Origin of the sequence: Geodermatophilus sp. FMUSA9-8 (genome assembly GCF_037034165.1) — a bacterium.
Taxonomy (GTDB): domain Bacteria; phylum Actinomycetota; class Actinomycetes; order Mycobacteriales; family Geodermatophilaceae; genus Geodermatophilus; species Geodermatophilus nigrescens.
On sequence record NZ_JBAGKE010000012.1, the window covers coordinates 112,714 to 169,405 of the forward strand.

49 protein-coding genes and 1 riboswitch (2 of these 50 running past the window's edge) are annotated in these 56,692 nt (G+C 75.7%); of the genes, 25 read left to right on the forward strand and 24 right to left on the reverse strand.

Annotated features, from left to right (window positions below; translation table 11 throughout):
* Together dxs and WA616_RS21955 are read left to right on the forward strand one after the other, a co-directional pair.
* Positions 1-410: the final stretch of a 1-deoxy-D-xylulose-5-phosphate synthase gene (dxs, locus tag WA616_RS21950; RefSeq protein WP_336033184.1), read on the forward strand. 1,513 nt of this gene lie to the left of the window's left edge; only the last 410 of its 1,923 coding nucleotides appear in the window; its start codon lies beyond the left edge, outside the window; the stop codon is at positions 408-410.
* Positions 407-697 (forward strand): thiamine-binding protein, encoded by a 291-nt coding sequence (locus tag WA616_RS21955; RefSeq protein ID WP_336033185.1) that lies wholly within the window; start codon positions 407-409, stop codon positions 695-697. Before dxs ends, WA616_RS21955 begins: the two co-directional genes overlap by 4 nt.
* Positions 698-834: 137 nt before the next feature.
* Here WA616_RS21955 and WA616_RS21960 read toward each other — a convergent pair whose 3' ends face one another.
* Positions 835-2,919, reverse strand: a complete 2,085-nt coding sequence (locus WA616_RS21960) for a 3-hydroxyacyl-CoA dehydrogenase NAD-binding domain-containing protein (RefSeq protein WP_336033186.1) — start codon at positions 2,917-2,919, stop codon at positions 835-837.
* A complete protein-coding gene (locus WA616_RS21965) occupies positions 2,916-4,121 on the reverse strand; it encodes a thiolase family protein (RefSeq protein WP_336033188.1) in 1,206 nt (401 codons plus the stop codon). The genes WA616_RS21960 and WA616_RS21965 overlap by 4 nt, the downstream gene beginning before the upstream one ends.
* A gap of 242 nt (positions 4,122-4,363) precedes the next feature.
* Between WA616_RS21965 and WA616_RS21970 the strand changes: the two genes are divergently transcribed.
* The 3 genes from WA616_RS21970 (at position 4,364) to WA616_RS21980 (ending at position 7,619) form a co-directional block, all read left to right on the forward strand.
* Positions 4,364-5,464 (forward strand): sugar ABC transporter substrate-binding protein, encoded by a 1,101-nt coding sequence (locus WA616_RS21970; protein ID WP_336033190.1) that lies wholly within the window; start codon positions 4,364-4,366, stop codon positions 5,462-5,464.
* A gap of 74 nt (positions 5,465-5,538) precedes the next feature.
* Positions 5,539-6,336: an ATP-binding cassette domain-containing protein gene (locus tag WA616_RS21975; RefSeq protein ID WP_073420342.1), complete on the forward strand. Its 798-nt coding sequence runs from the start codon at positions 5,539-5,541 to the stop codon at positions 6,334-6,336.
* On the forward strand, positions 6,336-7,619 hold the full coding sequence (locus WA616_RS21980; RefSeq protein ID WP_336033192.1) for a sugar ABC transporter permease: 1,284 nt from the start codon (positions 6,336-6,338) through the stop codon (positions 7,617-7,619). Before WA616_RS21975 ends, WA616_RS21980 begins: the two co-directional genes overlap by 1 nt.
* Positions 7,620-7,683: 64 nt before the next feature.
* Here WA616_RS21980 and WA616_RS21985 read toward each other — a convergent pair whose 3' ends face one another.
* Entirely contained in the window at positions 7,684-8,946 is a 1,263-nt protein-coding gene (locus WA616_RS21985; RefSeq protein WP_442902018.1) for an HRDC domain-containing protein, read from the reverse strand.
* A gap of 104 nt (positions 8,947-9,050) precedes the next feature.
* Positions 9,051-9,683, reverse strand: coding sequence for a DUF3000 domain-containing protein (locus WA616_RS21990; RefSeq protein WP_073420340.1), 633 nt, complete (start codon positions 9,681-9,683; stop codon positions 9,051-9,053).
* A gap of 84 nt (positions 9,684-9,767) precedes the next feature.
* Here WA616_RS21990 and hemE point away from each other — a divergent pair, with 84 nt between their 5' ends.
* From hemE to hemQ, 4 genes are read left to right on the forward strand one after another with little or no spacing between them, the layout of a single operon-like run.
* On the forward strand, positions 9,768-10,823 hold the full coding sequence (hemE, locus tag WA616_RS21995; protein ID WP_336033197.1) for a uroporphyrinogen decarboxylase: 1,056 nt from the start codon (positions 9,768-9,770) through the stop codon (positions 10,821-10,823).
* Complete coding sequence (hemG, locus tag WA616_RS22000) at positions 10,820-12,202, forward strand: protoporphyrinogen oxidase (protein ID WP_336033199.1); 1,383 nt, start codon at positions 10,820-10,822, stop codon at positions 12,200-12,202. The genes hemE and hemG overlap by 4 nt, the downstream gene beginning before the upstream one ends.
* A 57-nt stretch (positions 12,203-12,259) precedes the next feature.
* Entirely contained in the window at positions 12,260-13,213 is a 954-nt protein-coding gene (locus tag WA616_RS22005; RefSeq protein ID WP_336033201.1) for a hypothetical protein, read from the forward strand.
* Between the two features lie 49 nt (positions 13,214-13,262).
* A complete protein-coding gene (gene hemQ / locus WA616_RS22010; RefSeq protein ID WP_336033203.1) occupies positions 13,263-13,979 on the forward strand; it encodes a hydrogen peroxide-dependent heme synthase in 717 nt (238 codons plus the stop codon).
* A 108-nt stretch (positions 13,980-14,087) separates the two neighbouring features.
* Here the strand turns inward: hemQ and msrB are convergent, their stop codons facing one another.
* From msrB to WA616_RS22025, 3 genes are read right to left on the reverse strand one after another with little or no spacing between them, the layout of a single operon-like run.
* Positions 14,088-14,507 (reverse strand): peptide-methionine (R)-S-oxide reductase MsrB, encoded by a 420-nt coding sequence (gene msrB, locus WA616_RS22015; protein WP_336033205.1) that lies wholly within the window; start codon positions 14,505-14,507, stop codon positions 14,088-14,090.
* A 41-nt stretch (positions 14,508-14,548) separates the two neighbouring features.
* A complete protein-coding gene (locus WA616_RS22020; RefSeq protein WP_336033207.1) occupies positions 14,549-15,205 on the reverse strand; it encodes a response regulator transcription factor in 657 nt (218 codons plus the stop codon).
* Positions 15,202-17,310 (reverse strand): sensor histidine kinase, encoded by a 2,109-nt coding sequence (locus WA616_RS22025; RefSeq protein WP_336033209.1) that lies wholly within the window; start codon positions 17,308-17,310, stop codon positions 15,202-15,204. Before WA616_RS22025 ends, WA616_RS22020 begins: the two co-directional genes overlap by 4 nt.
* 174 nt (positions 17,311-17,484) lie before the next feature.
* Here WA616_RS22025 and WA616_RS22030 point away from each other — a divergent pair, with 174 nt between their 5' ends.
* Together WA616_RS22030 and WA616_RS22035 are read left to right on the forward strand one after the other, a co-directional pair.
* On the forward strand, positions 17,485-18,150 hold the full coding sequence (locus tag WA616_RS22030; RefSeq protein WP_336033211.1) for a hypothetical protein: 666 nt from the start codon (positions 17,485-17,487) through the stop codon (positions 18,148-18,150).
* Between the two features lie 89 nt (positions 18,151-18,239).
* Positions 18,240-18,704: a hypothetical protein gene (locus WA616_RS22035; protein ID WP_336033213.1), complete on the forward strand. Its 465-nt coding sequence runs from the start codon at positions 18,240-18,242 to the stop codon at positions 18,702-18,704.
* 66 nt (positions 18,705-18,770) lie between these two features.
* Here the strand turns inward: WA616_RS22035 and WA616_RS22040 are convergent, their stop codons facing one another.
* Positions 18,771-18,974: a cold-shock protein gene (locus tag WA616_RS22040; protein ID WP_073420333.1), complete on the reverse strand. Its 204-nt coding sequence runs from the start codon at positions 18,972-18,974 to the stop codon at positions 18,771-18,773.
* 262 nt (positions 18,975-19,236) lie between these two features.
* Here WA616_RS22040 and WA616_RS22045 point away from each other — a divergent pair, with 262 nt between their 5' ends.
* The gene (locus WA616_RS22045) at positions 19,237-19,458 is read left to right on the forward strand and encodes a hypothetical protein (protein WP_336033215.1); all 222 of its coding nucleotides are present in this window, start codon (positions 19,237-19,239) and stop codon (positions 19,456-19,458) included.
* Positions 19,459-19,516: 58 nt separating this feature from the next.
* Here WA616_RS22045 and WA616_RS22050 read toward each other — a convergent pair whose 3' ends face one another.
* The 4 genes from WA616_RS22050 to pdxS all read right to left on the reverse strand — a co-directional run bounded on the left by WA616_RS22050 (position 19,517) and on the right by pdxS (position 23,991).
* Positions 19,517-21,409 carry a GmrSD restriction endonuclease domain-containing protein gene (locus tag WA616_RS22050; RefSeq protein WP_336033217.1) on the reverse strand — a complete coding sequence of 631 codons (1,893 nt, stop codon included), beginning with the start codon at positions 21,407-21,409 and terminating at the stop codon, positions 19,517-19,519.
* Between the two features lie 117 nt (positions 21,410-21,526).
* The gene (locus tag WA616_RS22055; RefSeq protein WP_336033218.1) at positions 21,527-22,345 is read right to left on the reverse strand and encodes a hypothetical protein; all 819 of its coding nucleotides are present in this window, start codon (positions 22,343-22,345) and stop codon (positions 21,527-21,529) included.
* 81 nt (positions 22,346-22,426) lie between these two features.
* Entirely contained in the window at positions 22,427-23,095 is a 669-nt protein-coding gene (pdxT, locus tag WA616_RS22060; RefSeq protein ID WP_336033220.1) for a pyridoxal 5'-phosphate synthase glutaminase subunit PdxT, read from the reverse strand.
* Positions 23,092-23,991: a pyridoxal 5'-phosphate synthase lyase subunit PdxS gene (pdxS, locus tag WA616_RS22065; protein WP_336033222.1), complete on the reverse strand. Its 900-nt coding sequence runs from the start codon at positions 23,989-23,991 to the stop codon at positions 23,092-23,094. Before pdxS ends, pdxT begins: the two co-directional genes overlap by 4 nt.
* Positions 23,992-24,058: 67 nt before the next feature.
* Between pdxS and pdxR the strand changes: the two genes are divergently transcribed.
* The gene (pdxR, locus tag WA616_RS22070; protein ID WP_336033224.1) at positions 24,059-25,465 is read left to right on the forward strand and encodes a MocR-like pyridoxine biosynthesis transcription factor PdxR; all 1,407 of its coding nucleotides are present in this window, start codon (positions 24,059-24,061) and stop codon (positions 25,463-25,465) included.
* Between the two features lie 52 nt (positions 25,466-25,517).
* On the opposite strand, the gene WA616_RS22075 is transcribed toward pdxR, so the two are convergent.
* Positions 25,518-26,135 carry a TetR/AcrR family transcriptional regulator gene (locus tag WA616_RS22075; RefSeq protein ID WP_336033225.1) on the reverse strand — a complete coding sequence of 206 codons (618 nt, stop codon included), beginning with the start codon at positions 26,133-26,135 and terminating at the stop codon, positions 25,518-25,520.
* Positions 26,136-26,275: 140 nt separating this feature from the next.
* Here WA616_RS22075 and WA616_RS22080 point away from each other — a divergent pair, with 140 nt between their 5' ends.
* Genes WA616_RS22080 through WA616_RS22090 form a run of 3 tightly spaced genes read left to right on the forward strand, consistent with a single transcriptional unit; the run spans position 26,276 to position 29,755 of the window.
* Positions 26,276-27,079: an SDR family NAD(P)-dependent oxidoreductase gene (locus WA616_RS22080; protein ID WP_336033226.1), complete on the forward strand. Its 804-nt coding sequence runs from the start codon at positions 26,276-26,278 to the stop codon at positions 27,077-27,079.
* 22 nt (positions 27,080-27,101) lie between these two features.
* The gene (locus WA616_RS22085; RefSeq protein WP_336033227.1) at positions 27,102-28,220 is read left to right on the forward strand and encodes a DUF5938 domain-containing protein; all 1,119 of its coding nucleotides are present in this window, start codon (positions 27,102-27,104) and stop codon (positions 28,218-28,220) included.
* Positions 28,217-29,755: an acyl-CoA synthetase gene (locus WA616_RS22090; RefSeq protein ID WP_336033228.1), complete on the forward strand. Its 1,539-nt coding sequence runs from the start codon at positions 28,217-28,219 to the stop codon at positions 29,753-29,755. Before WA616_RS22085 ends, WA616_RS22090 begins: the two co-directional genes overlap by 4 nt.
* A gap of 15 nt (positions 29,756-29,770) precedes the next feature.
* Here WA616_RS22090 and WA616_RS22095 read toward each other — a convergent pair whose 3' ends face one another.
* On the reverse strand, positions 29,771-31,087 hold the full coding sequence (locus WA616_RS22095) for a HupE/UreJ family protein (RefSeq protein WP_336033229.1): 1,317 nt from the start codon (positions 31,085-31,087) through the stop codon (positions 29,771-29,773).
* A gap of 176 nt (positions 31,088-31,263) precedes the next feature.
* Between WA616_RS22095 and WA616_RS22100 the strand changes: the two genes are divergently transcribed.
* Positions 31,264-31,881 (forward strand): hypothetical protein, encoded by a 618-nt coding sequence (locus WA616_RS22100; protein ID WP_336033230.1) that lies wholly within the window; start codon positions 31,264-31,266, stop codon positions 31,879-31,881.
* A 106-nt stretch (positions 31,882-31,987) separates the two neighbouring features.
* Here the strand turns inward: WA616_RS22100 and WA616_RS22105 are convergent, their stop codons facing one another.
* Positions 31,988-32,566: a TetR/AcrR family transcriptional regulator gene (locus WA616_RS22105; protein WP_336033231.1), complete on the reverse strand. Its 579-nt coding sequence runs from the start codon at positions 32,564-32,566 to the stop codon at positions 31,988-31,990.
* Between the two features lie 82 nt (positions 32,567-32,648).
* On the opposite strand from WA616_RS22105, the gene WA616_RS22110 reads away from it, so the two are divergent.
* The gene (locus WA616_RS22110; protein WP_336033232.1) at positions 32,649-33,371 is read left to right on the forward strand and encodes an SDR family oxidoreductase; all 723 of its coding nucleotides are present in this window, start codon (positions 32,649-32,651) and stop codon (positions 33,369-33,371) included.
* A gap of 9 nt (positions 33,372-33,380) precedes the next feature.
* On the opposite strand, the gene WA616_RS22115 is transcribed toward WA616_RS22110, so the two are convergent.
* Genes WA616_RS22115 through WA616_RS22125 form a run of 3 tightly spaced genes read right to left on the reverse strand, consistent with a single transcriptional unit; the run spans position 33,381 to position 37,143 of the window.
* Positions 33,381-34,448 (reverse strand): DNA polymerase domain-containing protein, encoded by a 1,068-nt coding sequence (locus WA616_RS22115; RefSeq protein WP_336033233.1) that lies wholly within the window; start codon positions 34,446-34,448, stop codon positions 33,381-33,383.
* 26 nt (positions 34,449-34,474) lie between these two features.
* On the reverse strand, positions 34,475-36,040 hold the full coding sequence (locus WA616_RS22120) for an alpha/beta hydrolase (protein WP_336033234.1): 1,566 nt from the start codon (positions 36,038-36,040) through the stop codon (positions 34,475-34,477).
* A gap of 35 nt (positions 36,041-36,075) precedes the next feature.
* On the reverse strand, positions 36,076-37,143 hold the full coding sequence (locus WA616_RS22125) for an ATP-dependent DNA ligase (protein ID WP_336033235.1): 1,068 nt from the start codon (positions 37,141-37,143) through the stop codon (positions 36,076-36,078).
* Between the two features lie 89 nt (positions 37,144-37,232).
* Here WA616_RS22125 and WA616_RS22130 point away from each other — a divergent pair, with 89 nt between their 5' ends.
* Both WA616_RS22130 and WA616_RS22135 read left to right on the forward strand, forming a co-directional pair.
* Positions 37,233-38,762, forward strand: coding sequence for a serine/threonine protein kinase (locus WA616_RS22130; RefSeq protein ID WP_336033236.1), 1,530 nt, complete (start codon positions 37,233-37,235; stop codon positions 38,760-38,762).
* 34 nt (positions 38,763-38,796) lie between these two features.
* Complete coding sequence (locus WA616_RS22135) at positions 38,797-41,355, forward strand: ATP-binding protein (protein WP_336033237.1); 2,559 nt, start codon at positions 38,797-38,799, stop codon at positions 41,353-41,355.
* On the opposite strand, the gene WA616_RS22140 is transcribed toward WA616_RS22135, so the two are convergent.
* From WA616_RS22140 to glgX, 6 genes are all read right to left on the reverse strand, one after another.
* Positions 41,345-41,707 (reverse strand): peroxiredoxin, encoded by a 363-nt coding sequence (locus WA616_RS22140; RefSeq protein WP_336033238.1) that lies wholly within the window; start codon positions 41,705-41,707, stop codon positions 41,345-41,347. The two genes, WA616_RS22135 and WA616_RS22140, sit on opposite strands and share 11 nt — an antisense overlap.
* 134 nt (positions 41,708-41,841) lie before the next feature.
* On the reverse strand, positions 41,842-42,576 hold the full coding sequence (locus WA616_RS22145) for a dihydrofolate reductase family protein (RefSeq protein ID WP_336033239.1): 735 nt from the start codon (positions 42,574-42,576) through the stop codon (positions 41,842-41,844).
* Complete coding sequence (gene treZ / locus WA616_RS22150; protein ID WP_336033240.1) at positions 42,576-44,327, reverse strand: malto-oligosyltrehalose trehalohydrolase; 1,752 nt, start codon at positions 44,325-44,327, stop codon at positions 42,576-42,578. Before treZ ends, WA616_RS22145 begins: the two co-directional genes overlap by 1 nt.
* A gap of 108 nt (positions 44,328-44,435) precedes the next feature.
* The gene (locus WA616_RS22155; protein ID WP_336033241.1) at positions 44,436-45,005 is read right to left on the reverse strand and encodes a transglycosylase family protein; all 570 of its coding nucleotides are present in this window, start codon (positions 45,003-45,005) and stop codon (positions 44,436-44,438) included.
* Positions 45,006-45,010: 5 nt separating this feature from the next.
* Positions 45,011-45,137, reverse strand: a riboswitch (cyclic di-AMP (ydaO/yuaA leader).
* A gap of 159 nt (positions 45,138-45,296) precedes the next feature.
* Complete coding sequence (gene treY / locus WA616_RS22160) at positions 45,297-47,642, reverse strand: malto-oligosyltrehalose synthase (protein ID WP_336033243.1); 2,346 nt, start codon at positions 47,640-47,642, stop codon at positions 45,297-45,299.
* The gene (gene glgX, locus WA616_RS22165; protein ID WP_336033244.1) at positions 47,639-49,756 is read right to left on the reverse strand and encodes a glycogen debranching protein GlgX; all 2,118 of its coding nucleotides are present in this window, start codon (positions 49,754-49,756) and stop codon (positions 47,639-47,641) included. Before glgX ends, treY begins: the two co-directional genes overlap by 4 nt.
* 474 nt (positions 49,757-50,230) lie before the next feature.
* On the opposite strand from glgX, the gene uvrB reads away from it, so the two are divergent.
* The 5 genes from uvrB to WA616_RS22190 form a co-directional block, all read left to right on the forward strand.
* Positions 50,231-52,348 carry an excinuclease ABC subunit UvrB gene (gene uvrB / locus WA616_RS22170; protein ID WP_073420313.1) on the forward strand — a complete coding sequence of 706 codons (2,118 nt, stop codon included), beginning with the start codon at positions 50,231-50,233 and terminating at the stop codon, positions 52,346-52,348.
* 304 nt (positions 52,349-52,652) lie between these two features.
* Complete coding sequence (locus tag WA616_RS22175) at positions 52,653-53,774, forward strand: TerC family protein (protein WP_336033247.1); 1,122 nt, start codon at positions 52,653-52,655, stop codon at positions 53,772-53,774.
* Positions 53,775-54,038: 264 nt separating this feature from the next.
* A complete protein-coding gene (locus WA616_RS22180) occupies positions 54,039-54,620 on the forward strand; it encodes a TerD family protein (RefSeq protein WP_336033248.1) in 582 nt (193 codons plus the stop codon).
* 162 nt (positions 54,621-54,782) lie between these two features.
* The gene (locus WA616_RS22185; protein ID WP_336033249.1) at positions 54,783-56,174 is read left to right on the forward strand and encodes a VWA domain-containing protein; all 1,392 of its coding nucleotides are present in this window, start codon (positions 54,783-54,785) and stop codon (positions 56,172-56,174) included.
* Positions 56,175-56,264: 90 nt separating this feature from the next.
* On the forward strand, positions 56,265-56,692 hold the 5' end (the start) of the coding sequence (locus WA616_RS22190; RefSeq protein WP_336033250.1) for an HpcH/HpaI aldolase/citrate lyase family protein. Its footprint extends 775 nt past the window's final position; the window shows 428 of its 1,203 coding nt (coding positions 1-428); it begins with the start codon at positions 56,265-56,267; the stop codon falls past the right edge of the window.

A 56,692-nucleotide genomic window follows, 5' to 3' on the forward strand; every position in this document is an offset into this window, starting at 1 on the left:
CCGTCGGCTCGATGGTGCCGGTGTGCCTGGCCGCCGCCGAGCGCGCCGCCGACCACGGCATCGGCGTCACCGTCGTCGACCCGCGCTGGGTCGTGCCGGTGCCCGGCGAGCTGGTGGAGCTGGCGGGGGAGCACCGGCTGGTGGTCACCGTGGAGGACGGGGGCCGGGCCGGCGGCGTCGGCACCCTGCTCAGCCGGGCGCTGCAGGACCGCGAGGTCGACGTGCCGGTGCGGACCCTGGGCCTGCCGCAGGCGTTCCTCGAGCACGGCAGCCGCGGGCAGGTGCTCGCCGACGCCGGCCTCACCGAGCAGGACGTGGCCCGGCGCATCGCCGAGTGGACCGCGGTGGTCACCGAGCGCGCCGAGGAGCAGCCGGCGGCCGTCGAGCCGGTCGACGGCGCCCAGCAGTGACCGGGCGGGTGATCGCCGAGATCCAGGTCGCGCCCTCGCCGGCCGGGACGCCCGACGACCCGCACGCCTTCGTGGAGGCCGCCGTCCGGGTGATCCAGGCGTCCGGCCTGCACTCCGAGGTCGGGGCGCTCGGCACCACGCTGGAGGGCGACGCCGACGCCGTGTGGGCCACGTTGCGGGCCGCGCACGAGGCGATGCTGGCCGCGGGTGCCACGAGCGGCATCTCGCACGTCAAGGTCGCCTCGGTCGACCGCACGATCGAGAGCCTCACCCGCAAGTTCCGCTGAGACGCAGCACGATCAGGCCGCCTGATCGTGCTGCGTCCTGGCTCACCGCCGACCGTGAGCCAGGACGCGCCACTGTGAGCCAGGACGACGACGGCCCGGGCCCCAGTGCGGGACCCGGGCCGTCGTCGTCAGCGCCCTCAGGCGGGGAGGCTCGCCACCCCGCGCGTCAGGAACCGCTGCCCGGTCACCTTCTCCGAGACGCCCGCGCGGTCGAGGTACGCGGAGATGCCGCCCAGCCAGAACGGCCACCCGGCACCCAGCAGCATGCACAGGTCGATGTCCTGCACGGCCGTGACGACGCCCTCGTCGAGCATCAGCCGGATCTCCTCGGCCAGCGCCTCGACGGCCCGCTCGCGGACCTGCTCCTCGGTGAGCGGCGAGTCGCCGGCGTCGATGCCCTCGAGCTCGGGGTCGACGACGCCCGGCTCGGAGTAGACGCTGGACTTGCCGAGCTCGACCATCTTCCGCAGCCCCTCGCCGACGGCGAACCGGTCGGGGAAGGCTTCGTGCATCCGCTCGGCCACGTGCAGGGCGACCGGCGGGCCGACCAGCGTGAGCAGGTCGAACGGCGACATCGGCAGGCCCAGCGGGTCCAGCGCGCGGTCGGCGACGGCCACCGGCGTGCCCTGCTCCACGGCCGAGGTGACCTCGCCGAGGAACCGGGTGAGCAGCCGGTTCACCACGAACGCCGGGGCGTCGGCGGTGAGCACGCAGCTCTTCTTGAGCGCCTTGCCGACGGCGAAGGCGGTGGCCAGCGAGGCGTCGTCGGTCTGCTCGGCGCGCACGACCTCCAGCAGCGGCAGGACCGCCACCGGGTTGAAGAAGTGCAGGCCGACGACCCGCTCGGGGTGCTCCAGCTTCGAGGCCATCTCGGTCACCGACAGGGCGGAGGTGTTGGTGGCCAGCACGCACTCGGGGGAGACGACGGCCTCCACCTCGGCGAACACCTGCTGCTTGACCGACATCTCCTCGAAGACGGCCTCGATGACGAGGTCGGCGTCGGCGAAGACGTCCTTGGACAGCGAGCCGGTCACCAGGCCCCGGAGCTGGTTGAGCCGGTCGGCGCTGAGGCGCCCGCGCTGGGCGAGCTTCTCCAGCTCGCCGTGGACGTAGGCGACGCCCTTGTCGACGCGCGCCTGGTCGATGTCGGTCAGCACGACCGGCACCTTCAGCTGCCGGACGAACAGCAGCGCGAGCTGGCTGGCCATGAGGCCCGCCCCGACGACGCCGACCTTGCCGACCTTCCGCGCCAGGCCCTTGTCCGGGGCGCCGGCCGGCCGCTTGGCCCGCTTGTTGACCAGGTCGAAGCTGTAGAGCGAGGCGCGCAGCTCGTCGGTCATGAGCAGGTCGGTGAGCGCGGCGTCCTCGGCGGCGGTGCCGGCGGTGAACGCCTCGCCGTCGACCCCGGCGCGGGCGAGGTCCAGCAGCTCGACGGCGCGCAGGGCGCCGGGGGAGGCGTCGCGGGTCCGCCCGGCCACGATCGCCCGGGCGCGCTCGATCGCGCCGTCCCAGGCCGACCGGTCCACCTCCGGCCGGTCGACCGTTCCGTCGCCGTTCAGGACGCCCACCGCCCACTCGAGCGAGCGCTCGAGGAAGTCGGCGGGCTCCAGGACGACGTCGGCGATGCCCAGCTGCGCCGCCTTCCGGGCGGGCGTCGTCTTGTTCTGCGCCAGCGCGTTCTCGACGATGACGGTGACCGCCGGGTCGATGCCGATGAGGTCCGGCAGCAGCTGCGTGCCGCCCCAGCCGGGCACCAGGCCGAGGAACACCTCGGGGAACGCCACCACCGCGGTGGAGGCGATCGTCCGGTACCGGCAGTGCAGCGCCAGCTCCAGCCCGCCGCCGAGCGCCACGCCGTTGACGAACGCGAACGTCGGGACGGCCGCGTCCTTCAGCCGCCGGAACACCCGGTGCCCGGTCTCGGCGATCTCCCGCGCCTGGTCGGCGGAGGTGACCGCCGGGACGCCGGACAGGTCGGCGCCCACGGCGAAGACGAACGGCTTGCCGGTGACGGCGATGGCCGCCGGGGCCGGGGTGTGCGCCGCGATGTCGTCGAGCGCCGCGTCGAGGGACGCGAGCCCGCCGGGGCCGAAGGTGGAGGGGCGGGTGTGGTCGTGCCCGTTGTCCAGGGTGACCAGCGCGATCTCGCCGGCCAGGCCGGGCACCCGCAGGTAGCGGACGAGGGCCCGGGTGACGACCTCGTCCTCGAAGACAGTGGTCACTGCGCGGCACCTTCCCAGTTCGGGTTCTCCCAGATCACGGTGGCGCCCATGCCCAGGCCCACGCACATGGCGGTCAGGCCGTAGCGGACGTCGGGTCGCTCGGCGAACTGCCGCGACAGCTGCGTCATCAGGCGCACGCCCGAGGAGGCCAGCGGGTGGCCGACGGCGATCGCGCCGCCCCACGGGTTGACCCGCGGGTCGTCGTCGGCGATGCCGAAGTGGTCGAGGAAGGCCAGCACCTGGACGGCGAAGGCCTCGTTGAGCTCGAACAGGCCGATGTCGTCGATGGTCAGGCCGGTACGGGCCAGCGCGCGCTCGGTCGAGGGGACGGGGCCGACGCCCATGACCTCGGGCTCGACGCCCACGAAGCCGTAGCCGACCAGGCGCATGCCGGCGGTCAGGCCCAGCTCCCGCGCGACCTCCTCGGCGGCGAGGATGCAACCGGTGGCGCCGTCGTTGAGACCCGCGGCGTTGCCGGCGGTCACGTGCCCGTGCGGGCGGAACGGCGTCTTGAGCGTGGCCAGGCCCTCGAGCGTGGTTCCGGGGCGCGGCGGCTCGTCGGCGGTGGCCAGGCCCCAGCCCTGCTCGGCGGAGCGGGTCGCGACGGGCACCAGCTCCGGCCCGATCTGGCCGTTGGCCACCGCCTTGGCGTACCGCTGCTGGCTGGCCAGGGCGAAGGCGTCGGCGCGCTCCTTGGTCAGGTGCGGGAAGCGGTCGTGCAGGTTCTCGGCCGTGGAGCCCATGACCAGCGCCGAGCCGTCGACCAGCTTCTCGCTGAAGAACCGCGGGTTGGGGTCGGCGCCCTCGCCCATCGGGTGGCGGCCCATGTGCTCGACGCCGCCGGCGATGGCGACGTCGTAGGCGCCGAAGGCGATGCCGCTCGCGGTGGTGGTGACGGCGGTCATCGCGCCGGCGCACATGCGGTCGATCGAGTACCCGGGCACGGACTTCGGCAGCCCGGCCAGCAGCGCGGCGGTGCGCCCGAGGGTCAGCCCCTGGTCGCCGATCTGGGTGGTGGCGGCGATGGCGACCTCGTCCACGCGGTCGGCCGGGAGGGACGGGTTGCGGCGCAGCAACTCGCGGATGACGCGGACGACGAGGTCGTCGGCGCGCGTCTCGGCGTAGATGCCCTTCGGGCCGGCCTTGCCGAAGGGGGTGCGCACGCCGTCGACGAAGACGACCTCGCGCAGCGAGCGGGACATGGGACCTCCGCAGCGGGAACGGGAACCGGCGCGGGCAGGCGCGCGGCACCCGTGAAGTTACCCGCCGGTAACAGCTGCACCAAGCGCGACCCGGCCCGGGAGAGGTGGACGTCTCACTCGTCCGGAGTGGTCGAGGTCACGGTCCGGCAACGTCGGGGGGGTGGCCTTGCACCTGCTGTGACGCGGCGCGCATAGTGGCCGCCGCACTTCTGCGTATTCCCGACGGAACGGTGGACACATCCATGGCGCGACGGCGCACCACGATGACGGCCCTCGCGGCCGCCCTGGTCTTCAGCCTCGCTGCTTGCGGCAGCGACGACAGCGGCAGCGGCGGCAGCGGCGGCGGCGGTGGCGGCGACGCCGCCGGCAAGGTCGGCGTCATCCTCCCCGACACCGAGTCCTCCCCCCGCTGGGAGAGCGCGGACCGCCCGCTGCTCGAGGCGGCCTTCGAGGACGCCGGTGTCGAGTACGACATCCAGAACGCCGAGGGCGACGCCCAGCGCATGGCGACCATCGCCGAGCAGATGATCACCGAGGGCGTCACCGTCCTCGCGATCGTCAACCTGGACTCCGCCTCGGGCGCCCAGATCCAGCAGCAGGCCGCCCAGCAGGGCGTGGCGACGATCGACTACGACCGGCTCACCCTGGGTGGCTCGGCCGAGTACTACGTCTCCTACGACAACACCGAGGTCGGCCGCCTGCAGGGCCAGGGCCTCGCCGACTGCCTGAACGCCGGTGGCGTCACGCAGGGCAACATCGCCTTCCTCAACGGCTCGCCCAACGACAACAACGCCACGCTGTTCGCCGACGGCGCGCACGAGATCCTCGACCCGCTGACCAAGTACACGCAGGTCGCCGAGCAGGCCGTCCCGGGCTGGGAGCCCGACCAGGCCGCGACGATCTTCGAGCAGATGTACACCCAGGCCGGCGGCAACATCCAGGGCGTCGTCGCCGCCAACGACACGCTGGCCAACGCCGTCATCCAGACGCTGGCCCGCAACGGCCAGGCCGGTCAGGTCCCGGTCACCGGCCAGGACGCCTCGGTCGAGGGCCTGCAGAACATCCTCGCCGGCAACCAGTGCATGACCGTCTACAAGTCGGCGGCCGAGGAGGCCGGCGCCCTGGCGGAGCTCGCCATCGCGCTGATCAACGGCGAGGAGGCCGAGACCACCGGCACCGCCGAGGACGCCGAGGGTGGCCGCGAGGTCCCCGCGGTGCTGCTCACCCCGGTGACCATCACCCGCGACAACGTCGGTGACGTCGTCGAGGACGGCCAGGTCACCGCCGAGGAGCTGTGCACCGGCGAGTTCGCTGCCGACTGCCAGGAGCTGGGCATCTCCTGACCCCCTCCCTGCGGGGCGCCTCCTGACATGCTCAGGAGGCGCCCCGCAGGCTCGTTTTCTGAGAGAGGACCGCCATGACCGATCCGCAGGCGGGTGAGGGGACCCCGATCCTCGAGCTCCGCGGTGTCACCAAGAGCTTCGGCGCCATCCAGGTGCTGCACGGGGTCGACCTGAAGGTCTTCCCCGGCCAGGTAACCGCCCTCGTGGGCGACAACGGTGCCGGCAAGAGCACGCTCATCAAGTCCATCGCCGGCATCCACCCCATCGACGGTGGGGAGATCCTGTTCGAGGGCAGGCCGGTGAGCGTCACCGGCCCGCGGGACTCCGCGGCCCTCGGCATCGAGGTCGTCTACCAGGACCTCGCGCTGGCCGACAACCTCGACGTCGTCCAGAACATGTTCCTCGGCCGCGAGCGCAAGCGCGGCATCCTGCTCGACGAGGCCTCCATGGAGGCCGCCGCCCGCGACACGCTGGCCAAGCTGTCGGTCCGCACCCTCAAGTCGGTCCGCCAGCTCGTGTCCAGCCTCTCGGGTGGCCAGCGGCAGACCGTGGCGATCGCCAAGGCCGTGCTGTGGGAGTCGAAGGTCGTCATCCTCGACGAGCCGACGGCGGCGCTCGGCGTCGCGCAGACCCGGCAGGTGCTCGACCTCGTGCGCCGGCTGGCCGACACCGGCCACGCCGTCCTCTACATCACCCACAACATGGTCGACGTCTTCGAGGTCTCCGACCGCGTGGCCGCGCTGTACCTGGGCCGCATGGCCGCCGACGTGCCGATCAGCACCGTCGACCGCGGTCAGGTCATCGAACTGATCACCGCCGGGCGCTCGGGCAACCTGGGCATCGCGCCGGCCGTCGCCGAGGCGAGCATCTGATGAGCAACCCCGTCTCCACCACCAAGCCCGAGCCGTCCGGCGCCGCGCCGGCCGGCTTCGAGGCCGACCGCCCGGACAACAGCGTCTCGGGCGTCGTCCGCGGGTACGTCGACAAGGTCCGCGGCGGTGACCTGGGCGCCCTGCCGGCCGTCCTCGGCATCGTGGCGCTCGGCCTGCTGTTCTTCGCGCTGCGGCCGAACACCTTCCTGACGCCGCTGAACATCAGCAACCTGCTGGTCCAGGCCGTGCCGATCACCCTGCTCGCCATGGGCCTGGTGTTCGTCCTGCTCCTGGGCGACATCGACCTGTCGGCCGGTGTGGTCAGCGGCGTGTGTGCCGCCGTGCTCGCGCAGCTGCTGGCCCAGTCCGGGGCGCCCTGGTACGTGGCGATCCTCGCCGCGTGTGCCGCCGGCGCGCTGATCGGCCTGTTCACCGGCACGCTCGTCGGGATCGTCGGTATCCCGTCGTTCGTCGTGACCCTGGCGCTGTTCCTGGCGTTCCAGGGCGTGACGCTGCGGATCATCGGCCAGGGCGGCACCATCCCGGTGCGCGACGAGGTCGTGCAGGGCATCGCCAACCGGAACCTGCCGGTCACCCTCGGCTGGGTCCTCACCGCGGTGGCGATCCTGCTCTACGCCGCCATCCAGCTGAACCGCTGGCGGGTGCAGAAGGCCCGCGGCCTGGCGCACCAGCCGCTGGCCGTGGTGGCCGCCCGGTGCGTGCTCATCGCCGTCATCCTGGTCGTGGTCACCGCGATCCTCAGCCAGGACCGGGCGCTGTCGGCGGCCGTCGACCTCGAGGGCATCCCGTACGCGGTGCCGCTGGTGGTCATCCTGCTGCTGCTGCTCACCTTCGTGCTGAGCCGCACCAGCTTCGGCCGCCACGTCTACGCCGTCGGCGGCAACGCCGAGGCCGCGCGCCGGGCCGGCATCAACGTCACCAAGATCCGCGTCCTGGTGTTCGTGCTGTCCTCGACGATGGCCGCCATCAGCGGCATCGCCGCGGCGTCCCGGCTGGCCTCGGTCACCGCGGCGTCGGGTGCCGGCAACACGCTGCTCTACGCGGTGGGTGCGGCCGTCATCGGTGGCACCAGCCTCTTCGGTGGCCGGGGCCGGGTGCGCGACGCCGTCCTCGGTGGCCTGGTCGTGGCGATCATCGCCAACGGCCTGGGGTTGCTCGGTGTCGAGGCCTACCTGAACTTCATCATCACCGGTGGAGTGCTGCTGCTGGCCGCCAGCGTCGACGCGCTGGCCCGGCGGCGGGCCGCGGCGACGGGGCACTAGCACCGTCGTCCGCGCACGACAGAGGGGCGGTCCCGGGGTCTCCCGGGGCCGCCCCTCCGTCGTGTCAGGGGCGGGCGAGCGCGTCGGTGAGCAGGCCGGTCGTCAGCTCGACCTGCCACTCGCGCGCCCCGCCGGCGCGCAGCGCCGCGGCCACCGCGGCGGCGTCGCGCGGCTCGGGCGGGGTCCACATGAGCCGGCGCACCAGGTCGGGGGAGAGCAGGTTCTCCACCGGCACCGCGTGCTTCTCGCCGAGCTCGGCCAGGCCCGCGCGCGCGGCCTGCAGCCGGGTGGCGGCCGCCGGGTCGCGGTCGGCCCAGCGGTTCACCGGGGGCGGGCCGTCGCCGGGGCGGCTGTGCAGCGGCAGCTCGGAGTCCGGCATCGCCCGCCCGCGGGCCAGCGCGCCGAACCAGGTGCCCACCAGTCGGCGGTTGGCCCGGCCGCGGAACACCGGCAGCTCCAGCAGCGCGGACTCCGACGGCGGGTCGGCCTGCACCGCCGACACCATGGCGGCGTCGGGCAGCACGCGGCCGGGGGCGACGTCGCGCCGGCGGGCCAGGTCGTCGCGGGCCTCCCACAGCGCCCGCAGCATCCCCAGCTGGCGGCGGCTGCGCAGGCCGTGCACGCCGGAGGTGCGCCGCCACGGGTCCTGCCGGGGCGCGGGGGGCCCGGCCGCGAGGACGGCGGCGAACTCCTGCTGCGCCCACTCGGTCTTGCCCTGCTCCTCGAGCAGCGCGGCCAGCGCGTCGCGCAGGTCGACGAGCACCTCGACGTCGAGGGCGGCGTAGACCAGCCACTCCTCGGGCAGCGGGCGGGTGCTCCAGTCGGCGGCCGAGTGGCCCTTGACCAGCGAGTAGCCGAGCAGCGACTCGACGACGGCGGCCAGGCCCACGCGGGGCAGCCCCGCCAGGCGGGCGGCGAGCTCGGTGTCGAAGACCCGCGCGGGCACCAGGCCGATCTCGGCCAGGCACGGCAGGTCCTGGCTCGCCGCGTGCAGCACCCACTCCTCGCCGGCGATCGCGTCCTGCAGCACGGCGAGGTCGGGCAGCGTCAGGGGGATCGGGTCGACCAGCCCGGTGCCCGCACCGGCGCGGCGCAGCTGCACCAGGTAGGCGCGCTGCCCGTACCGGTAGCCGGAGGCGCGCTCGGCGTCGACGGCGACCGGGCCGGACCCGGCGCGCAGCGCGTCGGCGTAGCCCGCGACGGCCGCGGCGGTGTCCAGGACCGGCGGCAGGCCGTCACGCGGCGCCAGCAGGGGGACGGGCGCGGGCCCGTCGGTCTCCTCGCTACCGGCCTCGCCAGCGGGGTCGGGCAGGGGCTCGGTGCTCAGTTGCCGTCCACCTTCTCGTCCGTGCGTCCGCCACAGTCGCTGTGCCCGGCGGATCGGACCGGCCGGCGCGGACCCGGGGAGTCCGGAACTCCCCGTGTCCGATCCTAGTTGCCGTCCCCGACCGTGCCGGAGGGGCCCAGGAGGGAGACGCCCGGCGGCGGCAGCCCGGCCGCGTTGCCCAGCACCTCCAGCCACGCGTCGAGGTGGCGGTCGAGGGCCGTGTCGCCGGCGGTCCAGGACGCCCGCAGCTCGACGTCGACGGTGTGCTCGGGGCCGGCCAGGTCGCCGAAGCGGGTGGAGGCCGTGCGGGTGACCGTGCCGCCGAGGGTGTGTGCGGCCGCCCCCGAGGAGGCCAGCGCCTCGGTGAGCCAGCTCCAGGCCACCTCGGAGAACATGGCGTCGTCGACCATGTGCTCGTCGGTGGCGGCCGACAGGTAGCCGACGCAGCGGGTGGTGCCGTTCCAGGACTCGTGGCCCGCGGGGTCGTGCAGCACGATGAACCGCGCGACGGCCAGCTCCACCTCGTCGTCGCCGTCGCCCTCGGTGATCCGCGCGGCGAGCGCGTGCGCGTACGGCGCGAGCCGCTGCGGCGCGGGGATCTGCTCGACGACGATCTCGGGGCGCACCCGCAGCGCGGTCAGCGCGGCGACGCCCGCGGCGAACTCGGCCGGCGGGGGCTCGGCGGGCCCGTGCGCGCCCGTGACCTCGCGGGTCCCGGCCGTGCTGCGTGGCTCCACGCTGGCAGGGTAGGTGTCGCGGGCCCGGTCTGTCTCCGACGCGCCGCACGTCCGGCCCCGGGCGGTCTGGGAGGATCGACCGTCGTGACCACCGCAGAGGCCCGCCCGACGTCCCCCGCCGACTCGGACCTGGTCCGGGCCGCGCGCGGCCTACCGGTCGAGCGGACCCCGGTCTGGTTCATGCGGCAGGCCGGCCGGTCGCTGCCGGAGTACCGGGCGCTGCGCGCCGGGACGGCGATGCTCGAGGCCTGCCAGGACCCCGACCTGGTCACCGAGATCACCCTGCAGCCGGTCCGCCGGCACGGCGTGGACGCCGCGATCCTCTTCTCCGACATCGTGCTGCCGCTGGTGGTCGCGGGCGTCGACATCGAGATCAAGCCCGGCGTCGGGCCGGTGGTGGCGGACCCCGTGCGCACGGTGGCCGACGTCGACGCGCTGCCGGGCCTCGAGCCCGACCGGCTGGAATTCCTCGCGACGGCGGTGCGCCGCCTGGTCGCCGAGCTCGGGCCGACGCCGCTGATCGGCTTCGCCGGGGCGCCGTTCACGCTGGCCACCTACCTGATCGAGGGCGGCCCGTCGAAGGAGCACGCGCGCACCAAGGCGTTCATGTACGCCGAGCCCGAGGCCTGGCAGCGGCTGCTCGACCGGCTCGCCGTCTCGGCGGCCACGTTCCTGCGGGTGCAGGTCGACAACGGCGCCTCGGCGGTGCAGCTGTTCGACTCCTGGGCCGGGGTGCTGTCGGCCGCCGACTACGCCGAGCGCGTGCTGCCGTACTCGCGGGCGGTGTTCGACGGGCTCGGTGACCGCGACGTCCCGCGCGTGCACTTCGGCGTCGGCACCGGCGAGCTGCTGGCGCTGATCGGCGACGCCGGGGCCGACGTCGTCGGCGTCGACTGGCGGGTGCCGCTCGACGAGGCCGCCCGCCGCGTCGGGCCGCAGCGCTCCCTGCAGGGCAACCTCGACCCGGCCGTGCTGCTGGCCGACCGGGAGACCGTCGACCGCGAGGTGCGCCGGGTGGTCGAGCAGGGCCGGGCCGCGCGCGGGCACGTGTTCAACCTCGGCCACGGCGTGCTGCCCGACACCGACCCCGGCGTGCTCACCCACGTCGTCGAGCTGGTGCACGAGCTCTCGGCGCGATGACCCCCCGGATGTCCCGCCGCCTGGTCGTCGTCGGCGCCGGGATCACCGGGCTCACCGCCGCCTGGGCCTGGTCGCGGCAGCGGCCCGGCGACGAGGTGGTCGTCGTCGAGGCGGGTGGGCGGATCGGCGGCAAGCTCGACCGGGTCGAGCTCGCCGGCACCTGGTACGACACCGGGCCCGAGGCGGTGCTCGCCCGCGTCCCCGAGGCCGTGGAGCTCGTGACGGAACTCGGGCTGGGCGACCGGCTGGTGGCGCCGTCGACGACGCAGGCCTCCATCGTGCTGCCCGACGGCCGGCACCCGCTGCCGCCGGGCACCGTGCAGGGCGTGCCGACGTCGGCCGACGGGCTGGCCGGGGTGCTCACCGACGACGGCGTCGCGCGGGTGCGCGCGGAGGCCGGCCTGCCGCCGCTGCGCCTGGAGGGCGACGTCTCGGTCGGGGCGCTGCTGCGCGCGCGGCTCGGCGACGAGGTGGTCGACCGGCTGGTCGAGCCGCTGCTCGGCGGCGTCTACGCCGGCCGTCCCGACGACCTGTCGCTGGCCGCCACCATGCCCGCCCTGGCCGCGCAGCTGGCGCGCGCCGACTCGGTGCTCGCGGCCGCCGTCGCCGCCCGGGACGCCGGCGCCCGCAGCCGCGGCGACGTCGACGGGCCGGTGTTCGTCACCGTCGCCGACGGGATCGGCTCACTGCCCGAGGCGCTGGCCGCCGCCTCGGGCGCGCGGGTGCGGCTGCGCACCCCGGCCCACGCCATCCGGCGGGCGGGCGGGCGCCTCGAGGTCGCCGTCGGCCCGGTGGCCGCCCCGGAGGTGGTCGAGGCCGACGCCGTGCTGGTCGCCGCGCCCGCCGGGAAGTCGGCGCGGCTGCTCGGGGGGCTCGCCCCGGACGCGGTCGAGCCGCTGCGCGGGATCCCGTACGCGTCGATGGCGGTGGTCGCGATGGCGTTCCCCGCCCAGCCGGTCGCGGCGGGCTCGGGCCTGCTCGTGCCGCCCGTGACCGGCCGGCTGGTCAAGGGCGTCACCGTGTCGTCGTCGAAGTGGCCGCACCTGTCCGGCGACGGCCTGCTGCGGGTGCGCGCCTCGGTGGGCCGCTACGGCGACGAGGCGCAGCTGCAGCGCGACGACGACGACCTGACCGCCGCGGTGGTGGCCGACGTCGCCGACCTGCTCGACCTCGAGCGCCGCGAGCCGGTGGAGGCCCACCTCGTGCGCTGGGGCGGTGGCCTGCCGCAGTACCTCGTCGGCCACCCGCAGCGGGTCGTGGCGGTCCGCGACGCGGTGGCCGCCGTGCCGGGCCTGGCCGTGGCCGGCGCCGCGTACGACGGCGTCGGCGTGCCCGCCTGCATCCGCGGCGCCCGCCGCGCGGTGGAGGCGCTGCTCTAGCCCGGGGGCCGGCGGCCCCGGTTGCCGCACCGGCCGTTGTCCCCGCAGGGTGGGGAGGTGATCAGCAGCCTCGCCCGCGGGCTGGTGGCCGGGGCAGCCGGCACCACCGTCCTCAACGCCGTGACCCACGCCGACGTGCTGTGGCGGGGGCGGGCACCGAGCGAGACGCCGGAGCAGGTGGTCGACGCGCTGGCCGGGCGGCTCGCCGGTGGCCTCCCCGGGCGGGGCGCCGTGCGGGAGCACCGCCGCACGGCGCTCGGCGCGCTCAGCGGCATCGGCACCGGGCTCGGCGTCGGCGTGCTGGCCAGCGTGCTCCGCGCGGCCGGCGTCCGGTTCTCCGGCCCCACCGGCGCGGTGGTCGCGGGCGCCGCGGCCATGGCGGCCACCGACGGCCCGGTCGCCGTGCTCGGCGTGAGCGACCCGCGCACGTGGACCGCCGCCGACTGGGTGGCCGACGCGGTGCCGCACCTGGCCTACGGCGCGGCCGTGCAGGGCGTGCTGTCGTCGGTCCCGGTGGCCCGCGAGCAGCGCGACCGGCGGGCGCCGGCGCCGCCCGGGCTGGTGCTGCGCTCGGCCGTCCTCGGCGTGGCCACCGGCGGGCGCAGCTCCCTGGCGCTGGCCGCGCCGGTGCTCGGCGACCCGGGATCCCGGCGGGGTACCCGGCTCGGGGCGCTGGCCGCGGTCGCCGGCGAGCTGGTGGGCGACAAGCTGCCGGCCACCCCCGCGCGGACCAGCGCGCAGGCGCTCCCGGCGCGGCTGCTCGGCGGCGCCGGTGCCGCGGGCCGCATCGCCGGCCGGGAGGGCGCCAACGCCGCCGCCCCGGTGACGGCGGGCCTGCTCGGCGCGCTCGCCGGGTCCTTCGGCGGGCTGGCCTGGCGGCGCTGGGCGGCGAAGCGGGTGCCCGACTGGCAGGCGGCGCTGGCCGAGGACGCCGTCGCGATCGGGCTCGCCGCGCTGGCCGCCCGGCCGGGCCGCAGGCAGCGCCCGCAGCTCAGCGTCGTCCCGTCCTGAGACCGGGATCCCACGGCACCCCGCCGGGCCGGCGGGGGAGGATGGGGGCATGAGCGAGCAGACGGAGACCAAGAGCGTCGGCAAGCGGGCCAACGAGCTCAACGCCCTCATCCGCTACACCATGTGGTCGGTGTTCCGGCTGGCGCGCCCGTTCGGCGACGAGGCCCGCGCGGCGGCCGCCGACGAGGTCTCCGGGCTGTTCGAGGAGCTCGCCGGCAAGGGCGTCGTCGTCCGCGGCACCTACGACGTCGCGGGCCTGCGCGCCGACGCCGACCTCATGGTCTGGTGGCACGCCGAGACGCCCGAGGCGCTGCAGGAGGCCTACACCCGGTTCCGCCGCACGGCGCTCGGGCGGCGGCTGGAGCCGGTGTGGTCGCAGATGGCGCTGCACCGGCCGGCGGAGTTCAACCGCAGCCACATCCCGGCGTTCCTCGCCGAGGAGGAGCCGCGGCGCTACGTCTGCGTCTACCCGTTCGTGCGGTCCTACGAGTGGTACCTGCTCCCCGACGAGGAGCGGCGGGACATGCTCAAGGAGCACGGCATGCAGGCCCGGCCCTACCCCGACGTGCGGGCCAACACGGTCGCCTCGTTCGGGCTCGGCGACTACGAGTGGATGCTCGCCTTCGAGGCCGACGAGCTGCACCGCATCGTCGACCTGATGCGCGACCTGCGCGCCAGCCGCGCCCGCCGGCACGTGCGCGAGGAGGTGCCCTTCTACACGGGCACCCGCAAGGCGGTCGCCGAGCTGGTCGCCGACCTGGCCTGACCGCGTCGCAGCACGATCAGGCCGCCTGATCGTGCCGCGTCCTGGCTCACCGCCGACGGTGAGCCAGGACGCGCTGCGGTGATCCCGGCTGATCGTGCGCGGGGGCGCTCAGCCCTGCGCCGGCTCCAGCCGGATGGAGACGCTGTTGATGCAGTAGCGGTCGCCGGTCGGCGTCTGCGGGGCGTCGTCGAAGACGTGCCCGAGGTGGCTGTGGCAGCTGCCGCAGAGGACCTCGGTGCGGACCATCCCGTAGGCGCGGTCCTCGCGCAGCACCACGTTGTCGGCGGCCGACGGCTCGTAGAACGAGGGCCAGCCGCAGTGCGAGTCGAACTTGGTCTGCGAGCGGAACAGCTCGGCCCCGCAGGCGCGGCAGCTGTAGACACCCTCGGTCTTCGTGTCCACGTACTCGCCGGTCCACGGCCGCTCGGTGCCGGCCTGGCGGAGCACCGCGTACTCCTCCGGCGAGAGCTGCGCCCGCCACTCCGCGTCGCTCTTCGTGACCTTCGGCTGGGGGGTGGACGTCGTCATGCCTGCAGGAACGACCCGGGCGGCGGGCGGATTCCCCGTGCTCAGCGCCCCAGGCCGGCCTCGCGGGCCCGCACGATCGCCTGCGCCCGGTCGCCGACCTGGAGCTTGGCCAGCACGTTGGAGACGACGTTGCGCACGGTCTTCGGCGACAGGAACAGCGCGGCGGCGACCTGCGCGTTCGAGCGTCCCGCGGCCACCAGGTCGAGCACCTCGCGCTCGCGGGCCCTCAGCTGCGGGAAGGCCTCCTCCGGCCCGCGGGGCGCGGCGGCGAAGAAGTCGGTGATCCGCCGGGCCAGCGCCGCGCCGAACACCGCCCCGCCGGAGGCCACCGTGGAGATCGCCCGCAGCACCTCCTCCTGGTCGGCGCCCTTGAGCAGGTAGCCGCGGGCGCCGGCGCGGACCGCGGCGAACACCGTGCCGTCGTCCTCGCTCATCGTCAGCACCACGACGCCGACCGACGGCGCCTGGGTGGTGATCCGCCGGGTGGCCTCGATGCCGTCGAGCACCGGCATCTGCACGTCCATGACGACGACGTCGGGCAGGTGCTCGCGCACCACCTCCACCGCCGCGGCGCCGTCGGCCGCGGTCCCGACCACCTCCACGCCGGGCACCGACCCGAGCAGCAGGGCCAGCCCGTCGCGGTACACCGGGTGGTCGTCGGCGACGACCACCCGCAGCGGCTCCTCCGGCCCGGTCACCGCGACCTCCTCCCGTCCGCGGGCAGCACCGCCCGCACCTCCGTGCCGCCGTCCGCGGGGCAGCCCACCGTGCACGTGCCCCCGAGCTCGGCGGCGCGCTCCCGCAGCGCGACCAGCCCGACGCCGGCCGCGCGGTCGGGGGCGATCCCGGCGCCGTCGTCGGTGACCGTGACGACGAGGTCGCCGCCATCGCGCGCCAGGCTCACGGCGGCCCGCGACGCGGCGGCGTGCCGGGCGACGTTGGCCAGCGCCTCGGAGACGATCCGGTACGCGGCCACCTCGACGGCGGCGGGCAGCTCGGCCAGGTCGCCGGCGTCGACGGTCACGGCCACCTCCGCGGGCAGCAGCCGCTGCGCCTGCTGGCGGACGGCGCCGGCGAGGCCGAGGTCGTCGAGGGCCGGCGGGCGCAGGTCGTGCACCAGCCGCCGGACGTCGGCCAGCGCGGCGGCGACGTCGTCGCGCGCCTGGCGCAGCAGCCGGTCGGCCTCCTCCGGGCGGGAGGCGGCGAGGTTGCGGGCGGTGTCGATGCGGAGGACGACGGCGCCGAGCGAGGGGCCGAGGCCGTCGTGCAGGTCGCGGCGCAGCCGGCGGCGCTCCTCCTCGCGCGCGGCGACCAGCTGCTCGCGGCCGGCCTGCAGCTGCGCGGCCAGGGAGCTCGCGCGGGCGGCCGCGGCGGCCTGCCGGACGACGTCGGCGAGCAGGCGCTCGTCGCGGGTGACCAGGTGCGCCCGGACGCCGTCGCGGGGGAGCAGCAGCCGGCCGACCTCCTCGCCGCGGTAGGCGATCGGCAGCGACTGCACCGCGGCCGGGCGGCGGCCGTGGCCGGCGACGAGCCGGCCGCCGTCGGCGGAGTCCACCTCGACGCCGACCCACGGGACGCGGAACGCCTCGGCGATGCCGGCGGCGACCGCGAGGAGCTGCTCCTCGGCGCCGTCGGAGCGCTCGAGCCGCTCGGCCAGGCCCGCGACGACGCGGTAGGGGTCCTCTCGCTCGCCGAACACCCAGCGGCGTACCAGCCGCCACAGCGCCGCGCGCAGCGGGACGTAGACGGCCGCCACCACCAGCAGCGTCACGACGACGGCGTTGCGCTCGTCGAAGCGGCCGCCCAGCAGCGTGCCCGCCGCGGCGAGCACGGCCAGGTCGACGACGACGACGCCGGCGGCGAGCCCGCCGTAGACGAGCGTGCCGCCGAGCAGCCGGTCGATGTCGACCGCGCGGGGCCGCAGGATGCCCAGCGTGACCGCCAGCCCGGTGAGGCCCACGGCCAGGCTGAGGTCGAGGCCGAGGGTGGCCTGCGGGAAGAGCAGGGCGCCGAGCAGTACGAGCGCGTCGACGACGCCGGCCCACAGCAGCCAGCGCATGCGCCGCCGGTCCTCCCCGGTGGCCGCCCGCAGCCGCGCGACGACCACGGCCAGCGCGAGGAGGAGGCCCAGCCCGGTCGCCGGGAAGGCCAGCTCGAGCAGCGGCAGGGCGACGTCGCGGGGCAGCGGCAGGCTGGCCGGGTCGAGGTCGAGGCCGCGGTAGACCCCCGGCGTCGGGGTGCCGCCCCGCTCGGCGGCGATCGCGAACGGCGTCACCAGGAGGAGCACGGGCAGCGCCGCGGTGGCGGCCAGGGCGCCGACCGACACCGCGCGCCACGGGCCGCGGGGCAGCCGCCCGTCGGGGTAGAGCAGGAGCAGCAGCGGGAGCCCGAGCAGCAGCGCGGCGCCGAGGCGGCCGACGAACCACATCGCCGCCGAGGCGCCGGGCAGCGGCGGGTCGTCCTGCACCGCGTACGTCAGCCAGGACGAGGCAAGGCCGTCGAGCGCCCAGAACAGGCCGGTACCGGCGACCACCCAGGAGACGGCGTTGCGCGGCGCGCGGGACAGCAGCAGCGCGCCCGGGGCGGCGAGCAGCAGCCCCGGCAGCCCGATCTCCCAGCCGGGCCCCGCCCCGGCGGCCGCCCGGGCCGCGTCCGGGGTGAGCGCGTCGAGGACCGCGGTCGCGGCGACGGCGAGCAGCGTGGCGGCCGCACCGGACCAGGCGAGCGCGCGCAGGGGACGCCGGCGCCGCGGCGGCGGGCCCGCCGGCGCCGCCGTCGCCGGGACCTGCTCGCCGACCGTCACGCGCGGATCCTGCCCGAGCGGCCGTCCCGGACGACAGGGACACGGCGTCCCGGCCCGGCCGGGATCCCCGCGGGAGCGCCCGTGCGCCGGCGCCCTGGCCGCCCGGGACGCGGCCCCGGCACGGTCCCCGGCAGGCGGTGCCACGGGGTACCGCGCCACGCCCCGGAGGCCCCGATGTCGCTCAGCACCACCCCGTCGTCCGCCCGCACCGACGCCGCCCCCGGCGCCGTCCCCGGCTCAGCGCCCGGGACCGGTCCGCGGCACGCGCCCGACCCGTCCCGGCTCGTCCGGCTGGGCGGCCTGGCCACCACGGCCGGCGCGGTCGCCTGGGCGGCCGGGCTGCTCGCCACCGCCGACGTCGACCCGGCGACGGACGCCTACCCGCTCGCGTACAAGGCCGCGACGCTGCTGTTCCAGCTGGGCCTGGTCGCCCTGGTGGCCGTGCAGCTGCGCACCCGGGCGACGGGGACCGGCCGGCTGGCCCGCGGGTGCCTGCACGCCGAGCACGTGCTGCTCGGGCTGGCGATCGGGTCGTCGGTGCAGTGGCTGGTCGCGCCCGGGCTGACCGACGAGCCGTTCTTCGTCGCGCTGGACCTCTGCTGGCCGCTGTCGATGCTCGGCATGGCCGCGATCGGCGTCCGGATCGCGGTCGCCGGGCGGTGGCGGGGCGCCGCCCGCGTCTGGCCGGCGCTCGCCGAGACGTGGGCGCTGGTCATGTTCCCGGTCGCCGCGGTCGCGGGCGCGACGACGGAGTCGCTCGTCGGCGCCGGCCACCTGGTCCTCGGCTACGGGGTGCTGGGCCTGGTCCTCGCCACCCGGCCGGAGCTGACCCGCCGCTGAGCGGACCTGCCGCGGTCCGCCGCCCCGCCCCGCCGCCCCGTGACCCCGGGTGGCGGGGCGCCACCGCGTGCCCGGGGACACTGGACGGCGTGACCCCGCTCGACCCGTCCCTTCCCGACACCTGGTTCACCCGCGACCTGCCCGTGCTGCGGGCGATCGCCCGGCTGGTCGACGAGCCCAAGCACGGCGGCGCGCCGTACCTGCTCGGCTCCGTCGTCCCGGGCAGCGGGCTGCCGAAGGCCGACGTCGTTGCCGCGGCGAAGGCGCTGGCCGCCGCCGGCTACATCGAGCCGCTGACCAACCACGCCGGCGACATCGTCCGGATCACCGGGATCTCCGCCGAGGCGCGGCGGCTGGCGGGGCTGTGGCCGACCCCGCAGGGGGAGTGGGAGCGCCTGCTGGAGCAGGCGGACCTGCGCGCGGCCCACGCGCCGACCGACGTCGAGCGGGACCGCTGGCGGGCCTTCGCCGACGCGGCGCGGGCGGTGGGCCCGGACGCCGGGGCGCTGCTCATGCAGTCGCTCGTCGGCGGGTACGTGCCCCGGGCGCGGTAGCCACCCCCACGAACGACAGCGCCCCCGCCCGGCGAACCGGGCGGGGGCGCTGTGCTGATCAGGAGATCAGAGCGGGGTGACGTTCGCGGCCTGCGGGCCCTTCTGGCCCTGCTCGACGTCGAACGAGATCCGCTGGCCTTCGTCGAGCGAGCGGTACCCGCTGGTCTGGATGGCCGAGTAGTGGACGAACACGTCCGGTCCGCCACCGTCAGGGGTGGCGAAGCCGAACCCCTTCTCCGCGTTGAACCACTTGACAGTTCCTTCGGGCATTGCTCGCTCCTAGCTGCGATGGTGCATCGGGGTCCTGCCAGAGCGCAGGGCCTTCCCGACGTGTCGACCCTAGCCGCACAGACGCCTCCGTGGGGGTCCGGGGCGGAATCGGGTTCCTCCGGCGTGGCGGCGGTCACATCGCGCGGCCCCCTGGAGCCCGTTCTTGCGGCGATCGTGCGGTTCCGGTGAGCCCCCGCTGCGGCGGCGCGGTCAGGGTCTCGGGTGCCGGGGCGGAACCCGGCCCGACTCGAGGAGCCCCGTCGTGGAGACCACCCCGCTCGTGCTGGTCGAGCTGGCCGACCTCGATGTCGCCGACCTCGACGCGATGCTGGCCGCCGAGCTCGACGAGCCCGCCGCCGCGCTCCCCGGCCCGGGGGACGGCGACGAGCTGGCCGCGCTCCTGGCCGACGTCCTGCGCTCCACCGGCACCGCGGCCGCGCTCGCGCACCGCCTCGGCGCGCACGCCGCCCTGCTGGCCGACTGAGCCGGGGCGCCGGTCCCGGCCCCCGCGCCACGGGGGCGCGGGGTCCGGGACCGGTGCCTCAGTTCTCGCAGCCCACCCCGTCGCCGTCCCGGTCCAGGTGCCGGCCGTACCCGGGGTCGCCGATCCGGACGGGGGCGGCCCCGGCGGCACGGGCCGCGGAGCAGTTGTCGTAGTAGGTGGAGACGGGCGCCGGAGCCGGGGCGGGTGCGGGAGCCGGGGCGGGTGCGGGCGCAGGGGCCGGAGCCGGGGCGGGTGCGGGAGCCGGCGCGGGCGCCGGAGCGGGTGCCGGGCGCGGCGTCGTGGGGGCCGGGCGGGGAGTCGTCGGCGCCGCGGTCGTGGGTGCCGGCGTCGCCGGCGCCGCCGTCTGGCGCGCCGGCGCGACGACCCCGCCGGGCAGGGGCTCGCCCGGGCAGGTGGTCAGCACGGTGGCGATCGCGTTGCGCTCGGCCTGCGTCATCCAGAGCCCGTAGGTGACCTTCACCGCCACCTGGCGGGCCACGTAGGCGCAGCGGTAGCCGCGCGCCGGCGGGAGCCACGTGGCGGCGTCGCCGTCGCCCTTCTGCATGTTGAGCGGGCCGTCGACGGCGAGCAGGTTGAGCGGGTCGTTGGCGAACTGGGTGCGGCGGGCGGCGTCCCACTGCTGGGCGCCCTTCTGCCACGCGTCGGAGAGCGCGACGACGTGGTCGATCTGCACCGCCTCGCTGGTGCCCTGACCGCGCTGGAAGGCGATGGTGCGGCCGGAGTAGGGGTCGGCGAGGGTGCCGGTGAGCACGACGCAGTCGCGCGTCCCGGGCTTGAACGCCTCGCCGGTGAGGTCGCGGGCGAGCACGTCGTTGCGGGTGTCGCAGCCGTTGCGGTCGGTGTCCACCCAGCCGGCGCCGAAGAGGTCGCGGTCGTAGCCGGTGCGCGGTGCCCGGCCCTGCACCGGGACGGCCGCCAGCGCGGCGAGGGCGGTGGTCGGCGCCGCGGTGTCGACGGCGGCCTGGGTGGCCCCGTCGGTCAGCAGGCCGGTGGCCGTGTCGACCGGCGCGGCGACGGCCTCGCTGGTCTCCGCGACGCCCGCCGCGGCGTCGGCGGCAGCGTCGGCGGCCTCGGCGGCGGCGCTGGCCTCGGCCGGCGAGGGCGACGTCGGCGGGGCGGAGGTCGCGGGCGCTGCGGCGGTGGCCGCCGTCGGCGCGGCGGGCGGCATGGTGGCCCCGCCGACGCCCGTGGCGACGAGCCCGGCCGCGAGCACGGCGCCGCCCACCCGGCGCGAGGCGATGAACGCCCAGCGGGCCCGGCCGGCGACCACGGCGCCGAGCCCGACGAGCAGGAGCGCCAGGCCGGCCATGGCCAGGCCGCCCGGAAGGCCCGCGGTCGCGATCCCGCCCGCGACGACGAGCAGCACGGCCGCCGCGACGACGCCGAGGACGACCCGGCCGGTCCGGCTGCGCCCGGCGGGCGCCGGCGGCCACGGCGGGGGCACCGGGCCGGCCGTGGCCGCCGGCGGGAACGGGGCCGGGGTGGGGGTCCACGGTGCCGGCTGCGACGGTGCTGCCTGCCACGGTGCGGGCTGCCACGGTGCCGGCTGCCGCGGTGCCGGCTGCCACGGTGCCGGGCGAGCCTCGGCGGCGTGCCCGGAGAAGGCGACCAGGACGGCGAACGGGTCGGCCCCGGCGAAGGGGAACCGCACGTCGACGGCGGTGGGCACCGCACCGGGGACGCCGGCGGCGAAGCCCCGGTCGGCGGAGTCGTCGGAGGTCAGCCCGGCGTCGTCGACGACGAGGGTGGTGCGCCCGCCGGTGGGCGCGGTGGCGACGAGGCGCAGGGCGTCGCCGGGCCCGCCGGGCGCGGACACGTCGAAGCCGAGCGCGGCGGCCTTCGCGACCACCGACCGCACCGGGGACCCCGGCGAGCGTTCGCGGTGGCGCGCCAGGGCGGCGGCGACGGCAGGGTCGGACGGAAACGGCATGGTCGGCTCCCCCGTGAGCTCCGGTGCAGTGGCCGCCATCGTGCGGCAGGGGAACCGGTCCGTACAGGAACCGCTGTACCCGTGGGACGGGTGGGGGAGACGAGGTCCCTGCGGGCGTCAGCCGCCCGGCGGCGCGGGGGCGGAGGGGGCGGGCTCCTCGCTCGGCGTCGTGGCCGGCGGCTCGGGAGCCGGGGGCTCCGTGGATGGGGGCTCCGTGGCCGGGGGCTCCTCGCTGGGCGGCGGGTCCGTGACCGGCGGCGGGGGAGTCGTCGGCGGGGGCGGGGTCGTGGTCACCGGGGGCGGCGTGGTGGTCGGCGGCGGCGGGGTCGTGGTCGGCGGCGGGGGAGGGGTCGTGGTCACCGGCGGCGTGGTGGGCGGCGTCGTCCGGGGCGGGGTCGTCCGGGGCGGGGTCGTGGGAGGGGACGTCGGCGTCGACGGGGGGCGGCTGCCGGTCGGCGTCGTCGTCGTGGGCGGCGCGGTCGAGGAGCCGGGCTGCTGGGCGGCCGGCCCCGGCGCCGGGGAGCCCGGGCGCGGGGAGGAGGTGCCGGCGGTCGACCGGCCGGCGGTCTGCCCGGCGGTGCCGGGCGCCTGCGGCGCGGAGGACCGGGCCGGGGCCGCGCGCGAGCCGGTGACGCCGCCGTCGGACCCGGCGGGGTCGGTCCCGTCCCCGGCGACCGGCGCGGCCGCGCCGCCGTCCGCGGGGGGAGCGGCCGGTGCCTCGCCGGGGGCGTCGGCCGTTGCACCGTCGCCCGCGGGAGCCGGTGCGGGGTCGCCGGCGGCCTCCGGCGCTGCCGCGCCGGCCGGGCGGGGGACCGTCGCGCCCGCCGGGACGTCGCCGCCGCCGGCCAGGAGCAGGACGAGGACCACGCCGAGGGCCGCGAGGGCGGTGGCGCCCCAGAGGACGCCCTCCGTGCGTGCGTCGAGCTCGCGGGCCATGGGGCTCCTCTCCCGGGGTCAGGGCGCGCAAGGGATACCTGGCCGTCCCGCCGGGAGGGGGAGCGCGGACGCCGGAGCGGCTCAGGCGGCGCCGACACGCGGTCGGCGGCCACCGCCCGGCGGCTCGCCGTCGCGGAGCGTGCTCGCGCGTCGCTCGCGGACCAGGTCGACGAACAGCCGGTGCACCCGGTCGTCGCCGGTCAGCTCCGGGTGGAAGCTGGTGGCCAGCACGTCGCCCTGGCGCACGGCCACGGCGCGGCCGACCGCCGGCCCGTCCTCGACGCGGCCGAGCACCTCGACCCCCGGCCCGGCCGACTCCACCCACGGCGCGCGGATGAACACCGCCGTCACCGGCCCGCCCGGGACGCCGCCGACGGCGACCGGCGCCTCGAACGACTCGGCCTGCCGGCCGAACGCGTTGCGGCGGACGGTGACGTCGAGGACGCCCAGGGTCGGCTGGTCCGGCGGGGCGTCGAGCAGCCGCCGGGCCAGCAGCACCAGCCCGGCGCAGGTGCCGTAGACGGGCAGCCCCGAGCCGACGGCGTCGCGCAGCGGGCCGAACAGCCCCGTGCGCACCGCGAGCTTCGTCATCGTGGTCGACTCCCCGCCGGGCAGCACGAGCCCGTCGAGGCCGGCCAGTTCGGCCGGCCGGCGGACCGGCGTCGCGTCGGCGCCGAGCCCGCGCAGCACGGCGAGGTGCTCGCGGACGTCGCCCTGCAGCGCCAGGACGCCGATGCGCGGCGCGCTCACCAGCCCCGGCCGGCGAAGCGCTGCGACTCCGGCAGCGTGTGCACGTCGATCCCGACCATCGCCTCGCCCAGCCCGCGGGAGACCTTGGCGATGACGGCCGGGTCGTCGGAGAAGGTCGTCGCCTGCACGATCGCGGCGGCGCGCTGGGCGGGGTCGCCGGACCTGAAGATGCCGGAGCCGACGAACACGCCCTCGGCGCCCAGCTGCATCATCATCGCCGCGTCGGCGGGGGTGGCGATGCCGCCGGCGGTGAACAGGACGACCGGCAGCCTCCCGGCGCGCGCCACCTCGGCGACCAGGTCGTGCGGGGCGCGCAGCTCCTTGGCCGCGACGAACAGCTCGGTCTCGTCGAGCGTGGTCAGCCGCCGGATGCCGGCGCGCAGGGCGCGCATGTGCCGGGTGGCCTCGACGACGTTGCCGGTGCCGGCCTCGCCCTTGCTGCGGATCATCGCCGCGCCCTCGGCGATCCGGCGCAGCGCCTCGCCGAGGTCGGTGGCGCCGCAGACGAAGGGCACGGTGAACTCGTGCTTGGCGATGTGGTGGGCCTCGTCGGCCGGGGTGAGCACCTCGGACTCGTCGACGAAGTCGACGCCGAGGCTCTGCAGCACCTGCGCCTCGACGAAGTGCCCGATGCGGGCCTTGGCCATCACCGGGATGGAGACCGCGTCGATGATCCCCTGCACCATGTCGGGGTCGCTCATGCGCGCGACGCCGCCCTGGGCGCGGATGTCGGCGGGCACCCGCTCCAGCGCCATGACGGCGACGGCGCCCGCGTCCTCGGCGATGCGCGCCTGCTCGGGGGTGACGACGTCCATGATCACGCCGCCCCGCAACTGCTCGGCCAGACCGCGCTTGACGCGGTCGGTGCCGACGACGGAGGGGGTCTGCTCGCTCATGGCCGCCACGGTGCGCCATGCTTTGGTCCTGGCAGCAGTCCAAACCGGGCGGATGCGGGAGGACCAAGTGGCGTACACCGGCGACCTGCTCGTCCCGGTCGACCGGGCGGCCCCGACGCCGCTGAGCGTGCAGATCGCGGCGTCGGTGCGGGCGGCCGTCCTGGGCGGCGCGCTCGGCCCGGGGGACACGCTGCCGCCCACGCGCACCCTCGCCGCCGACCTCGGGGTCTCCCGCGGCGTGGTGGTCACCGCCTACGAGCAGCTGGTCGGCGAGGGCTTCGCCACCGGGCGGCGGGGTGGCGGGACGGTGGTCGCCGTCCGGCCGGACGTGACCGCGGCGCGCCCGGCGGCGGCCCCGCCGTCCCCGCCGTCCCCGGCCGCCGGGTCCGACGTCGTCGACCTCACGCCCGGGCGGCCCGCGACCCGGCTGCTCGACGACGTCGAGTGGCGCTCGGCCTGGCGCCGGGCCGTCGCCGACGACCTCCCGGCCGGTCCGCCCGACCCGCTCGGGCTCCCCGCGCTGCGGCAGGCGGTGGCCGTCTACCTGCGCCGCGTGCGCGGGGTGGAGGCCGGGGCGGACGACGTCCTCGTCACCGCCGGCGCCAGCGACGCCCTCGCCCTCGCCGCCACCGCCCTCGGGGCGCCGGGCCGCCCGCCGCGGGTCGTCGTCGAGGACCCCAGCTACCCGGCGGCGCGGCGGGTGCTGGCCACCGCGGGCGCCGTCGTCGTGCCCCTGCCCGTGGACGCCGACGGTCCCCGCGTCGCGGACCTGCGGGCGCTGTCCCCGGCGCCGGACGCGGTGCTGCTCACGCCGTCGCACCAGTACCCGCTGGGCGGCCGGATGCCGGTGCAGGAGCGCGTGGACCTGCTGCGCTGGGCGGCGGAGCAGGACGTCGTCGTGCTGGAGGACGACTACGACAGCGAGTTCCGGCACCGCCGCCGCCCGCTGCCGGCCATGGCCTCCCTGCCCTCGCCGGCCGACGTCGTGCTGGTCGGCAGCTGGTCGAAGACGCTGAGCCCGTGGCTGCGCTGTGGCTGGATGGTGCTGCGCGGCGCGTTCGGCGAGCGGCTGCGCGCCACCCGCACGCTGCTCGACTCGCCGGTCTCGGGCGTGCAGCAGGCCGCGCTGGCGCACTACCTGGCCGACGGCGGCCTCGCCCGGCACACCGCCCGCGCGCAGCGGCACTACAACCACCGACGGTCGATGGTGGCCGCCGCGCTGGGGGAGCGGCCCGACGTCGCGCTGGGCGCGCTCGACGGCGGGCTGCACGTCGTCGTCCACCTGCGCCCGGGCACCGACGCGGCCGCGCTCGTCCGTGCTGCCGCGGGCCGCGGGGTCGTCGTCGCCGACCTCGCCGACTACTCGGCGGGTCCGCCGGCGTCGCCCGGGCTGGTCCTCGGCTACGGCGCGCCGACCGACCTCGAGCTGCGCCGCGGGCTCGCCGTCCTGTCCGAGCTGCTCGACGGCGCCTGAGCGCTGCAGCTCAGGCGGGCCCGCGCGCCGCGCGCGGCGTCGCCGGCCGGCGTCAGCGGACCAGGTGCGGCAGGACCTGGCCGACCGCGGCCCGGAGCTCGCCGGCCGCCGAGGGCACGCCTGCCAGCTGGCGGAGGAGCGCCTGCTGGAAGAGGCCGTCGAAGACCGCGTACACGACCGGCGGGGCGACCTGCGGCGTCCGCCCGGAGAGCTCGGCGTAGCGGGTGACGATCCGCCCGATCATCCGCTCCAGCAGGAGGTCGATCTCGGCGACGTCGGCCCGGAACGCCGGCTCGAACATCGACTGGTTGCGCAGGTCGTACCAGAGGCGGTGCATCGGCGCCTCGTCGGTGAGGGTCTCGGTCAGCTTCCGCAGGAAGCCGGCCGCGAGCTCCTCGGCCGTCGTCGCCGTGGCCACGACCTCGTCGTACCGGGTCGCGCACCGCTCCTTGTACTCGCGCACGCAGTGCGTGATCAGGTCGGTCTTGTCCGCGAAGTAGTAGTGCAGGACGCCATGGGAGAAGTCCGAGTTCTGCGCGATGTCACGCAGGCCGGTCTGTGCATACCCGCGCTCGGCCAGCGTCTTCAGCGCCGCGGCGGCCAGCTCGCTGCGCCGGGCGGCGACCTTGTCCACCGGCCGGCGGCCCGGGCGGTGTGCTGCTGCCGTCACGCGTCCTCCTCCTCGTGTCCGCGGATGCTACGTGCCCGGAGTCCGTCTGGACAGTCGTCAAGAGAAGTCTTGACAGTCGTCAAGGAGCATCTCGAACATGACCGCCGTCACACCGGGCTTCGACGAGGAAGGACACCGGCATGTCGGTAGGCGCACTGGACGGACGCAGGGCACTGGTCACCGGGGGAGCACGAGGCCTGGGGCAGGCGATGGCGCAGGCGCTCAGCCGCGCGGGGGCCTCGGTCGTGATCGGGGACGTCCTCGACGACCTCGGCAGGGAGGCGGCCCAGCAGATCGCGGCGGAGGGCGGGAAGGCCGCGTCCACCCACCTCGACGTCACCGACGAGGCGAGCTGGGAGGCCGCGATCGCGGAGACCGTCGCCGAGCTGGGCGGTCTCGACGTCCTGGTCAACAACGCCGGCATCGAGGTCACCGAGCTGGTGGTCGACCTCGACCCGGCCAACCTGCGTCGCATGTTCGACGTCAACGTCGTCGGCACCGCCCTCGGCATGAAGCACGGCCTGCGGGCGATGCGACCGGGCGGGGCGGCCGGGAGCGGCGGCTCGATCGTCAACATCGCCAGCGTCGCGGCGACCATCGCCTTCCCGGGCATCGCGGGTTACTCGGCGAGCAAGTCGGCGATCGACCGGATGACCCGGATCGCCGCGGCCGAGGCCGGCAAGCTCGGCTACGGCGTGCGCGTCAACTGCATCTACCCCGGCCTGGTCCCGACGGAGATGGGCATGAAACTCGCCGTCGACTGCGCCGAGCTGGGCCTGTTCCCCAGCGTCGAGGAGGCGGTCGGTGCCGTCGTGGCGCTCACGCCGTCCGGGCGGCTCGGTGAGCCGGCCGACATGGCCGACGCCGTGGTCTTCCTCGCCTCCGACGCCTCCCGCTTCGTCAACGGCACCGGCCTCGCCGTCGACGGCGGCATGGGCTCCTGAGCAGAGAGAAGGGGAACCGACCATGAGCACCAAGCCCGTCGTCGTCTACGGCGCCTCCGGCTACACCGGCCGGCTGATCTGCGAGTACCTGCGCGAGCTGAACGTCCCGTTCGTCGCCGCGGGGCGGAACAAGGACCTGCTGCAGGAGGTGGTCGGCAGGATCCCGGGGATCGAGACCGCCGAGTACGACATCGTCGAGGTGGAGCACACCGTCGAGGCGCTGACGGAGCTGTTCGACGGCGCGCGCGTCGTCTGCAACACCGTCGGACCCTTCATCAAGCTGGGGTTCGAGGTGGCCGAGGCGTGCCTGGCCACCGGTGCGCACTACCTGGACACCACGGGCGAGCAGGACTGGGTCATGGCGGTCCGGGAGCGGTTCGCGGCGGACTTCCAGGAGAAGGGGCTGCTGCTGGCCCCGGGCATCGCGCAGATGTACACCACCGGCGAGATCGCCGCGCAGATCGCGCTGGAGACCCCGGGCCTGGACACCCTCGACGTCCTGGTGCTCTGGAAGGGGTTCCCGACCAACGCCTCCACCGAGACGATCTTCACCATCCTCAAGGCCGACTGGTTCCACCTGGCCGAGAACCAGTACGTGAAGCTCGACCCGCTGTCGAGGTGGGACGTCGTGGTGCCCGGCCAGCACGAGCTCGGCCTGACCGTGCCGTGGGGCGGCACCAGCCACCCCGTGTGGTTCAAGGACGACCCGCGGGTCGCCAACGTCAAGGTCCAGGGCGGCGTGATGAACCGGCCGGTCATGGAGGCCGTCGTCGCCACCACCGCGGCGGTGGAGAGCGACATCAAGACCCTGCCGCGCGACCAGTGGGACGACGCGCTCGCCGAGGTCGCCAAGGCCTGGTCGACGGGGATGCCGCCCCGGGAGAACCCGCGGCTGAACACCTCCGTCGACTCCGTGCACGCCTCCGGCCCGCTCGGGCGCAAGCACGTGGTCATCCACGGCAACAGCAACTACAAGCAGACCGGGCTCCTGCAGGCCTGGGCGGCCATGTCACTGCTCCAGCAGCCGCCGCTGCGGGCCGGTTTCGCCTCCGGCTGCCAGGCGTTCGGTCACCGGCAGCTGCTGGGCGTGCTGCGCCAGTTCGGCCTGGTCCTCGACCCGGTGGTGACCGAGCACCGATGAGCCTGACCGCCTTCCTCGACAAGGGCGCCGACCTGGGTGCCGGCGCTCCGTGCCTGACCGTCGACGGCCGGTCGACGTCCTACGGCGAGGTGCAGGCGTTCAGCCGGCGGGTGGCCCGGGCGCTGGTGCGCTCGGGCACCCGCCCCGGCGATCCGGTCGCCGTCCTGTCGGCCAACGACCCGACGGCGTTCGCGTGCGTCTTCGGCATCGCCCGCGCCGGCGCGGTGTGGTGCCCGGTCAACCCGCGCAACGAGGCCGAGGAGAACCGCGAGCTGCTCGACCTGTTCGGGTGCTCGGTGCTGCTCTACCAGGCAGCCTTCGCGCCGCTGGTCGCCAAGGTCCGCGACGCGCTGCCCGCGCTGACCACCCTGGTCTGCCTCGACGGGGACGGGGACGGTGACCCGTCCCTGGACGCCTGGCTCGACGCCGGAGGCGACGTCGACCTGCCCGACGAGGGGCTGTCGCCGCCCGACGACGTCGTCCTGCTCGTCGGCACCGGCGGGACGACGGGGCGGCCGAAGGGCGTGCGGCTGACCGGCCGCAACCTGGAGGCGATGGCGGCGCTGACCCTGATGAGCTACCCGTTCGACGGACGGCCGCGGTACCTCGCGCTGGCCCCGCTCACCCACGCCGCCGGGGTGCTCTGCTTCCCGGTGATGGCACTGGGCGGCGAGGTCGTCGTGATGCCGCGGCCCGACCTCGGCGAGTTCCTGGCGCTCGTCGAGCGGCACCGGGTCACCCACGCCTTCCTGCCGCCCACGCTCGTCTACATGCTGCTCGAGCGCCCCGAGCTCGACGCGACGGACCTCTCGTCGCTGCAGTGCCTCTGGTACGGCGCCGCACCGATCTCGGCGGACCGGCTCGAGCAGGCGCTGACGCGCATCGGGCCGGTGATGGGCCAGCTCTTCGGCCAGTCCGAGGCGCCGATGATGGTCTCGACCATGGCCCCCGCCGACCACTTCCGGCCCGACGGCAGCATCGCCCGCGAGCGGCTGCACTCGGCCGGCCGGCCGACGCCGCTCACCCGGGTCGCAATCATGGACGACGAGGGCCGGCTGCTGCCGCCGGGGGAGCGGGGCGAGGTCGTGGTCCGCGGGCCGCTCGTGATGGACGGCTACCACCGCGACCCGGCCGCCACGGCGGAGGCCGCCCGGTTCGGCTGGCACCACACCGGCGACATCGGCTACCTCGACGACGACGGCTGGCTGTACCTGGTGGACCGGGCCAAGGACATGATCATCAGCGGCGGGTTCAACGTGTACTCGGCCGAGGTGGAGCGGGTCCTGATGACGCACCCCGGAGTCCAGGACTGCGCCGTCCTGGGGCTCCCGGACGAGAAGTGGGGGGAGCGGGTGGTCGCCGTCGTGCAGGCCCGGCCCGGTGTCGCCCTCGACCCCGGCGACCTGCGCGCGTTCGCCAGGGACCGCATCGGCCCGGTCAAGGCGCCCAAGCAGGTGGAGGTGTGGCCGGACCTGCCGCGCTCGAAGATCGGGAAGGTCCTCAAGCCGGACGTCCGGGCCCGCCTGCTCGCCTGAGCCCACCGGCGGGGCTCACCGCACCGAGGCGGTGCGGAGCCCCTCACGGGCGGGGGGCGTCGCGGGCGGGCGCGGTCGGCGGTCGGCCGCCCAGCAGGCCGTGGCGACGACGGCGAGCCCGGTCACCACCCACCAGGGGTGGGCGATGGCGGCGTCCTCCGCGCCGGCCAGCGGGTCGGTCAGCACGCCGAGGCGGTCCAGGGCCCACCCGGTGGCGGCGGCCAGCGCCATGCCGGCGCCGGCCAGGCGCAGTGCCGGGTAGGACCGGGTCCGTGACACCACGTACAGGGACGGGAAGACCAGCGCCACGGTGAGCAGCTGGGCCAGCTCCACGCCGACGTTGAAGGCCAGCAGCGACGGCACCGACGCGGTGCCGTCCAGGCCGAGGTCGGTGAGGATGCCGGCGAAGGCCAGGCCGTGCACCAGGCCGAAGCCGCCGGCGATGAGCACCTCGCCGCGGCGGGCCAGCGGGCGCACCGCGTGCACCGCCGCCACGCCCACGGAGACGGCGATCAGCACCTCGACCGGGGCACCGGGCACGGCCACCCAGCCCAGCGCCGACGCGATCAGCGTCAGCGAGTGCCCGACGGTGAACGCGGTGACCACGGCCAGCACTCGGCGCAGCGTGGAGGTGAGGCCCTCGCGGCGCTGCCACCGGCCGGCGACGGCGACCAGCGGCGCCACCAGCAGCAGGGTGAGCAGGAACAGCAGGTGGTCGGCGCCCTCGAGGACGTGGTGCAGGCCGTACCCGACCATGTCGGCCAGGCCGGTGGAGACGGTGCTCCCGGCCGCCTCGCCGATCTGCAGGCTGTCGTCGGTGGCGGTGAGCACGCCGGCGGTGGAGATGTCACCGGCCGCGTCGGTGAGCACGACGACGGCCTCGTGCGCGGGGTCGGCCTCGATGACGCCGTCGTAGGCGAGGGTGAACGACGACGGGTCCGCGTCGCCGGGGTCGAGGACGACCTCGACGCTCACGGAGTCGATGCTCTCCACCGACTCCCGGGTGACGGCGGTGTAGGTCTCGGTCCAGGCGGTGCCGTCGGCGCCGGTGACGTGCAGGTGCGCGTCGACGTAGGCGATCACGGCGTCGGCGTCGACCTCGGTGGCCGCCGTCCCGTCGGTCCCCATCGCCTCCTCGAGCGTCGAGAGGGCAACGGTCACCGTGGTGTCCACCGCGTCCTCACCCACCCGCACCGACAGCGTGCTGCTGTCGAGGCTGTGCGCGCTCGCGACCGCGGGCGGGAGCAGGACGAGGCCGCCGGTCAGCGCGCCGGTGAGGGCGGCGCCGACGGCCAGCGTGCGACCGCGGTGGCGGCCGGGGGAGGACGACATGGGGCCCGACGGTGCCGGTGCTCCCTGGGAGTTCCCCGGACGCCGGCTGGGGGAGCGGTGACCGAGCGCAGTCGCCCGGTGTCACAGCGTCTTCCCAGCGGACGTCCAGGGTGAACGGAGGGCTGCTGCTGAGAGTGGTGCCCGACCGACTCCTGCCGAACCGAGAGAAGCCTCCCGTGAAGCTCCGCAAGACCCTCGCCGCCGTCCTCCTCGCCGCCGTCGTCCCGGTCGCCGCCGCGTGCGGCACCACCGCCGAGGCCGCGTCGGCGACCAGCAGCACGAGCACCTCGGCGTCCGCCGACAGCAGCACCACCGACAGCAGCACCGACAGCAGCACCGAGACGTCCACCGACACCGGCGGGCCCGGCGGCGGCATGGGGCAGGGCGGTGGCCCCGGTGGCATCGACGTCTCCTCCGTCACCACCGAGGACCAGCTCGTCGAGCTGATCCAGGAGGCCTACGGCGAGGCCGGCCTCGGCCTGCACCGCGGCCACCAGCCCGTCGAGGACGTCCTCGACGAGGTGCTGACCATCAGCCACGACGAGCTGCACGTGCGCATGGACGCCGGGCAGAACCTGGCCGCCGTCGCCGAGGACCTCGGCATCGACCCGCAGACGCTCGTCGACGCGCTGGTCGCGAAGTACAGCCCCGCCATCGACACCCTGCTCGCCGACGGCACCATCAACCAGGACGAGGCCGACCAGTACCTGGCCGCGCTGGAGGACGCCTTCTCCTTCCGCGTCACCTGGGACGGGGAGGAGGCCACGCCCACCTTCTCCGGCCTGGACGTCTGACCCGGCCGCGCGTCACGAGCCCGCGGCGACGCGAGCGGGCCCGCGGTTCCGGACCTGCGGGCTCGCCCGGCGTCGGCGCGCCCCCGGTCCCGGTCGCGCCGGGGGTTCAGCCCGCCGGTGCCGGCCCGGGCGCCCCGCCCCCTGGCAGCGCCGTCATCGCGGCCTCGGCGATCGCCAGGAGGTCCTCGGTGGTGCCCCCGTCCCGGGCGCAGCCGGACATGCCGCGCATGACCGCCACGAGGAAGGTGGCGAGCCGGTCGGTCGGCGTGCCCGCCGGGAGGTCGCCGTCCCGCACCCCCTGGTCGAGCCGGCGTCGCAGCCGCTCGTGCACGTCCGCCCGCTGCGCGGCGAGGCGGGGCTCGGTCAGCATCAGGCAGCCCGGCGGCGTCGACGCGGCGGTGTGCGCCCGCGCGGTGTCCTCCAGCATCCGGGCGACGGCCTCGCGCGCCGTCGGGAGGGCGGTCGCGCGGTCGACCCCTTCGCACGTGCGACGGAAGTACTCGGCCGAGGCCTCCGCGAACAGGGTCTCCTTGTCGCCGAAGGCGGCGTAGAGGCTGGGCGGGGTCACCCCCATGGCCCCGGTCAGCATCGCGATCGAGGTGCCCTCGAAGCCCGAGCGCCAGAACTGCTCGACGGCGGCCGCCAGCGCCGTGTCGCGATCGAAGCTCCGCGGTCTCCCGGCCACCCTCCGATCATAACGTAGCGATCGCTATGGAAGCTGCTACGCTCGTCGCAATCCATAGTGATCGCTACAGAAAGAGGACGTCATGAGGCTGCAGGGTGCGGTCGTGCTGGTCACCGGGGCCAACCGGGGTATCGGGGCGGAGTTCGTCGCCCGGCTCCGGGAGCGCGGGGCGGCGAAGGTCTACGCCGCCGCCCGCGACGTGCGCACCGTGCAGGCGGCGGACGGGGTCCAGCCGATCGAGCTCGACGTCACCGACCCGCGCCAGGTCGAGGACGCCGCCCGCGCGGCCGGCGACGTGCAGGTCCTCGTCAACAACGCGGGCATCTCCACGGGCACGGCGCTGGTCACCGGCGACGAGGCGGCCATCCGGCGGGAGATGGACACCAACTTCTACGGCCCGCTGCTCACGACCCGCGCGTTCGCCCCGGCCCTCCGGGCGAACGGGGGCGGGGCCGTTCTCAACGTCGTCTCGGCGCTGTCCTGGTTCACCGCCCCGGGCTCCGGCGCCTACGCCGCCTCGAAGGCCGCGGCCTGGATGCTGACCGACAGCACCCGGCTCGAGCTCGCCGCCCAGGGCACGCACGTCGTGGGCGTGCACATGGGGCTGGTCGACACCGACATGGCCCGGGGCCTGCAGGCGCCGAAGATCGCGCCGTCGGTCCTGGTCGGTGCCGCCCTCGACGCCGTCGAGTCGGGCGCGCAGGAGGTGCTGGCCGACGACTGGGCGCGTTTCGTCAAGGCCGGGCTCGCGCTGGACCCGGAGCAGCGGTACGACCGGCTGTTCTCCGCCCTCGGGGCGCGCTGAGGAGCCGGCTCAGTCGGCGGCGGGCTCGGGCTTCCGGGCGCGGCTGGGCTGCACCCGCATCGGCTCGCCCGGCATCTTCGGGTAGTCGGGGGGATAGGGCATGTCGCCGAGCCCGAGGTCGGCGGCCTGCCGCTCGGCCAGCTCGAGCAGCGGCTCGATGCCGAACGCGTGCCCGGCCAGGCCCGCGTGCTTGTCACCGACCGCGCGGAACCGCTCCGGCATGGTCAGCACCGTGAAGTCGGTGGGGTGCACGTCGGGCAGCTCGTCCCAGTCCAGCGGCGCGGACACCGGCGCGTGCGGCTTGGGCCGGATCGAGTAGGCGCTGGCGATCGTGCGGTCCCGGGCCATCTGGTTGTAGTCGATGAAGATCTTCTCGCCGCGCTCCTCCTTCCACCACGACATCGTCACGCGCTCGGGCAGGCGGCGCTCCAGCTCGCGGCCGAACGCGATCACCGCCCGGCGCACGTCGGTGAACGTCCACCGCGGCTGGATCGGCACGTAGATGTGCACGCCCCGCCCGCCGGAGGTCTTCGGCCAGCCCTCCATGCCGAACTCGGCCAGCAGCTCGCGCACGTGCGGGGCGACCCGGACGGCGTCGGAGAAGTCGGTGCCCGGCTGCGGGTCGAGGTCGATGCGGATCTGGTTCGGCGACTCGACGTCGGTCTTGTCCACCGGCCAGGGGTGGAAGGTCAGCGTGCCGAGGTTGGCGCACCACGCGACGACGGCGACCGAGTCGGGCGCGATCTCGTCGGCGGTGCGCCCGCTCGGGAACGTGATGTGCGCCGTCGGCACCCACTCGGGCGCGTTCTTGGGCACCCGCTTCTGGTAGAAGGCGTCGCCGGTGTTGTCCATCCGGGTGGACAGCCGGGCGCCCTCGAACACCCCGCCGGGCCAGCGCTCGAGCGTCGTCGGACGGTCCCGCAGGGCGAACAGGATCCCCTCGCCGACGGCGACGAAGTACTCGACGACGTCGATCTTGCGGATCCCGTGCTCGGCGAAGTACGGCTTCTCCGGGCTGGAGACGCGCACCTCGTGCCCGTCGACGGTCAGGACGACGGCGTCCTTGCTGCTGGCCACCCGTCAGCTCCCCGGGTCGGGACGGGTCAGGCCGGGCACGTGAGCCCGTCCTGCGGCACCGTCAGGTCGATGAGGTAGGCGTTGACGGCGGCGCTGATGCAGTCGGTCTTCGGGTAGGCCGTGTGGCCCTGCCCCTGCCAGACCAGCAGCGACCCCGCGGTGAGGTCCTCGGCCATGTCCTCGGCGCCGGGCAGCGGGGTCACCGGGTCGCCGGTGTTGCCCACGACCAGGATCGGCGCGCTGCCCTCCGCGTCCCGCTCCGGCAGCGGGGTGCGCGGGGCCTCCCACGTCGAGCAGGTGTAGAGGCCGGCGGCGGAGCCCGCGCCGAACAGCGGGTAGCGGGCCGACCAGTCCTGCGCGAGCTGCAGCACCTCCTCCTCCGAGAACGTCTCGTCCTCGGGGGTGTCGGCGCAGTTGATGGCCAGGTTCGCGTCGGTGAGGTTCGTGTACGACCCGTCCTCGAGCCGGCCGGTGTAGGAGTCGGCCAGGGAGAACACGCCCGCGGCGTCGCCGTTGCGGGCGGCGGCCAGCGACTGCGACAGCTGCGGCCACGACGCGGTGTCGTAGAGCGCCGCCAGCACCGCCGTCATGATCACGCCGGGCGTCGCCGTCCGGGTCTCGCCGGGCCGGGCGCTCGGGATCGGCGCGCCCGCGGCCTGGGCGAGCAGCTCGTCGAGGAAGCGCCGCGGTTCACCGCCGAGCGGGCAGCCCGACACCAGGCCGGTGCAGTTGCCGGCGAACGCGTCGAAGCTCGCCTCGAGCCCGGCCGCCTGCGACTCGGCCTTCTCCTGCGGGTCGGCGTCGGGGTCGACGACGGCGTCGAGCACCAGCGCGCGGACGTTCTGCGGGAACAGCTCGGCGTAGGTGGAGCCGAGCGTGGTGCCGTAGGAGTAGCCGAGGTAGCTCAGCTGCTCGTCACCGAGCGCCTCGCGCAGCAGGTCCATGTCGCGGGCGGTGTCGACGGTGTTGAAGGTGCCCAGCGCGTCGCCGTACTCGTCGGCGCAGGCGTCGGCGGCCTCGTCGGCCAGGGCGAGCACCTCGTCGAGCTGCGCCTGCGTCGTCGGCCGCGGCTCGGCGGCGGTCGACCGGTCCTTGAGCTCGGCGGGGATGCACTCGACGGCCGTGGACAGGCCCACGCCGCGCGGGTCGAAGCCGACCAGGTCGAAGCGGCGCAGCACGTCCTCGGGCATCGACAGCGCGAGCCCGATCGCCGCGTCGGCGCCGGAGCCGCCGGGCCCGCCGGGGTTGACCAGCAGCGAGCCGATCCGGTCGGTCTGCCCGGCGAGCTTCGCGCGCACGAGGAACAGCGGCAGCGTGGCGCCGTCGGGCTCGTCGTGGTCGATGGGCACCTCGGTGCGGCCGCACTCGAAGGCCAGGTCGCGCTCGCTGCCCGGCGTGCCGGCGACGAGGTCGGTGATCTCGGCGTCGCAGTCCTGCCAGGTGATCGGCGCGGCCTCCGGCTCGGCCGGCGTGGACGAGGCCGCCGACGACGACGCGTCGCTCCCGCCGGAGGACTCGGAGAAGGAGGTGCACCCGGTGACCGCCAGGAGCAGTCCGGTCGTGGCGGCGAGCATGCCGCGGCGCAGACGCATGACCTCCACCGTAGGTCGGGACGGGCGGGTGCCGGTCATCCGGTGAAGACCTCGGCGAGGTCGTAGCGGACGGGCACGTCGAGCTGGTCGTAGGTGCAGCTCTCCGGCGTCCGGTCCGGCCGCCAGCGCAGGAACTGCCCGGTGTGCCGCAGCCGCCGGCCCTCCAGCTGGTCGTACTTGACCTCCACGACCAGCTCCGGCCGCAGCGGCACCCAGGACAGGTCCTTCTTCGCGTTCCAGCGGCTCTGGGCGCCGGGCATCCGGTGCTCGCCGTTCTCCTGCAGCTCGGCGTTGGCCCAGTCCTGCCACGGGTGCCCGTCGAGCGCGTCGGCGCGGTAGGGCGCCAGTTCCTCGACCAGCTCCGCCCGCCGGGCCATGGGGAAGGACGCCGCGACGCCGATGTGCTGCAGGCCGCCGTCGTCGTAGAGGCCGAGCAGCAGCGACCCGACGATCGGCCCGCTCTTGTGCCAGCGGAAGCCCGCGACCACGCAGTCGGCGGTGCGCACGTGCTTGACCTTGGTCATCAGCCGCTGGTCGGGCCCGTAGGGCAGGTCGGGGGCCTTGGCGACGACGCCGTCGAGGCCCGCGCCCTCGAACTCCTCGAACCAGCGCTGCGCGGTGGCCGCGTCCTGCGTGAGCGCCGTCAGGTGCACCCGGTCGGTGCCGGTGACCACCTGCTCCAGCCGTGCCCGCCGCTGCGCGAACGGCACCTCGAGCAGCGACTCGTCGCCGACCGCCAGCAGGTCGAAGGCGACCAGGTGGGCCGGCGTCTGCTCGGCCAGCAGGTCGACCCGCGACTTCGCCGGGTGGATGCGCTGCAGCAGCGACTCGAAGTGCAGCCGGTCGCCCTGCGGGACGACGATCTCGCCGTCGACGACGCAGCGCTCCGGCAGCGCCTCCTTCACCGCGGCCACGACCTCGGGGAAGTAGCGGGTCAGCGGGCGCTCGTTGCGGCTGCCCAGCTCGACCTCGTCGCCGTCGCGGAAGACGATGCAGCGGAACCCGTCCCACTTCGGCTCGTAGTACAGGCCGTCGGCGGTGGGCAGCTTCGTGGCCGCCTTCGCCAGCATCGGCTTCACCGGCGGCAGCACGGGCAGGTCCATGCAGGTCAGTCAACCAGCGGGGCCCGACACGGCACAGGACGACGTCGACCGGACGGGTGGTCCCTCCGGGCGTGCGGGATCCTCGGGGGATGCAGCAGGGGACAGACGCCGCGCCGGGCGGCCGGGTGCTCGGCGGCCGGTACACGCTCCTGTCCCTGCTGGCGACCGGCGGCATGGGGCAGGTGTGGCGCGGGCGCGACGAGCTGCTGCGGCGCGACGTCGCGGTCAAGGTGCTCCGCGGCGAGTTCAACGGCGACCCGACCTTCCGCGCCCGGTTCCGCGCCGAGGCGCAGCACGCCGCCGGCCTGGTGCACCCGCACATCGCCACGCTGTTCGACTACGGCGAGGGGGCCGACGGCGCCGACGGCGAGCCGGTCGCCTGGTTGGTCATGGAGCTGGTGCAGGGCGAGTCGCTGGCCGGCGTGCTGACCCGCGGCCCGCTCGACCCGGCGGAGGCGGCGCGGCTGCTCCGCGACGCGGCCGCGGGCCTCGGCGCGGCGCACGCGGCCGGCGTCGTGCACCGCGACGTCAAGCCCGGCAACGTCCTGGTCGCCGCCGACGGCACCGTGAAGATCACCGACTTCGGCATCGCCCGGTCGGCGGCCAGCGCCGCGCTCACCGGCACCGGGCAGGTCATCGGCACCGCGCAGTACATGGCGCCGGAGCTCGTGTCGGGCCTGCCCGCGTCCCCGGCCAGCGACGTCTACTCCCTCGGCCTCGTCGGCTACCAGTGCCTCACCGGGCGGCTGCCCTTCGACGGCGAGACGCCCATGCAGGTGGCGCTCATGCAGGTGCACGCCCAGCCCGCGCCCCTGCCGGAGACGGTCCCGGCGGGCCTGCGGGCGGTGGTCGAGCGGGCGCTGGACAAGGACCCGGCCCGTCGCTTCCCCGACGGCGGCGCCCTGCGTGCGGCGCTCGACGCGGGCCTTGGGCCCGCCGCCGGCGCGGCCGCCCTCGCGCGCGCCGACACCGCGGTCCTGGGCGGCGCGGTCCTCGGCGGCGCGGCCCTGGGCGGCGCGGTCCTGGGCGGCGCGGTCCCGCCGCCGGCCACCCGGGTGCTGACGCCGCCCGCCCCGTCGACGCCTGCACCGGAGGCGGGATCGGCTCCCCGGCGCCGCCGGGGCCTGGTGCTCGCGCTCGGGGCGCTGCTCGCGGCGCTGGCCGTCGTCGGCGTGGTGCTCGCGAACGCCGGCGACGGCGGGGACGCGACCCCGGCGACCCCGACGACCACGTCGTCGGCACCCGCACCGGCCCCGGACCCGACGGTCGCGGTGACCGCCGCCGACCACGTCGGCCGCCCCGTGGGCGAGGTGCAGCAGGAGCTCACCGCCCGCGGCCTCCAGGTGACGCTGCGCCCGGTCACCACCGCCGACGTCCCCGACGGCCAGGTGATCACCCTCGACCCCGTCGGCGCGCTGGCGCCCGGCACGGTCGTCACCGTCACGCACGCCGTCGCCCCGCCGCCGACCTCCGCCGCGCCGACCACCGCGCCGGCACCGGAGGCGCCCTCCCCGGCGCCCGCCGAGGAGGAGGACGAGGACGAGGGCAACGGGAACGGCAACGGCCGCGGGAACGGCAACGGGAACGGCAACGGGCGGGGCGGCCGCGGCGACGACTGACCGGGACGGCGCCCGCGGGGGCTAGCGTCCGGGCGTGCGCCTGCTCGAGCGCGGGGAGCAGTCGGCCGCCCTCGCCGCGGCCGCGCGGTCGGCGGCGGCCGGCCGCGGGGGCGTCGTGCTCGTCACCGGGGAGGCGGGCATCGGCAAGACGGCGCTGGTGACCGGGCCGGCCGCCCGGGTCCCCGGAGTCCGCGTGCTCACCGGCCGCTGCGACGACCTGGCCACGCCGCGCCCGCTCGGGCCCCTGCGCGACGTCGCCCGCGAGGTCGGTGGCCCGCTGGCGGTGGCGCTGGCCGGTCGCGGCGACGTCGCGGACGCGCTGCTCGCGGAGCTGTCGCGGCCGACCGTGCTGGTGCTCGAGGACGTGCACTGGGCCGACGACGCGACCCTCGACCTCGTGCGGACGGTCGGCCGGCGGGTGACCGGGCTGCCCGCCGTCCTGGTGCTCACCTACCGCGACGCCGAGCCCGACGGCGGGGCGCCGCTGCGGTCGGCGCTCGCCACCCTGCCGCCGGCGGCGGTCACCCGGTTGCCGCTGGCGCCGCTGTCGGAGGCGGCGGTCGCCGAGCTCGTCGGCGAGCAGGTCGGCGACGGCGCGGCGCGGGTGCACGCCCTCACCGGCGGCAACCCCTTCTACGTCACCGAGCTGGCCGCCGCGGGCACGACGGCGCCGCCGCCGTCGGTGCGCGACGCCGTCACCGGCCGCGTCGCCGCCCTCTCCCCGGCAGCCCGGGCGCTGGTCGAGCTCGTGTCGGTCGTCCCCGCCCGCGCGGGCACCGGCGTCCTCGACGCGGTCCTCCCCGGGTGGCCGGTGGCCGCCGCCGAGCCGGAGCGGGCCGCCCTGCTGACCGTCGGCCCGGACGCGGTCGCCTTCCGCCACGAGCTCGCCCGCACCGCCGTCGCCGAGACGCTCGCCGCCGCCGACCGGCGCCGTCTGTCGGCGGCCGTCCTCGCCGCGCTGCAGCGGCTGGGCGCCGACCCAGCCGACCTCGTGCACCACGCGGAGGCCGCCGGCGACGTCGCCGCCCTGGCCGCGGCCGCGCTGCCCGCCGCCCGGGCCGCCGCGGCGGCGGGCGCCACCCGCGAGGCGTCCGCGCACTACCGCCGGGCGGTGCCGCTGGCCGGGGCGCTGCCCGACGCGGAGCGGGCGGCGTTGTTCGAGGAGCTGGCGGGTGCGGCCTACCTGGCCGGGCAGGTGCCCGACGCGCTGGCGGCCGTCGACGCGGCCGCGGGCGCTCACCGCGCCACCGACGACCGGCGGGGGCTGGGCCGGTGCGCGCAGGTCCGGTCGCGGCTGCACTGGTACGCCGGGGACGGCGCGGCCGCGCGCCGGGAGGCCGCGGCGGCGGTCGCGCTGCTCGAGCCGCTCGGCGACTCCGCCGACCTGGCGCGCGCCCGGGCCGCGGTCGCGCAGCTGGCCATGCTGGGCGACCGCGCGGAGGAGGCGCTCGCGGAGGGCCGGCGGGCGGCCGCGCTGGCCGACCGGCTCGGCGACGCCGCCACCGCCGCGCACGCGCGGGTGACCACCGGGACCGTCGAGGCGCAGGCCGACCCCACCGCCACGGCCACCCTGGAGGACGCGCACCGGGCGGCAGCGACGGCCGGTGACCACCACGAGGCGGTGCGCGCGCTGGTCAACCTGGCCTGGACGCAGCTGCTGTGGCTGCGGCCGGACGCCGCCCGAGCGGCCGCCGACCGGGCGGCCGCGCACGCCGCGGCGCACGAGGTCGACGCGCTCGGCGGCTACGCCCGGCTCACGACGGCGTGGCTGCGGCTGCGCGCCGGCGATCCGGTGGACGTCGAGACCGCCGCCCGCGCGGAGGCCGGCCGCGACGGCTCGGTGAGCGACCTCCTGGCCCGCACGCTGCTGGCCGAGCGGGCCGTGCGGCGCGGCGACCCCGACGCGGACGAGCGGCTGGCCGACGTCGCGGCCCGGGCCGACCGCACCGGCGAGCTGCAGCGCCTCGTGCCCGTGCTCGAGCTGGCGGTCGAGGACGCGCTCGTCCGCGGAGGACCGCTGCCCACCGCGCGCGCCGCCCGCGCCGTCGAGCTGGCCCGGGCAGCCGGTGGCGCCGGGTGGGGTGGCGGGCGGCTGGCGGCCTGGGCGTCGCTCGCCGGGGTGCGCCACGACGGCGCCGGCCCGGCCGCGCCCGCCCACGCGGCCCTGCTGGCCGGGGACCCCCGGGCCGCCGCCGACGCCTTCGGCGCCCTCGGCTGGCCGCACGACCGCGCGCTGTGGCTCTCCTCCCTCGACGACGCGGACGCCCTGGGCGAGGCGCTGGAGACGGCGCGGGCGCTGGGCGCCGCGCCGCTGGCCGCGCGGGTGACCCGGCGCATGCGGGAGCTCGGCCTCGCCGTCCGGCACGGGCGGCGGGGGACCACCCGTGCCCACCCGGCCGGGCTGACCGCCCGGCAGGCCGAGGTGCTGCGGCTGCTGGCCGAGGGGCTGACCAACGCGGAGATCGCCGCGCGGCTGGTGGTCTCGCCGCGGACGGCCGAGCACCACGTCACCGCGGTCCTCGGCCGGCTCGGCGCCGGCGGCCGGCGGGAGGCGGTCCGCCGGGCGGCGGAACTGGGGCTGCTCAGTAGCTGAAGGTGGTGGCGCCCTCGTCGCCGATCCACGTCCAGAGCGGGACGGTGCCCGCCAGCTCGGCGCCCGTGACCAGCCGCCCGGCGTCGAGCTGCTTGGCCTCGAAGCAGACCGGGCAGACGAACCAGCGGCCGCCCGCGGCGAGGAAGCGGTCCATCAGCGAGGGCAGCGGCGGGCACCCGGCGCACGCGGTGCCGACCGCGGTGCCCTCCAGGGCGAGCCGGACGGCCTCCTTGGCCGCGAACACGACCGTCTCGCGGCCGGTCTCGGCGGCGCCGACGGCCATGAGCATCGCGACGGTGACCTTCTCCGGGTCCTCGAGACCGGTGACGAGACTGACGACGGCCTTGGCCATGACGTCCTCCTGGGGTCGCGGCCCGCCCGGGATGGCGGGTCCGGTGACGACGCTAGGGACGCCCCGACCTGCGGACATGGGGCCCGGGCACCCATCTGGGCGCCGCGGACCCCCACGCGAGCGCCGCCCGTCGGTCAGGCGCGGGCCGCGCCCACCGCGTAGCGGGTGAACAGGACGCCGTCCTCCTCCTCCAGCACCTGCAGCAGCCGCGGGCGGACGACGTCGCGCAGCGCGGGCCCGACCAGCCGCGCCTCGCCGCCGACCAGCGCGGGGGAGAGGGTCAGGTCGAGCTCGTCGACGACGCCCGCCTCCAGCGCGGCCGCCAGCAGCGCCGGCCCGCCCTCGCACACCAGCTGCTCGAGCCCGCGCCCGGCGAGCTCGTCGAGGGCCAGCGGCAGGTCGACGTCGTCGTCCCCGCAGACGAGCACGTCCACCCCGGCGGCGGCGAGGACGGCCCGGCGGTCGGCGGGCGCCGCCGCGCAGGTGACCAGCACCGTCGAGGGCACCGCCAGCCGGCCGTCCGGGGCGAGCGACGCCCGCCGCGACACCACGACCACCGGCGCCCCGGTGGGCCGCCCGAGCGACGACCGCAGCGCGGCCACGGCGGGGTCGGCGTCCACGGGCCGGTAGCCCTCCGCCGTGGCCGTGCCGGCGCCCACCAGCACGCCGTCGGCGAGCGCCCGCAGCGTCCGGAAGACCCTCTTGTCCCCCGGCGACCCGAGCCCCGCGCTCCGCCCGCCGACGGCGATCGCGCCGTCGAGGGAGGTCACGAAGTCCACCCGCAGCGACCGGCCCGGCGGGAGCCGGTAGGCGTCGGCGAGGTCGCCGTCGGACAGGTCGCCCGCGGGGTCCGGGTGCAGGCGGCGCATCAGGTGCTGAGGACCGCGGCGCTCTCGGCCGGCAGGGTCACCGTCGTCCCGTCCAGCGCCGGCTCGCCGGACGTCGCGAACAGCACGGCGGTCGCCGTCCGGTCGAGGTCGACCTCCCGCTCCTCGCCGGACAGGTTGGCCACCACCCGCAGCGAGCCGCGGTGCACGACCAGCACGCGGTCGTCCTCGTCCCAGCCGACCTCGACCGCCGACAGGTCGGCGTCGGCCAGCTCGGGGTGCGCCCGCCGGAGTGCGAGCAGCTCGCGGTGGACCTCCAGCAGCCGGGCGTGCGGCTCCCGCTCCGGCTCGGACCAGTCGAGCTTCGAGCGGAGGAAGGTCTCCGGGTCCTGCGGGTCGGGCACCTCGTCGGCGTCCCAGCCGTGCCCGGCGAACTCACCCTTGCGGCCCTCCGCCGTCGCCCGGCCGATGTCGGGGTCGGTGTGGCTGGTGAAGAACTGCCACGGGGTCGCCGCGGCCCACTCCTCGCCCATGAACAGCATCGGGGTGAACGGGCTGGTCAGCACCAGGGTGGCGCCGACGGCGAGCAGGCCGGGGGAGAGGGTGGCCGAGATCCGGTCGCCGACGGCGCGGTTGCCGATCTGGTCGTGGTCCTGCAGGTAGCCGAGGAACTTCCAGCCCGGCAGGCGGGCGGTGTCCACCGGCCGGCCGTGGTGCCGGCGGCGGAAGCTCGACCAGGCGCCGTCGTGGAAGAACGCGCCGGTGAGCGTCTTGGCCACGCCGCCGAGCCCGGCCTCGGCGAAGTCGCGGTAGTAGCCCTGCCCCTCGCCGGTCAGCGTGGCGTGCAGCGCGTGGTGCAGGTCGTCGCTCCACTGGGCGTCGATGCCGGTGCCGCCCGCGACGCGCGGGGTGACCAGGCGCGGGTCGTTGAGGTCGCTCTCGGCGATGAGCGTGAGCGGCCGGCGCACCGCGACCGACAGCGCCGCGACCTCGCGCGCCATCTCCTCCAGCACGTGGGTGGCCCGCTCGTCGACCAGCGCGTGCACGGCGTCGAGCCGCAACCCGTCGACGTGCATGTCCCGCAGCCACATCAGCGCGTTGTCCAGGATGTAGCGGCGCACCTCGTCGGAGTCCGGCCCCGACAGGTTCACCGACTCGCCCCAGGTGTTCGCGCCGCCCTCGCTGAAGATCGGCATGAACAGCGGCAGGTAGTTCCCGGACGGCCCGAGGTGGTTGTAGACGACGTCCTGGATGACGCCGAGGCCGCGCTGGTGGCAGGCGTCGACGAACCGCTGGTAGGCCGCCGGGCCGCCGTAGCTCTCCTGCACGGCGTACCAGAGCACGCCGTCGTACCCCCAGTTGTGGGTGCCGTCGAAGGTGTTCACCGGCAGCAGTTCGACGAAGTCGACGCCGAGGTCGACGAGGTGGCCGAGCCGGTCGATGGCCGAGTCGAGCGTGCCCTCCGGGGTGAACGTGCCGACGTGCATCTCGTAGACGACGCCGCCGGCCAGCGGGCGCCCGGTCCACGCGCCGTCGCCCCAGGCGTGCGCGGACGGGTCGAACCGGCGGGAGAGGCCGTGCACGCCGGCGGGCTGCCGCCGCGCGCGCGGGTCGGGACGCGGCGTGTCGTCGTCGCCGAGCAGGAAGCCGTAGTCGGCGTCGGGGCCGGCCTCGACCTCCGCGCGCCACCAGCCGTGCTCGTCGCGGCGCATGTCGTGCACGGCACCGTCGACCTGCACGCGCACCCGCTCGGGCACGGGCGCCCAGACGGCGAACTCGACGGGTGCGGACATGCGGGGACCTCCAGAGGCGGTGCGGGATGACCGGGTGGACATGCCCGCCCGTGCTGCGGTCAACCGCCGGGCGGCCGGGGAGCGGGAGCCCCCCGGCCGCCGTGCGGCTCAGGGGAGCTGCAGCACCTGGCCGACCGAGATGCGGTTCGGGTCCGGCACCGCGTCGCGGTTGGCCGCCCACAGCGCGCGCCAGCCGCCGTCGACGCCCTCGGCCCGGGCGATCTTCGCCAGGGTGTCGCCGCGGACCACGGTGTACGCCTCGCCCGGGGCCTCGGAGGCGGCGGCCGGGGCGGCAGCGGGGGCCGGTGCCGCGGCGGGGGACCCCGCCTCGGGCGCCGACGGGTCCAGGGCCTTGCCGCAGGTGGGCCAGGCGCCGGGGCCCTGCACGTCGAGCGTGCGCTCGGCGACGGCGATCTGCTGCTCCTTGGTGGCCAGGTCCGCGCGCGGCGCGTAGGACAGGCCGCCGAAGGCCTCCCAGGTGCTCTGGCTGAACTGCAGCCCGCCGAAGTAGCCGTTGCCGGTGTTGATCGACCAGTTGCCGCTGGACTCGCACGCGGCGACGGCGTCCCAGTCGTTGGGGGCGGCGGCCGAGGCCGGGCCGGCGGCGACGCCGAGTGCGACCGCGGCCGCGCCGGTGGTCACGAGGGCACGGCGGAGCAGGGACGTGGACGTGCGCATGGGGGTACTCCGATCCGCCGCCTGCGAGGTGAGCTGTCGGGTTCGGAGCGATCGGTGCCCCGGCCGCACGGACGTGCGGCTTCACCCCCAGGCGCTGGTCCGGTCCCCCCGTGACCACGGCGCAGACGCCGAGATGGGTCCCCCACCCCCGTCCTGGCTGTGCAGAGGTGCGGAGGCCGGTGGACGGGGTTCGGCGGGCCGGCTCCGGCGCCCTCCCGGTGTGGGAGAGCGCCGGGCCACGGTAACGGTCAGGTCACGCGACGCCTCACGCGCCCCAGCCGCAGCCGCCCGTCAGTCGCGGACGAGCAGCGCCACCGGCAGCCGGGCGAGCAGCTCGCCCACCGGCGTCCCGCCCGCGTCGGAGACCACCCGGGTGCCGGTCAGGACGTCCCGCCAGGCGCCGGTGGGCAGCGCCAGCGCGGTGTCGCCCCAGCCCGACGCCGCCAGCGCCACGGGGAGCCGCGTCGCCACGGGAACCGCGCCACCCTGCTCTGCGGACCCGCGGTCGAAGGCGACGACGTGGCCGGCCGCGCTGCCGGTCGCCCGCACCGGCGTGTAGCCGGTGAACAGCTCCGGGCGGTCCCGGCGCAGGCGCAGCGCCCGCGAGGTGACGAGCAGCTTCGCCGCGCTGGTGTCGTCGACCTCCGGCACCTCCCCGCCGTCGAGCCGGGCCAGCAGCGCGCGCCGCGCGTCGTAGTCGACCGGCCGGCGGTTGTCCGGGTCGACCAGCGAGTGGTCCCACAGCTCGGTGCCCTGGTAGACGTCGGGGACGCCGGGCATCGTCAGCTGCAGCAGCTTCTGCGCCAGCCCGTTCGACCGCCCGGCCGGCGCGATCCGCGCGACGAACGCCTCGATCTCGCCGTGGGTCGTCGCGTCGTCGAAGGCGGCGTCGACCATCGCGTGCAGCGCGGCCTCGAACTCCTCGTCGACGTCGGTCCACGTCGTCGACAGCCCGGCCTCCCGGGCCGCCTTCTCCGCGTAGGCGTGCGCCCGCTCGCGGGAGAGCGGCCAGGCGCCCACCAGGTTCTGCCACACCAGGTGCGCCAGCGGCCGGTCGGGCAGCGGGTGGCGCGACAGCCAGCCGCGCACCAGGTCGGCCCACTCGGGGGTGACCTCGGCGAGGACGGCCAGGCGGGCCCGGGTGTCCTCGCTGCGCTTGGTGTCGTGCGTGGTGAGGGTGGTCATCGACTCGGGCTTGCGCGCGAGCCGCCGGGCCTGCGCCTCGTGCCACTCGTCGGCGGTGGCGCCGAAGCGGGCCGGGTCGCCGCCGACCTCGTTGAGCACCACGAACCGCGCCCACCGGTAGTAGGCGCTGTCCTCGACGCCCTTGGCCATCACCGGGCCGCTGGTCTGCTCGAAGCGGGTGGCCGCCTCGGTGCCGGCCTGCGCCAGCACCGGGTGCAGCGCGTCGACCGCCGCCACCAGGTCGGGCCGGCGGTCGCGCACGGCGGCCACCGCGGCGTCGAGGTGCTCGCGCCCGTCGGGCAGGTAGCTGCGGTAGACCGAGAAGGTGGCCAGCAGCTCGGCCAGGGCCTCCGTCTGCGTCGCGGCGTCGACGCCGGGCAGCTCGCCGATCACCCGCACCAGCCGGGCGACCTCGGAGCCGAGGATCCCGTCGGTCACCTCGCGCTTGCAGTCGCGCACCAGCTGCGCGTAGTCGACCTCCCGGCCGGCCAGCTCGGTGTCGAGCGCGGTCAGGCCCGCCTCGCCGGCCGGGTCGACGAGGACGTCGCCGACCTCGGCGAGCGCGTCGTAGCCGGTGGTGCCGGCGGTGCGCCAGCTGTCGGGCAGGTCCTCGCCGGGCTCGAGGATCTTCTCGACCACGGTCCAGCGCCCGCCCGAGGCCTCGGCCAGCCGGTCGAGGTAGCCCTTCGGGTCGGCGAGGCCGTCGGGGTGGTCGATCCGCAGCCCGTCGACGGCACCGTCCTCGACCATCCGCAGCACCAGCTCGTGGGTGGCGCGGAAGACCTCCGGGTCCTCCACCCGCAGCCCGGCGAGGGTGTTGATGGCGAAGAACCGCCGGTAGTTGAGGTCGGCGTCCGCGCGCCGCCAGTCGACCAGCTCGTAGTGCTGCCGGTCGTGCACCTCCTGTGGGGTGCCGTCGCCGGTGCCGGGGGCGAGGGGGAAGCGGTTGTCGTAGTAGCGCAGCTCGCCGTCGACGACCTCGAGCTTCTCGACGTCGTCGGCCGACCCCAGCACCGGGATGCGGATGCGCCCGCCGCCGAAGTCCCAGTCGACGTCGAACGCCGACGCGTGCGCGCTGTCGCGCCCGTGCTGCAGCACGTCCCACCACCACGGCGCCTCGGCCGGGTCGGCCACGCCCATGTGGTTGGGCACCAGGTCGAGCACCAGGCCCAGCCCGTGCTCGTGCAGCGCGGCGACGAGCCGGTCGAAGCCCTCCTGCCCGCCGCGCGACTCGTCGACGTGCGCGTGGTCGACGGTGTCGTAGCCGTGCGTGCTCCCCGCCGCCGAGCGCAGCAGCGGCGAGGAGTACGCGTGGCTGACGCCGAGGTCGGCCAGGTAGCCGGCCACGGCCGCGGCGTCGTCGAGGGTGAAGTCGGCGGTCACCTGCAGCCGGTAGGTCGCCGTCGGGACGGCCCTCCGGCGGGCGGCGTCGCCGTCGGTCGCCTCGGTCACGGGGCGGCCTGCAGGACGACGGTGGCGCGCGCCTCGACCCGGACGGTGTCGCCGGCCTTGACCTGCACCGGCTCGACGGCGCCCATCTCGGCGGTGTCGACGACGACCGTCCAGCCCTCGGCGTACTCCGACGTCGGCACGGTGAACTCGATCGGCTCGTGGTGGGCGTTGAAGGCCAGGTAGAAGCAGTCGTCGACGACGTCCTCGCCGCGCTCGTCGGTCTCCCGGATGCCGTGGCCGTTGAGGTACATGGCCAGCGACTTGGCGAAGCCGGCGTCCCAGTCCTCGTCGCTCATCAGCTCACCGGCCGGGGTGAACCAGGCGACGTCCTGCACCGGGTCGCCCTCCTCGCGGCGCACCGGGCGGCCGTGGAAGAACCGGCGGCGGCGGAAGGTCGGGTGCTCGGTGCGCAGCCGGGTGACCAGCTTGGTGAACTCCAGCAGCCCCTCGTCGACCGAGTCCCAGTCGATCCAGGTCAGCTCGGAGTCCTGGCAGTAGCCGTTGTTGTTGCCGCCCTGCGTGCGGCCGAGCTCGTCGCCGTGCAGCAGCATCGGCACGCCCTGGCTGAGCATCAGCGACACGAGGAAGTTGCGCCGCTGGCGCCCCCGCAGCTCCAGCACCTCGGCGTCGTCGGTCTCGCCCTCGACGCCGCAGTTCCAGCTGCGGTTGTGGCTCTCGCCGTCGTTGTTGTCCTCGCCGTTGGCCTCGTTGTGCTTCTCGTTGTAGGAGACGAGGTCGTTGAGGGTGAAGCCGTCGTGCGCGGTGACGAAGTTGATGCTCGCCACCGGCCGGCGGCCGGAGTGCTTGTAGAGGTCGGCCGAGCCGGAGATGCGGCTGGCGAACTCGCCGATCGTGGCGTCCTCGCCGCGCCAGAAGTCGCGGACGGTGTCGCGGTACTTGCCGTTCCACTCGGTCCACAGCGCCGGGAAGTTGCCGACCTGGTAGCCGCCGTCACCGATGTCCCACGGCTCGGCGATGAGCTTGACCTGGCTGACGATCGGGTCCTGGTGGACCAGGTCGAAGAACGCCGAGAGCCGGTCCACCTCGTGGAACTGGCGGGCCAGGGTGGAGGCGAGGTCGAAGCGGAAGCCGTCGACGTGCATCTCGGTCACCCAGTAGCGCAGCGAGTCCATGATCAGCTGCAGCGCCTGCGGGGTGCGGACGTTGAGCGAGTTCCCGGTGCCCGTGGTGTCCATGTAGTACTGCTCGTCGCCCTCGACCAGCCGGTAGTACGTCCGGTTGTCGATGCCCTTGAACGACAGCGTCGGGCCCATGTGGTTGCCCTCGGCGGTGTGGTTGTAGACGACGTCGAGGATGACCTCGATGCCGGCCTCGTGCAGCGTCCGGACCATCCCCTTGAACTCCTGGACCTGCTGGCCGTCGGTCTGCTGCGCGTACTCGTTGTGCGGCGCGAAGAAGCCGATCGTGTTGTAGCCCCAGTAGTTGCGCAGGCCCTTCTGCAGCAGCGTGTCGTCCTGGACGAACTGGTGCACCGGCATGAGCTCGATCGCGGTGATGCCCAGGGACTGCAGGTGCTCGATGACCGCCGGGTGCGCGATGCCGGCGTAGGTGCCCCGCAGCTCCTCCGGGATGCGCGGGTGGGTCATCGTCAGCCCCTTGACGTGGGCCTCGTAGATGACCGTCTTGTTGTAGGGCGTCCGCGGCGGGCGGTCCACGCCCCAGTCGAAGTACGGGTTGACGACGACGGACTTCGGCATGTGCGGCGCGGAGTCGTCGTCGTTGCGCTCACCGGACCCGAAGCGGTAGCCGAAGCAGGCCTCGTCCCAGTCGATGTTGCCGTCGATGGCCTTGGCGTAGGGGTCGAGCAGCAGCTTGTTCGGGTTGCAGCGCTGCCCGTTCTCCGGGTCGTAGGGGCCGTGCACGCGGAAGCCGTAGCGCTGCCCGGGCTGGATGCCGGGGAGGAAGGCGTGCCACACGTAGCCGTCCATCTCGGGGAGCCGGATCCGCTCCTCGTTGCCCGCCTCGTCGAAGAGGCAGAGCTCCACCTTCTCCGCGACCTCGCTGAAGATCGCGAAGTTCGTCCCGGTGCCGTCGTAGGTGGCGCCGAGGGGGTAGGCGGAACCGGGCCACACCTGGGTCCGGGGCTGGGTCATGGACGTCGTTCCTCCTGCACGGGGCGCCGCGGGCGGGGGTCCGGGGCGCGGTGGCCCCCCGCCACGGCCGTCGGCAGGGGGTCTGGGCACGGGGTGCCCGCCCGTCCCTTGCCCGATCCGGCCCGGCCCACACCTGCCGCGGTGCAGGTCACGTCCCGCCCGTCCCGGCGGTCCCGGTGGTCCCGGTGCCGCGACGACGACGCCCCCCACGGCGGGGCCGCGGGGGGCGTCGTGCGCAGGTCCGGCGGCGCCCGTCCGGCGGCCGGGGAGCGGCGCCGGGTCCGACCTCGCCCTGTCCGGGTGGCACTGGTCCCTGCGCGCTCCTGCGAGGCGACACGCTAGCGGGGACGGCACGCCGGGACGAGCACCGAGGCCCCTCCCGGCCTCCCGGCACGGTCCCGTCCGTCCCGCCCGGCGCAGTCGCACGTCCCGTCCCAGCGGTTTCTGTCGCACGCCGGTCGTACCGTCGTCCCCGTGCGCGCGACCACCGACATCCGGCCCACCCAGGGGCGTTTCCGCGTCGTCAGCGAGTTCCAGCCCTCGGGCGACCAGCCGGCCGCCATCAAGGCCCTCGCGGAGCGGGTGAACGCCGGCACGCAGGACTCGGTGCTGCTGGGCGCCACCGGCACCGGGAAGTCGGCCACCACCGCCTGGCTCATCGAGCAGGTGCAGCGGCCCACGCTGGTGATGGCGCCGAACAAGACGCTCGCCGCCCAGCTGGCCAACGAGTTCCGCGAGCTGCTGCCGGACAACGCCGTCGAGTACTTCGTCTCGTACTACGACTACTACCAGCCCGAGGCCTACGTCCCGCAGACCGACACCTACATCGAGAAGGACTCGTCGATCAACGAGGAGGTCGAGCGGCTCCGGCACTCGGCCACCAACAGCCTGCTCACGCGGCGCGACGTCGTCGTGGTCTCCACCGTCTCCTGCATTTACGGCCTGGGCACGCCGTCGGAGTACGTCGAGCGGGCGCTGAAGATCTCGGTGGGGGAGGAGCGCGACCGTGACGAGCTGCTGCGCACCCTGGTCACCGAGCAGTACACCCGCAACGACCTGTCCTTCACCCGCGGCACGTTCCGGGTGCGCGGCGACACGATCGAGGTCTTCCCGGTCTACGAGGAGCTCGCCGTCCGGATCGAGATGTTCGGCGACGAGGTGGAGCGGCTGTACTACCTGCACCCGCTCACCGGCGAGGTCGTCCGCGAGGTCCAGGAGCTGTTCGTCTTCCCCGCCAGCCACTACGTCGCCGGCCCCGAGCGGATGGAGCGGGCGATCGGCACCATCGAGGCCGAGCTCGAGGGGCGGCTGGCGGAGCTCGAGAAGCAGGGCAAGCTGCTGGAGGCGCAGCGGCTGCGCATGCGCACCACCTACGACATCGAGATGATCCGCCAGGTCGGCTTCTGCTCGGGCATCGAGAACTACAGCCGGCACATCGACGGCCGCGCGCCGGGCTCCGCGGGCGCCTGTCTCATCGACTACTTCCCCGACGACTTCCTCCTGGTCATCGACGAGTCGCACGTGACCGTCCCGCAGATCGGCGGCATGTACGAGGGCGACATGAGCCGCAAGCGGACGCTGGTCGAGCACGGCTTCCGGCTGCCCTCGGCGATGGACAACCGCCCGCTGAAGTGGGAGGAGTTCACCGACCGGATCGGCCAGACCGTCTACCTGTCGGCCACCCCCGGCCCCTACGAGCTGGGCCGCGTGCAGGGTGACGTCGTCGAGCAGGTCATCCGCCCGACCGGCCTGGTCGACCCGGAGGTCGTCGTCAAGCCGACCAAGGGCCAGATCGACGACCTGGTGGGCGAGATCCGCGAGCGCACCGAGAAGGACGAGCGGGTCCTGGTCACCACGCTGACCAAGAAGATGGCCGAGGACCTCACCGACTACCTGCTCGAGCTCGGCATCAAGGTCCGGTACCTGCACTCCGAGGTCGACACGCTGCGCCGGGTCGAGCTGCTGCGGGAGCTCCGGCAGGGCGAGTACGACGTGCTGGTCGGCATCAACCTGCTGCGCGAGGGCCTCGACCTGCCCGAGGTCTCGCTGGTGGCCATCCTCGACGCCGACAAGGAGGGCTTCCTGCGGTCGGGCACGTCGCTGATCCAGACGATCGGCCGCGCCGCCCGCAACGTGTCCGGCCAGGTGCACATGTACGCCGACACGATCACGCCCTCGATGGCCACGGCGATCGAGGAGACCAGCCGGCGCCGCGAGAAGCAGATCGCCTACAACCGCGAGCGGGGCATCGACCCGCAGCCGCTGCGCAAGAAGATCGTCGACCTCCTCGACGGGATCTACCGCGAGGCGGAGGACGGCGGCGCCGAGCTCGTCGGCGGGTCGGGCCGGCAGCAGTCGCGCGGCAAGGCGCCGGTGCCGGGGCTGTCGTCGAAGACGAAGGCGAAGGGCAAGGCCGGGGCGATCGACGTCCAGGGCCTGCCGCGCGCGGAGCTCGCCGACCTGATCAGCCAGATGAACGACCAGATGCTGGCCGCCGCCCGCGAGCTGCAGTTCGAGGTGGCCGCCCGGCTGCGCGACGAGCTGACCGAGCTCAAGAAGGAGCTCCGCCAGCTCGACGCCGCGCACGCCTGACCGGGCCCGCGGGGCCGGCCGGTGCGCCGGCCCCGCGGCCTGCGGACACCACCGGGTGAGACGGACGCAACCGTCTGCCCGAGTCGGGAACCCGCCGCGCCCCGCCGCCCGTTGAGCGTCCTGGATCCACCCGTGCGACGTTCCTGCGCCTCGCGGACCGGGTCCTGCGTGGAGGGGAGTATCCCGCCGCGGTGGCGTCGTCAGCACGGGCCGCAGGACCCCGGCGCCACCGGCCGACCGCGATGCGGTCGGTGGGAGAGACCTCCGGTGCTGACAACTGCCAGTGGACCGGAGGTACCACCGTATGGACGTCCCCTTCTGGGTGTGGGCGATCACCGTCGGCGCGATCATCGCGATGATCGCGTTCGACTTCGTCGGGCACGTGCGCACCCCGCACGCGCCCTCGCTGCGGGAGGCGGCCACCTGGTCGGCGGCCTACGTCGCCATCGCCGTCGTGTTCGGCATCGGGGTGTGGATCTTCGCCGGCGGCCAGTACGGCGGTGAGTACTTCGCCGGCTACATCACCGAGAAGAGCCTGTCGGTCGACAACCTCTTCGTCTTCGTCCTGATCATGGCCAGCTTCGCGGTGCCCCGGGAGCTGCAGCAGAAGGTGCTGCTGTTCGGCATCGCGTTCGCGCTGATCCTGCGGACGGTCTTCATCTTCCTCGGCGCCGCGGCGATCGAGAACTTCAGCTGGGTCTTCTACCTCTTCGGCGCGTTCCTCATCTACACCGCGGTCGCGCAGGCGCGGGCCGGCGGCGACGACGACGAGGAGTTCAAGGAGAACGGCTTCCTGCGCCTGGTCCGCCGGGTCGTCCCGACGACGTCGGACTACCACGGCGACCGGATGACCACGAAGCTCGACGGCAAGCGCTTCATCACCCCGCTGGCGATCGCCCTGGTCGCCATCGGCAGCGCCGACATCCTCTTCGCCGTCGACTCGATCCCGGCGATCTTCGGCCTGACCGAGGAGACCTTCCTGGTCTTCGCCGCCAACGCCTTCTCGCTGCTCGGCCTCCGCCAGCTGTTCTTCCTCATCGACGGCCTGCTCGACCGTCTCGTCTACCTGCACTACGGCCTGGCGGTCATCCTCGGCTTCATCGGGATCAAGCTGCTCATCCACGCGCTGCACGAGAACGAGCTGCCCTTCATCAACGGCGGCGAGCACGTCACCGCCATCCCGGAGATCCCGACCTGGCTGTCGCTGCTGGTCATCGTCGTCACGCTGGCCGTCACCACGGTGGCGAGCCTGGCGCGCAGCCGCCGCGACGCCCGCGAGGCCGCCGCGGTGGGCGCCCCGGAGCCCAGCGCGGGCCACGACGCGGCCGCCGTCGCCGGGGAGACCGGGACCCCGACCGTCCGCACCGACGGCGACGTGTCGCCTGCGGTGCGTGCCGACGAGCGCGGCGGGCACCGCTCCTCCTGACCCGGCCGGGCCGGGCGGGCCCCCGGGCGGCTCCCGCCCGGCCCCGCCCGGCACACGGGTCGCGGCACCTGTTCACCCGGGTGGCCGTGCGGCAGTATCCGAGACACGTCCGCTCCGCCGGGTGCCCGACCGGCACCCGGTGCGGCGGTGCCGGGGGACGGTGCCGGGCGCCCGCGCCCGCGTCCCCCGGTCGCACCGGCCCGCCGGTGCGCTGCGCAGCGGCGACCGCCGCGGCGCTCGACGACAGTCATGGGAGCTCAACAGATGGGTGTCAGCCTCTCCAAGGGCGGGAACGTCTCGCTGACCAAGGAGGCGCCGGGTCTGACCGCCGTGAACGTCGGCCTCGGCTGGGACGTCAACACGTTCGCCGGCGGCGACTTCGACCTGGACGCGTCGGCGATCATGCTCGACGCCGGCGGACGGGTCACCCCGGACGACTCGGGCTTCATCTTCTTCAACAACCTGCGCAGCCCGGACGGCTCGGTCACGCACGTCGGTGACAACCTCACCGGGCAGGGCGAGGGCGACGACGAGGTCATCCAGGTGAACCTGGCCGGCGTCCCGCCGACCGTCGACAAGATCGTCTTCCCGGTGTCGATCTACGACGCCGACAACCGCAAGCAGAACTTCGGCGCGGTCCGCAACGCGTTCATCCGCATCGTGAACCAGGCGAACGGCTCCGAGGTGGCCCGCTACGACCTCACCGAGGACGCCTCGGTCGAGACCGCCATGGTCTTCGGTGAGCTGTACCGCAACGGCGCCGACTGGAAGTTCCGCGCCGTCGGCCAGGGCTACGCCTCCGGCCTGCGCGGCATCGCCCAGGACTTCGGCGTCAACGTCGGCTGACCTGCCGCACCCCTCGCCGGGCCCGGACGCCACCGCGTCCGGGTCCGGCGTCCCGGCCGGCGGGGACCCCGCCCGCCGCACCCCGAGCCCCCCGAGACCCGGAGGACCCGCCGTGTCCGCATACCCCCGCCGCCGCCCGGCGCACCCCGCCTGAGCCGCCCGGTGGTCCACGTCCTCACCCGGGGCGGCAACGTCGGCCTCGCCCAGGCCGGCCTGACCGGCCCCGTCGTCGTCACCCTCACCTGGAAGCCCGCGCCCGGGGTCGACGCCGACCTCTCGGCGTTCCTCACCACCGGCGCCGGCCGGGTCCGCAGCGACGACGACTTCGTCTTCTACAACCAGCCCGCGGGGGCCGGCGGCGCGGTGCGCCACCTCGGCAAGTCCGCCCGCGGCGGCGCCACCGTCGACCAGGTGCGCATCGACCCCGCGGCGCTCCCGGCCGACGTCGAGAAGGTCGTCATCGGCGCCTCGCTCGACGGCGCCGGCACCTTCGGTGGGCTCTCCGGGCTCGCCGTCGAGGTGGGCGCCGAGGGCGGCGCCCCGGCCGCGGTGCGTTGCGAGCTCGCCGCGGGGCCCGAGACCGCGCTCGTGTTCGCCGAGGTGTACCGCCGCGGCGCCGAGTGGAAGGTCCGCGCCGTCGGGCAGGGCTACACCAACGGCCTGGCCGGCCTGGCCACCGACGTCGGCGTCAGCGTCGACGACGAGCCCGCCGCCGCAGCGCCCACCGCAGCGGCCGCCGCGCCTGCCGCCGCCCCGCCGCCGGCTCCTGCTGCACCGGCCGCGCCGCCGGTCAGCATGGAGAAGCGCCGGCTGGTCGACCTCGAGAAGAAGCTCGCGACCTCCGCGCCGCAGATGCTCAGCCTGGTCAAGACCGCCGGCGTCAGCCTGGAGAAGCGGGGCCTCGGCGAGCACACCGCCCGGGTCGCGCTGGTGCTCGACATCTCCGGCTCCATGGCCGCGCTCTACCGCGCCGGCGCCGTCCAGCGGCTCGCCGAGCGGGTGCTCGCGCTCGGCCTGCGGTTCGACGACGACGGCGTCGTCGACGTCTTCCTGTTCGGCAAGGACGTGCACCGGCCCGAGCCCGGTCTGCGCCTGGAGGGCCACCAGCAGTACATCGCCGACCTCACCCGGCAGTACCCGCTGGAGTACGACACCCGCTACGGCGCCGCGATGGCCGCCGTCCGGCAGGCGTACTTCGGCGACAGCCGCGAGCGGGTCGAGCCGCAGCCGGCGCAGGTGCCCGTCTACGTCATGTTCCTCACCGACGGCGCCCCGAGCGACAAGTCGGTGGCGACCCGGCAGATCAAGGCGGCGTCCTACGAGCCGGTGTTCTGGCAGTTCATGGGCATCGGCCCGGAGCGGCAGTTCTCCTACCTGCAGCGGCTCGACGACCTCGACGGCCGCTACACCGACAACGCCGACTTCTTCGCCGTCGACCAGGACGACCTCATGGGCCGCCGGCCGATCAGCGACGACGCGCTGTTCGACCGGCTCATGACGGAGTACCCCGGCTGGCTCCAGCGGGCCCGCGCGCAGGGCCTGCTCCGTCCCTGAGCCGCACCCGTCCCTGACCGTTCCCGGCCCGACACCTGCCGTTCCGACGGCGGCCAGCCCGCATCCAGCAGAGGGTGAGAGGGATCTGACGTGCGCCACTTCGCCTACCTGACCGACGTCGAGCGTGCCCGGCTGTTCGCCGTCCCACCCGGGGACGTCGGCCCGGCGACGCCACGGGCCCAGCTCGCCCTGGCCCTCGGCGCCACCCTCTACAGCCCCGGCACCCGGCCGGCCCTCGACGCCGACGCCGTCCGGGCCGCCGCGGTCGGCGCCACCAGCACCGTCTGGTGCCTGGAGGACGCCATCCCGCACGCCGCGGTCGGGGAGGCCGAGGCCAACGTCGTCGCCGCCCTGCAGCGCCTCGACCGCCGGGTGGCCGACGGCGACCCGGCGGCGCTGCCGCTGGTGTTCGTGCGGGTGCGCACGCCCGGGCAGATCCGCTCGATCGCGCTGGCCGCCGGTCCGGCGCTGGCCCGGCTCACCGGCTTCAGCCTGCCCAAGGCCACCGGCGCCACCCT

Bases quoted from the DNA above. Each gene is read 5' to 3' on its own strand.
- WA616_RS21965 (WP_336033188.1), bottom strand. From the start codon at position 4,121: ATGTCCCGCTCGCTGCGCGAGGTCGTCTTCGTCGACGGCGTGCGCACC.
- WA616_RS21970 (WP_336033190.1), top strand. From the start codon at position 4,364: ATGGCGCGACGGCGCACCACGATGACGGCCCTCGCGGCCGCCCTGGTC.
- WA616_RS21975 (WP_073420342.1), top strand. From the start codon at position 5,539: ATGACCGATCCGCAGGCGGGTGAGGGGACCCCGATCCTCGAGCTCCGC.
- WA616_RS21980 (WP_336033192.1), top strand. From the start codon at position 6,336: ATGAGCAACCCCGTCTCCACCACCAAGCCCGAGCCGTCCGGCGCCGCG.
- hemG (WP_336033199.1), top strand. From the start codon at position 10,820: ATGACCCCCCGGATGTCCCGCCGCCTGGTCGTCGTCGGCGCCGGGATC.
- hemQ (WP_336033203.1), top strand. From the start codon at position 13,263: ATGAGCGAGCAGACGGAGACCAAGAGCGTCGGCAAGCGGGCCAACGAG.
- msrB (WP_336033205.1), bottom strand. From the start codon at position 14,507: ATGACGACGTCCACCCCCCAGCCGAAGGTCACGAAGAGCGACGCGGAG.
- WA616_RS22030 (WP_336033211.1), top strand. From the start codon at position 17,485: ATGTCGCTCAGCACCACCCCGTCGTCCGCCCGCACCGACGCCGCCCCC.
- WA616_RS22040 (WP_073420333.1), bottom strand. From the start codon at position 18,974: ATGCCCGAAGGAACTGTCAAGTGGTTCAACGCGGAGAAGGGGTTCGGC.
- WA616_RS22050 (WP_336033217.1), bottom strand. From the start codon at position 21,409: ATGCCGTTTCCGTCCGACCCTGCCGTCGCCGCCGCCCTGGCGCGCCAC.
- WA616_RS22055 (WP_336033218.1), bottom strand. From the start codon at position 22,345: ATGGCCCGCGAGCTCGACGCACGCACGGAGGGCGTCCTCTGGGGCGCC.
- pdxS (WP_336033222.1), bottom strand. From the start codon at position 23,991: ATGAGCGAGCAGACCCCCTCCGTCGTCGGCACCGACCGCGTCAAGCGC.
- WA616_RS22080 (WP_336033226.1), top strand. From the start codon at position 26,276: ATGTCGGTAGGCGCACTGGACGGACGCAGGGCACTGGTCACCGGGGGA.
- WA616_RS22085 (WP_336033227.1), top strand. From the start codon at position 27,102: ATGAGCACCAAGCCCGTCGTCGTCTACGGCGCCTCCGGCTACACCGGC.
- WA616_RS22090 (WP_336033228.1), top strand. From the start codon at position 28,217: ATGAGCCTGACCGCCTTCCTCGACAAGGGCGCCGACCTGGGTGCCGGC.
- WA616_RS22095 (WP_336033229.1), bottom strand. From the start codon at position 31,087: ATGTCGTCCTCCCCCGGCCGCCACCGCGGTCGCACGCTGGCCGTCGGC.
- WA616_RS22110 (WP_336033232.1), top strand. From the start codon at position 32,649: ATGAGGCTGCAGGGTGCGGTCGTGCTGGTCACCGGGGCCAACCGGGGT.
- WA616_RS22120 (WP_336033234.1), bottom strand. From the start codon at position 36,040: ATGCGTCTGCGCCGCGGCATGCTCGCCGCCACGACCGGACTGCTCCTG.
- WA616_RS22125 (WP_336033235.1), bottom strand. From the start codon at position 37,143: ATGGACCTGCCCGTGCTGCCGCCGGTGAAGCCGATGCTGGCGAAGGCG.
- WA616_RS22130 (WP_336033236.1), top strand. From the start codon at position 37,233: ATGCAGCAGGGGACAGACGCCGCGCCGGGCGGCCGGGTGCTCGGCGGC.
- WA616_RS22140 (WP_336033238.1), bottom strand. From the start codon at position 41,707: ATGGCCAAGGCCGTCGTCAGTCTCGTCACCGGTCTCGAGGACCCGGAG.
- WA616_RS22145 (WP_336033239.1), bottom strand. From the start codon at position 42,576: ATGCGCCGCCTGCACCCGGACCCCGCGGGCGACCTGTCCGACGGCGAC.
- treZ (WP_336033240.1), bottom strand. From the start codon at position 44,327: ATGTCCGCACCCGTCGAGTTCGCCGTCTGGGCGCCCGTGCCCGAGCGG.
- WA616_RS22155 (WP_336033241.1), bottom strand. From the start codon at position 45,005: ATGCGCACGTCCACGTCCCTGCTCCGCCGTGCCCTCGTGACCACCGGC.
- glgX (WP_336033244.1), bottom strand. From the start codon at position 49,756: ATGACCCAGCCCCGGACCCAGGTGTGGCCCGGTTCCGCCTACCCCCTC.
- WA616_RS22175 (WP_336033247.1), top strand. From the start codon at position 52,653: ATGGACGTCCCCTTCTGGGTGTGGGCGATCACCGTCGGCGCGATCATC.
- WA616_RS22180 (WP_336033248.1), top strand. From the start codon at position 54,039: ATGGGTGTCAGCCTCTCCAAGGGCGGGAACGTCTCGCTGACCAAGGAG.